Raw genomic sequence first — 56,456 nt, forward strand, 5'->3', positions numbered from 1 at the left:
GCACGTCGCACGCGCGGCGTCACTCGTCAGCATAAGTAGTTGCGCACTCGCCGTACAGCACCACACACTCATCACTCGTAAGGACAAGTGACGTCCGCATATGACGGGCGTCTGGATGGCCAGGGAGGCCAACGAAATGCAGTCCATTCCCGTGGACACGGCACGGCTCGGCGTACTGCGGTGCGCCATCGCGCCCGAAGTGAAGATCAGCAACACCGAGACACAGGAGGTGAAGAAGGACCGGGACGGCAACCCCGTCTACACCGTGGCCGTCACCGTGCGGCAGGACCGGCGGCGGATCTCCGTCATCGAGATCGCCGTCAGCGGCGAACCGACCGGCATCGAAGAAGGACAGATCGTCAAGGTCACCGGCCTCATGGCGTTCATGTGGGCCATGGGCGACCGCCACGGCGTCAGCTTCCGCGCCGACGCCATCACCCCCGTCCGCACGACTCCTGCCGCGCACGGCAAGGGCGGTGACGCGTGATGGGACCCATCGTGCTCGCCTTCGCCCTGGCGGTGCTGGCCTGGATGCTCGTTGTCGGCGACCTGGTACGTCGGCACCGTCCGGTCTGGCACTGGTACCTCGTCGGCTACCCGGTGACGTGCTGGCGGGTGGTGTTCACCTGGCGACGCGTCGCCGTGCTCAACGACCTGGCGGTGTCGCGGCTCCCGGCCCGGACCCTCGTCGGACACCTGCTCGTCAAGGGCGACCCGGTGCGTCCGGTGCCTCCGCGCTGCTCCTTCCCGCGCGTCACTCCGATGGGCCTGACGCTCATCATCCGGCTGCACGCGGGTCAGACCCCGGCGACCTACCTGAAGGCGGCGGACGCCTTCGTGCACGCCTGGAGAGTGCACGCGGTGCGGGTCACCTCGCCCGAACGCGGGCTCGTGCTCCTGACCGCCATGGCCCATGACCCGCTGGAGCGGCCGGGCTTAGTCACGGCCCCGGCCGAACTCCTCTCCGCGTTGATCGGGGCGTTGGAGACGGGCGGGGCGTGGGTGATGAACCTGCGCCTGGTCCCGCACTGGCTGATCACAGGGGCAACCCGGTCCGGCAAGTCCACCCTGATGGCACGGCTCATCACTCAACTCGCCACACAGCGCGTCGCCCTGGTCGGCGTCGACTGCAAGGGCGGCATGGAACTCGGCCTGTTCGCCGGACGGCTGAGCGCGCTGGCCACCTCACGGCGTGAAGCGGTCGCGGTCCTCTCCGCTCTCGTCGTCGACATGCAGGACCGGATGAGCGCGTGCCGGTCGGCCGGGGTCCGCTCCGTCTGGGAGCTCCCGGACAAGCTCCGCCCGGTGCCGGTAGTGGTCCTGGTCGACGAGATCGCGGAGCTGTACCTGTCCGACGGCACCCGTGAGAGCAAGGCGGAAGCCGAACAGTGCTCGACCCTCCTGCTGCGGCTCGCCCAGCTCGGAGCCGCCCTCGGCATCCACCTGGTCGTGGCCGGCCAACGCGTCGGATCCGACCTCGGCCCCGGCGTCACCGCCCTGCGGGCACAACTCGGGGGCCGCATCTGCCACCGGGTCAACGACCCCGGCACGGCGGAAATGACTCTCGGCGACCTCAACAAGGACGCGGTTGCCGTCGCCCAATCCATCACGCCGGAAGAGCGCGGGGTGGCCGTGTGCACCGGGCCGGACGGCGGATGGAGCCGCGCCCGCTCCCACCTCACCCCCACCGACGAAGCCGTGGCCACGGCCCGCAAGTACGCCGCGATGACCCCGAACCTGCCCCTCGTCGCCCGCGCCCTCACGGCGCTGGAAGGAGAGTCCAAGTGATCAGCGAAGGAACGGCGTTCACGTTCGCGGTGATCTTCGGGATCATCACCGTCCTCCTCGTCCGCTCCCGCGACGTCCGCCCCTGGGAAGCGGTCTGCGTCGGCCTCTTCGGCGTCTACCTCGGCCAGACCCCCGTGGTCTTCACCATCCACGGCCTCGTGACCTGGTTCATCAGCGGCTTCTCCCACACCTGAGCAGAGAGAAGGGACGTCCCCCCATGCCGATGCCTCGCGTGAGGTGCCCGTACTGCAAGGGCGACGGTGCCCGTAGGACCTGGACGGGGCGGATCCGGCGCTGCCGCGTCTGCCGCGGTACCGGCACCATCCGCTGAACCCGCCCCGCCCCGACTACCCAAGGGAGTGATCCCCATGACCCACCTCGCACCACTTACCCACATTCGTGCCGCTACGGCGGCCCGCCCTGGAAGGTCACCACCATCACCCCGCAGTACACCCCCACTGACAGGCGCGCCGCCCTCGACCGCGCGGCGCGCCTGCGTCAGCTCTCCGAAACCGACCGCGACGCAATACGCCTCGCCCAACTCCCTCAATTCCCCCGCTGGCTGGAGCAGATCACCGCTACCGGCGGATGCTCCCACCCCGTCCACCTCTCCGGCTCCACCACCGTCCTGGACGGCACAACGGGCGAGATCCTCCACCACTACGACACCCGCGACGAACCCGGCGAACGCCTCCTCATCCGCTGCCGCAACCGCCGCGCCACCATCTGCCCCGCCTGCTCCCGCCTCCACGCAGGCGACACCTACCACCTCATCCGCGCGGGCCTACTCGGCGGCAAGAACGTTCCGGCCGTCGTCCGCAACCGCCCCAGATTGTTCGTCACCCTCACCGCCCCCTCGTTCGGCCCGGTGCATCGTGCCGGCGAACACTGCCGCCCTCGACGGGACGGCGGCCTCTGCCCGCACGGCCGCCCCGTCGGCTGCGGTGCAGTCCACACCCCGGATGCACCCGCCGTCGGCCAACCCCTGTGCCCCGACTGCTACGACTACAACGGCCACGTCCTCTGGCACGCATACGCCTCCAAGCTGTGGGACCGCTTCGTCATCGACGTCCGACGTCGCCTCGCCTCCTCGGCCGGCCTCGTGCAGTCCCGCTTCGCCGCTCACGCCCGGCTGTCCTTCGCTCGCGTCGCCGAGTACCAGAAACGGGCGGCTGTCCACATTCACGCCGTGGTCCGCCTCGACGGACCGAACGGACCGGCCGACGAACCCCCAGCTTGGGGCACGGTCGAGCGCTTGGCTGATGCTGTACGGGCCTCAGCCGGGCGGGTCCTGGTCCGCACCCCCTACAGCCCCGCTGTCGGTGAACTCTCCCTCATCTGGGGCGCACAGATCGACGTCCGCTCACTGCGCTCCGACGGCGACGGCCCCGACGATGACGCCGTAGCCGCATACGTCGCCAAATACGTCACCAAGGGCGCGGACGAGACCGGCGTCGGCACCGACCACAAGGTCACCACCTGGGAAGACATAGCCACGGCACCCGTGAGCGAACACATCCGCACCTTCATGCGGGCCTGCTGGCGGCTCGGCGGCCTCCCCGAGTACGAGCCGCTGCACCTGCGCGCCTGGACACACACCCTCGGCTACCGCGGCCACATCCTCACCAAATCCCGCGCCTACTCGACGACGTACGCGGCCCTACGCGCCGAACGCGCCCACCACGTCGGGCACGTCGACCTCCCCGACACGATCACGGATGCCAGCTGGCGCTACGCGGGCTCGGGACATACCCCCGGAGCTGCTCTCATCGCGGCCGGGATCGCCGAGGACATTGTCGCGAACCGGGAGATCGCCCGCGAAGAGCGTGAGGGTTTCTGGTGACGGGACGCCATAGTGAGCAGTGGGCGCGGGCGGTCGAGCGGCAGGCGGCCAAGTTTCCGACTCGGATTGGGTCGAAGAGCGCTGCGCGACTCGCGCGGCTCCTGGGTGGCCGAGCCCTTCGTATGGGTGGGTCGGACAGCAGCCGGTGAGATGGTTGCGATGCTTCCGGTGCCGTGCGGCAGGTGCCGGACACAGGTGCGGGGATCTCGGTGTTGACCTTGCTGGCCGGTACTCAGGCAGAGGGCGACAGTGCCCTCGATGACGCCCTCGCCGGACGGTTGCCACCCACCCGGCCCCGAGTGCCGAACGTGAGAGTGGGGACCCGTCCGCCTGGACGAGCCCCCACAATCTCCAGCCAGTGACGTGTTACCGGGACTGGAGCCACCAGATCACGAAACCCCCGACGCCTGTGCCTGCGCCGTACGCGATGCCGAGGGCAAAGCGCCCGGCCAGCGGCTTGCTGCGATGTACGAGCCGGTCACGCAGCCGGAGTCCCTCGGTGGGCGCGTCCCCAGGTACGGCAGGCTGAGGCTGTGACGCGTTGCTAGACACTGGACTACCATGCACTTTGGTGCTCCGATCGTTGTGAAGGCGTGGATGGGTGCCAGCACAAGGAGCCCCTCCCGGCGTGAAGGCCTAGGAACCTGCCGGGTGAGGGCTCCTTCTGCTTGGCATGAGTCTACGTAAGGCGCGCAGTGTCGGAGAGGCTGAGCCGGGCGATCCGACATCGTGCAGACGAAGTTGATGCTCCGTCATGCCGTTAACTTTGAACACTTCCCAGCGACTTACGGCAGTCCTGAAAGCCCAACAGATTCCATTGTGAGCTGCGTCACAAATGACATTCCGTAACCGTTGCGAGACCGTCAGTACGGTGAGCCCCGGATGTTGGGCGTGGGCCGCCCTTCGGTGTGCCGAGTGAGTCAGTCGGGCCAGCATGCGGTGCACCGTTTGAGCACCCCGCCGTCCATGAGCTTCGCCTTGGACTCGCGCATCCTCATGAAGCCGCTCTGCCTTCCGCCGTTGTACTGGGTGCGTCCGCAGGGATGGTCGGCTGAGTGGTAGACCTTCCTGCGGGCCCCAAGGCTTCCTCGGACGAGGACCTCTGGGTTGCGGCAGTTCTCCGTCTCGGCAATGGCGGCTTCGGCAATCCTCTTGTCCAGCGCCTCCAGCTTGGTGTCGAACTCCTGGCGTTGGCGCTTCTGCTCGGCAAGGAAGCTCTCCAAGAGCCCGACGCGCTGTTGCTTCAAGGTGTATGTGTCCACGGACCTGCCGTATCAATCGCTATCAGTCGATAGCGATTGATATCACGGAGGTTGAGGCGCTCGCAGGGTTTCGTCGCCGCTCGCGAGGTATCAGTCCAGCGGGTTCGGCTCGATGTCCACCCGGTCCGTGTCGAATCCCCTGCCCTTCCGCGTGGGTGGGTGAACGATCACAGCGGCGAACAGGAACCGATAGATCGCGTTCATACGCGCATAGTCCTCCGCCTTCTCCAGCCTCTCCCAGCTGGCTTCGGCCTCCGGGCCGGCGATCCCCTCCAAGACGACGACCGGCCGCTTGACGGTCTTGCGCTGGCGCTCCTTCATCCGCTTGACGATCGGCGCGCGCATGGCCTGGAAGTCGGCGGTCATGAAGTCGTCGTCGTTGAGCCACATCTCCTTCAGCTCGTTCAGCTTGGCTCGGTCCTTGTCGTCCGCGATGACGTCGGCCTTGGGGCGCGTGGTCGCAGCGGGCTCGTAGCCGGAGGTGTCCAGCTTGGTCAGCACCTTGATCGCGACGTCCCGCACGAAGTCCTCCAGCGGCCCGGCCGAGACTGAGCGGTCGCACTTCCGCTGGTCGGTGTTCCCGGCGCGGGTGCACCGGTAGTAGGCGTACCGGACGCTGTTCGTCCCGCTCATGCGGGCTCCGCATGCGCAGGTCGCGATACCGCGCAGGACGTAGTTTCGGGTCGGCCGCTTCTTCGTGTCCTCGTGCTGTTCGGCGCGGTACTCCCGGCACCGCTGTACCTCGTCCCACTGCCCTCGGTCGATGATCGCGGGCCATGTCCCGACGGCCACCTCTTCGCCCAGGTGGAATCGCAACCCGGCCACGAAGTGGGATGAGAGCAGGTGGCGAACGTTCTCGGGGTTCCACACCTTGCCCTTGGACGTGGGGATGTCCCGCGCGGCGAGATCCTGCGCTATGCGGTTCGGCGACTCGCCGTCCAGGTAGCGGCGATAGACCTCGCGGACGATCTCCGCTTCCTCCTCGACGATTTCGTGGCCGCCGCGGGTGTAGCCGTACGGTCGGTTGCCCACGTGCGGCCGGCCTTCGCGGGCATGGTCCTTCAAGGCGTCCTTGAGGCGTCGGGATGTGTCGTCGGAGGAGCGGCAGGCGTGGGCCACCTCGATGCGGAGGATGAACCGGTCGTCGGGGTCCGACAGATCGCGCCGGTTCGCCTCGCCGTGCAGCAGGACGCGCTTGTCGTCGGCAATGGAGAGGAGTTCTTCGAGATCCTTGGGCTGCCGCATGAGGCGGTCGGGGTGGTAGACGATGACGTGCCGGATCTCTCCGTCTGCCATCGCCTTCAGCATCTCCTCCCACCCTGGCCGCTTCCGGTTGCGCTGCCAGGCCGAACGGTTGTTGTCCACGTAGACGTGCGTCGGCTCGACGCGGAGCTGCAGCCGTTCGGCGATGTCCCGACAGAGGCGCTCCTGGCGGTCCACCCCGGTCTGGTCCTCATCGCGGGTGTGGGAGATGCGGCAGTAGATCGCTGCGGGCTCGCCCGGCGTGACGGCGGCCTTGGGTAACTTCGATCGGCTCATGACAATTACTGTATGAGCCCGGTATGACATCGATTCTGGTCGGAGCAGCCATCGGCGCCCTGTTCTTCAAGGAGCGGTTCGGTGCGCCCCGGCTCGTCGCCGCAGGCCTTCTCGTCGTCGGGATTGGACTGATGCTGCACACGGGATGACCCGCCCCCGGTGGGACTGCGACCAGCGCACGAGACGGCTCCGGGCCCGTGGCCGACGTCGCCGGGGCGAGTGTGCGCCTACCGTGAACTCATGGTTGAGACCACACCGTTCGGCCCCGACGACCTCGACGCCTACCTCCGGCGGATCGGCTGGGGAGGGGAGCGTCGCGCCGATGTGCAGACCCTGCGCGGGGTGCATCTGGCGCACGCGCGTGCCCTTCCCTTCGAGAACCTGGATCCGCTGGGAGGTTCGGCGCCCTCGCTCGCGCCCGCCGATCTGATCGCCAAACTCGTCCGCAGCCGACGGGGCGGGTACTGCTACGAGCACAACTCGCTGCTGTCGTTCGCCCTGGAGGCGCTGGGGTTTCGGGTGACCCTGCTGACGGCTCGGGTCGTCGTCGGCGCGGAGCGGTTCGAGGAGCGGCCGCGCACGCACATGGCGCTCCTCGTCGAAGCCCCCGGCGATCCGCAGCCGTACCTCGCCGACGTCGGGTTCGGTGCGCCGGGAGCGCTGCTCGAGCCCGTCCCGCTGATCGCCGGCGTCGAGTTCCACGGCGCGGGCCGCCGTCATCGCCTGGTGCACGCCCCGCATCGCGGGCCGCTGGAGCTGTGGGTGCTGGAGGCCCACGGGGGCTCCGAGAGGGCCACGGGGGCCGAGGGGGCCGAGGGGGCCGAGGGGGCCGAAGGGGAGTTCTGGCAGGCGCAGTACGCGTTCACCGTCGAACCCTTCGAGCGGCCCGACTTCGAGGTGATCAACTGGCACATCGCCACCAACCCCCGCTCGCCGTTCAGCCGCCGCGCCTACGTCCAGCGCGTCACCTCCGACGGCCATGTCCTGCTCAACGGCCCGCTCCTCACCGAGACCCACGCCGACGGCACCGTCAAGCAGCGTGCGCTGACCGACGAGGCGGAGGCGCGCCGGGTGCTGGACGCAGAGTTCGGCATCGCCGTGCCGGACGGGATCCGCCTGCTGTCCTGAACTGCGGGCGACCGCGCGGAGGAGCACCCTGGAGACACAGGATTTCCGGAGGCGATCGTCATGATGCACACCACTGTCGGATGGCATGTCGAGCTGGAGTTCGAGGAGGACGAACGGCACACGCGCGCGGTCGCGCTGGTACGCCTGCCCGACGGGACCGAGGTCCGGTCCCACGGGCACGCCAGCCGGCACAACGTGGACGGCAACCAGCCCCGGGTCGGCGAGGAGATCGCCGGCGCCCGCGCCCTCAACGAGATCGCCATGCAGCTGCTCACCAAGGCGCACATGGAGATCGACGGCGCGTCGGGACGGACGTCCCACTCGATCAACGTGTGAGAGTCAGCGGGCCGCTGCCGTCCGTACCGCCCTCAGCAGCGCCTGCGCCCTCGGGTCCGCCGTCACGCTCGTCCGGAAGCCGTTCGTCACATAGCCGAACGCGATCCCGGACTCCGGGTCGGCCAGGCCGAGGGCGCCGCCGCGGCCCGGGTGGCCGAAGGCGCCGGGGGACAGCAGCGGGGACGCGGCGCCGTGCAGCATGTAGCCGAGGCCGAACCGGGTGCTCACCACGAGCACCCGGTCGGGGCCGGAGGACTGTTCCCCGCGCGCGAGGCGCACCGTCTCCGGGTGCAGCAGCCGACGTCCGCCCTCCACCTCGCCGATCAGCGACGCGTAGAAGCGGGCCAGACCGTCGGCGGTGGCGATGCCGTTGGACGCGGGCAGGGCGGCGGCGCGGTAGGCCGGGTCGTTCTCGTCGGGGAGCGGGGTGATCGCGGCGAAGGCGCGACGGGTGAGGGAGGCGGGATCGGCGTAGGCGTCGGTGACGGCCTGCTTGGGCCGGGTCTTCAGCGCCCCGGCCCGGACGGGCGCGTCCACGTGTCCCACCCGTCCCACGCGCGCGGCGGCGTCCGCGGGCAGCCCGAGCCACAGGTCCGCGCCGACGGGGCCGGCGATCTCCTCGGCGATCCACTCCCCGATGGGCCGCCCGGTGATCCGGCGCACCAGCTCGCCGGTCAGCCAGCTGTAGGTCTGCGCGTGGTACCCGTGGTCCGTCCCGGGCTCCCAGGCGGGCGTCTGGGCCGCGACCGCCGCCGCGCCGAGATCGGGGTCGGCGGCCTCGGCGGGCGTCAGCGGGCGGTCCAGCACGGGCACGCCCGCGCGATGCGCGAGCACCTGCCGCACGAGCGTCCGCTCCTTGCCCGCGACCTTGTACTCCGGCCAGTACGCCCCGACGGGCGCGTCCAGATCCAGCTCACCGCGCTGGTGCAGCAGCAGGAGGACGGCGGAGGCGACGCCCTTGGTCGCCGACCGCACGATCTGCGCGGTGTCGGGTTCCCAGGGGGCCGTGCCGTCGACGTCCTTCGTGCCGGCCCACAGGTCGACGACCTTGTGTCCGTCCCGGTAGACGGCCACCGCCGCGCCCCGGTCGCCGAGCGTCTCGAAGTTCGCCGCGAACGCCTCCCGGACCGGTTCGAACCCGTCGGCCACCGCACCGTTCACGTTCACGTCCGCTCTCCTCGTCTCGCCGCCGGGCTCTCCCTTCAGCCAAGCAGGATCGTTACGTCAATGTTCCCGCGGGTGGCGTTCGAGTACGGGCAGACCTGGTGGGCCGCGTCCACCAGCTTCGCGGCGACCTCGGCGTCCAGGACGGGGAGCGAGACGCTGAGGGCGACGGCCAGCCCGTATCCCTTGGTCTTGTTCGGGCCGATCCCGACCTTCGCCGCCACCGTCGACCCGGTCAGGTCGAAGCCGGCCCGGTTGCCGACGAGGATCAGTGCGTTGTGGAAGCAGGAGCTGTAGCCGGCCGCGAAGAGCTGCTCCGGGTTGGTGCCGTTGCCGTCGCCGCCCAGTTCCGGCGGCATCGCCACCTTCAGCTCGATCTGGCCGTCCTGACTGGTCACATATCCGTCGCGACCTCCGTGCGCGGTCGCCTCGGCCACGTACATGATCTTCGTCGGACGGCTGTCGACGGCCTCGACGGCAGTGTCGGCAGCGTCGACGGCGGAGCCTTCGGTCACGGCGGTACCTCCCCCAAATCTTCCCCGATTACATCGTGCACAAGGTACCGGCCGGTACGGAGGCACTTGTTTACCAGGGGGTAGTAACCGCGGGTAACTTCAGGTGGGGGCCGCGGACACCAGGAGGGTGGCTCAGCGGGCGCGTTCCGCCGCGCCCTGCGCCCGCTCCGCGAGCCCCCACAGCTCCGCGCGCAACCGCGCGACCTCCGCCGTCTCCAGCCCCGTCGACGCGAGCAGACCGGCGGGCACCCGCTCCGCGCGCCCCTTCAGTTCCTCGCCGCGCCCGGTGCACGCCACCAGGACCGAGCGCTCGTCCCGCGCCGAGCGCTCCCGGCGCACCAGACCCGCCGCCTCCAGCCGCTTCAGCAGCGGCGACATCGTGCCGTAGTCCAGCCGCAGGGCCGACGCCAGCTCCTTGACGGTCGTCTCGCCGCGCTCCCACAGGACCAGCAGCACGAGGTACTGGGGGTAGGTGAGGCCCAGCTCGTCCAGGAGCGGCCGGTACGCGGCGGTCACCGCGCGCTGGGCCGCGTACAGCGCGAAGCACAGCTGCTCGTCGAGGCGCAGTGAGCCGTCGGTGGTGGGTGCCTCGGCGGGGGGTGCCTGGTTCGTCACGCGCCCATTGTCGCGGAGCGCGGGTCGAACCCGAAGGGCAACTCCAGGCGATGCGCGCGCATGAGGGTGTCGTCGGCGAGCAGTTCGCCGGTCCGGCCGTCCGCCGCGATCACGCCCTCGCTCAGGATCAGGGCGCGCGGGCACAGCTCCAGGGCGTACGGCAGGTCGTGCGTGACCATGAGCACCGTGACGTCCAACGACCGCAGGATGTCGGCCAGTTCGCGGCGCGAGGCGGGGTCGAGGTTGGAGGACGGCTCGTCCAGGACGAGGATCTCCGGCTCCATCGCGAGCACCGTGGCGACGGCCACGCGCCGCCGCTGGCCGAAGGAGAGGTGGTGCGGCGGACGGTCCTTGAACTCGCCCATGCCGACCTGCGCGAGCGCGTGGTCGACCCGCTCCTCCAGCTCCGCGCCCTTCAACCCGGCCGCCGCCGGTCCGAAGGCGACGTCCTCGCGGACGGTCGGCATGAACAGCTGGTCGTCCGGGTCCTGGAAGACGATGCCGACCTTCCGCCGGATCTCCGCCATGTGCTGCCTGCCGACGGGCAGCCCGGCCACCGTCACCGTGCCCGCGCCGCCGGTCAGGATGCCGTTGAGGTGCAGCACGAGGGTGGTCTTGCCGGCGCCGTTCGGCCCGAGCAGCGCGACGCGTTCCCCGCGCGCGACGGAGAAGTCCACGCCGAACAGGGCCTGGTGGCCGTCGGGGTAGGCGAAGGCGAGGCCCGAGACCTCGAGGGAAGCCGGGGCGGCAGCAGTACTCACAGGGCCCATCCCAACACGCAGACGACGAGGGCGGCGAACGGGAGGGTCAGCGCGTACGACCACTGCGCCCGGGACGCGGTCGCCTCGTCGATCACCGGCATCGAACCGGTGTATCCGCGGCTGACCATGGCCAGGTGCACGCGCTCGCCGCGTTCGTAGGAGCGGATGAACAGCGCGCCCGCCGACTTCGCGAGCACCCCCCAGTGCCGTACGCCCCGCGCCTCGAAGCCGCGCGACTCCCGCGCGATCCGCATGCGCCGCATCTCGTCCGCGATGACGTCGCCGTAGCGGATCATGAAGGACGCGATCTGCACGAGCAGCGGGGGCAGCTTCAGGCGCTGGAGGCCGAGGAGGAGTTCCCGCAGCTCCGTGGTGGACGCCAGGAGGACGGAGGAGGCGACGCCCAGCGTGCCCTTCGCGAGGACGTTCCACGCGCCCCAGAGCCCGTTGACGCTGAGGGACAGCCCGAGGACGTCCACCCGCTCGCCCTCCGCCACGAACGGCATCAGCACGGCGAACGCGACGAAGGGCACCTCGATCAGCAGCCGCTTGAGAAGGAAACCGGCGGGCACGCGCGCGCGATGCGCGACGAAGGCCAGCAGGACGGCGTACAGGCCGAACGCCCACATCGCCTCGCGGGGCGTCGACACCACGACGACCACGAAGCCGAAGGCGGCGGCGAGCTTGGTGTGCGGCGGCAGGGCGTGCACGGGCGAGTGCCCGTGCCGGTAGAGCCGGTGTGCGTGTCCCGCGCCCACCTCAGACGCCCGTGCTCGCCGGGGACACGTCGTCCGCCCGGCGCCTGCGGACCGCCCAGAACACGGCGGTGCCCGCGACGACGGTCACGCCGACGCCGATGACGCCCGCGAGGCCGCCGGACAGGCGGGCGTTCTCGACGTCCTTGACGCCGTAGTCGGCGAGCGGCGAGTCGGCGGCCGCGTGCTCCTCGACCTTCTCGTCGATGCCCTTGTCGGCGGCGACCTTCTCCAGGCCGTCGGGGTTCGCGGAGGCGTAGAAGCTGACGAAGCCGGCCAGCACGAGGGAGGTGACCAGGCCGGTCACCCACAGCGTGCGCCGGGAGGTGCGCGCCGCCACGGGCGCCGTGCGCGCCTCTTCGGCGGGCGCGTCCACGAGGTCGCCGTTCACCCGCAGCCGCAGCTTCTGCGTGAGGCCGCGCGCGCCGTGGACGAGATCCGGCCGTACGGCGATGACGGCGCCCACGGTGAGCGCGGTGATCGTGGCCTCGCCGATGCCGATCAGCACATGCACGCCGACCATCGCGGTGGCGACCTTGCCGATCGGGATGTCGGTGGTCCCGCCGATCCAGTAGATGAGGGTGAAGGCGAGCGCCGCGGCCGGGACGGACAGGAGCGCGGCCGCGAAGGAGGCCCCGGTCACCGAGCGGCGGGTGCGCGGCAGCACCTTCACCAGGCCGCGGAAGACGGTGTACGCGACGACCGTCGTCACACAGGCCATGACGGTGATGTTCACGCCGAGCGCGGTCAGGCCGCCGTCGGCGAAGAGGATGCCCTGCATCAGCAGCACCACGGAGACGCACAGGACCGCCGTACAGGGGCCGACGAGTATCGCGGCGAGCGCGCCGCCCAGCAGATGGCCGCTGGTGCCCGCGGCGACGGGGAAGTTCAGCATCTGCACGGCGAAGATGAACGCCGCGACGAGGCCGGCCAGCGGCGCCGTGCGCTCGTCGAGCTCGCGGCGCGCGCCGCGCAGGGCCACGGCGATGGCGCCTGCGGCGACGACTCCGGCGGCGGCGGAGGTCGGGGCGTTGATGAATCCGTCGGGTACGTGCACCCGACGATGATAGTGGCTTAATGCGAACGGTTCGCAAGAGCGAGGAGCTTGTCAATCGCATCCGGATGCCGCGCTGCTCCCGCGCTGTTCCCGCGCCGCTCCCGCGCCGCCCCCGTATCGCACATGTGAGATACGCCTGCGACAGGAAGCGTATTCCGCAAAATATGGGACATTGGGAGGGGAGCGGACGCACAGCTTCCGCACAGGTAACGCTGCGTGAGAGGGTCGGCCGATGTCTGTAGTCGAACAGTACGCGCGAGCCCATATCGTCACGGACGCCGATCAGGCCGAGGACGAACGAGAGTCAGTTCCCGTCATCCTGCGCTACGACCCGGAGGACGACCCCCGCGCGGTGCGCGTCGGACTGCCCGACCGCCACGAGTGGACGTTCTCCCGCGCCCTCCTCGAACAGGGCCTGCGCGCCCCGACCGGCACCGGAGAGGTGCGGGTGTGGCCGCTGGGGCGCGTCCAGGCCGTCGTCGAGTTCCACTCCTCGCAGGGCGTCGCGGTCGTGCAGTTCGAGTCCAAGACGCTGCTGCGGTTCCTGCGCCGCACCTATCTGGCCACGGCGCAGCCGGTCACCCACTGACCGCCTGACCGCTGTGGCTCAGCCGCCCAGCTTCAGCAGCGCGGCCACGATCGGGCCTGCCGTGTCGCCGCCGTGGCCGCCCGCCTGGACGACGCCCGCGGCCGCCAGATCGCCGCGGTAGGCGGTGAACCAGCCGTTGGGCTTGTCCTGGTTGTCGACCTCCGCCGAGCCCGTCTTCGCGCCGTAGTCGGGGCCCAGACCGGACATCGCCTCGGCGGCGGTGCCGGCCGCGGCCGTGTAGTTCATCAGCTCCCGCAGCTGCGACAGCGTGGACGCCGACATCGTGCGCGAGGCCGTCGCCAGCGTGCGGTCGTCCACCGAAGGGGCGACCAGATACGGCTGGTGGAAGGTGCCCGCCTTCACGGTGGAGGCGACCGACGCCATGTTCAGCGGGTTCATCCGGACCCCGCCCTGACCGATCAGCGAGGCCGCCATCTGGGCCGCCGACTGCACCGGCACCGAACCGTCGAAGGACGGCACCCCGATGGCCCAGTTGTTCATCGACAGGCCGAACACCTGCTGCGCCTGCTTGGTCAGGCTGTCGTTGCTCAGCTCGGGGGCCTGGCTGATGAAGGCGGTGTTGCAGGAGCGCGCGAAGCTCGCCTTGAACGTGCCGCCGTCGATCTGGAAGTCGTCGTCGTTGTGGAACTTCCAGCCGCCGTAGGTGAACGTCTTCGGGCAGGGGTGCACCTTGTCCGCCGAGGCCAGGTCCTTCTCGATGAGCAGCGACGACGTGATGACCTTCATCGTGGAACCGGGCGCGAGCGAGCCGTTGAACGCGGTGTTGAAGCCCTTGCCGGCGTTGGCCACCGCGAGGATCTCGCCCGTGGAGGGCCGCATCACGACGACCGACGACTTCGCGGTCTTCGCCACCTGCTGCTCGGCGGCCGCCTGGAGGGTCGGGCTCAGCGTGGTCTTCACCGTGCCCGGCGTGCCCTCGCTCAGCTCCAGCAGCGTCTTGTCGGAGGCCTTCTTCGCCTTGGCCGCCTTGCCGCGGACGACCTGGAGCTCCACGCCCGCCTTGCCGCCGGCCTTCTTGCCGTACTTCTCCCGCAGCCCGTCCAGGACCGTGCCCAGGGAGGGGTACTTGGCGGCCGTCAGCTCGCCGCCGTCCCGGTCGACGGCCTTCACCGGCGGGGTGCCGGCCTCGCCGGTGACGAGCTTGTCGCCGTCCTGCAGGTCCGGGTGGACGACGGACGCGTGCCAGTCGACCTGCGCCTTGCCGTTCTTGGCGTTGCGCACGACGGTGAGAGCGCTGGAGTACGTCAGCGGCTTGCTGACGTCCTTGTACTTCACCGTGCCCTTCACCGAGAACGGGATCTTGGCGCCGGTGGCCTTGCCCGCGGTGAGGGTGACGCCGGTGATGTGGGCGTCCTTGGTGTAGCCCGTCAGCAGGGCGGTGGCGGCCGTCGAGTCGTCCGTGACCGCGGCCGCCCGGGCGACCTTGCCCTGCTGCCACGCCGTCAGGAACTGCGTGGCGGCGGTCTTCACCTCGGCCGCCGAGGGCGCGTCGGCCCTGACTCTCGGCACCTGGCCGCGGTTGGCCGCCGCGGCCGAGCCCTCGTCGGCGGCCGCCCCGCCCGCGTACAGCGCGTAGACGCCGAAGCCCGCCCCGCCGACCACGACGGCGATCATGCCGCCGGCCACGGCGGGACGCCGCTTCCTGCGCTGCTCTTCGACACGCCTTCTCTTGCCCACTGCCAGATCCTCCGGATCCCCAGGGGCTCTCCCCCCAGCCCCGCTGCCCTCGTTGCCCTCACTGACCCCAACGACGGCAACCACACTAGAGTCCCGTCCTGTGCGGGTGACGTCACGTGTGACGTCAGCCACCCTTGTGCCGGTTCAGGCCACGCCCGTTCCGGGTCACCCCGCCCGCAGCACCTGCACCACGATCGGGCCGGACGCGTCGACGCCGTGACCGCCGCCCTGGGTCAGCGCGGCCGCGGCGATGTCGTTGCGGTACCCGGTGAACCAACTGTCGGACGTGGCCTTCCCGTCGACCTCGGCGGAACCGGTCTTCGCGCCGATGCTGCTGCCGCCCAGCCCGGCCATCACCTCGGCGGCGGTGCCGCTGGTCGCGGTCCGGTTCATCATCGAGCGCAACTGTTGCACGGTGCTCGACGACAGTCCTCGCGCTTTGGCCGGCGTGCGGTCGTCGAGGCTCAGCGGCACGATCACCGGCTGCCGGAAGGCGCCCGTCATCGCGGTCGCTGTGACGGAGGCCATGTTCAGCGGGTTCATCTGGACCTTGCCCTGACCGATCAGGCCGGCCGCGGTGTCCGGGCCGCCGGCGGCCGGGACGGAGCCGTCGAAGGACGGGATGCCGGTCTGCCAGTCGAGGCCGATCCCGAAGCGGTCGCGGGCCTCGTTCGTCAGCGAGTCGACCTTCACCTCGTCCGCGAACTTCACGAACGCCGTGTTGCAGGAGCGGGCGAAGCTCTCGGAGAGCGTCGCGTTCTCGTTCGGCTTCATGCCCGTGATGTTCTGGAAGGTCTGACTCTCCGACACGGCCGACGGCGGACACGGCGCCGGCCCGTTCGCGGTGGTGAGCCCGTTGTCGATGAGGGTGGCCGAGCTGATGATCTTCATGGTGGAGCCGGGCGCCACCTCGCCCAGGAACGCGGCGTTGAAGCCGTCCGTCCGGTTGTTGGCGACCGCGAGCACCTCGCCGGTGCTCGGCTTGACGGCCACCACCGAGGACTGGGCGTACTTCTTCACGGCCTTCTCCGCGGCCGCCTGCACGTCTGCGCTGAGCGTGGTGGGCAGCTCGCCCGCCTTGCCCTCGGCGAGGGTCAGCAGGGGCGTGTCCGCGGTGTCCGGGGTGGCGTGCCGGATCGCCAGCTCGACGCCGGCCGTGCCGCCCGCCTTGTCGCCGTACTTGGCGCGCAGCTCGTCCAGGATCGGCCCCAGGGAGGGGTACTTCTCCTTCGTCAGCACCTTGCCGTTGCGGTCCACGGCCTCGATCGGCGGCGCCGACGACGCGCCCGTGACCAGCGTGTCGTCCATGCTCTTCAGCTCGGGATGGACGACCGACGGCGCCCAGTCCACCAGCGCCTTCCCGGTGGTGACGCCCCGCACGACCGTCAACTCGCTCTTGTAGACGAGCGGCTTGGACTTCCCCTCGTACGACACCGTCGCCCGCACACTGAACGGCACGCTGTCGCCGACCGCCGCGCCCGGTGTGATCTTCACCCCGGTGATGTGCGCGGCCTCACCGTACGAGGTCAGCAGCGGCTCGGCCTTCGCCGCGTTGTTGGTCAGCTGGGCGGCCGCCGCGGCCTGTCCCTGCTCCCAGGCCGTGAAGAACTTGGTGCTGGTGTCCTTGACCTCGGAACCGCTCGGCGGCCCGGTCTTCACGACCACCGGCTCGCTCGATCCCGCCGTACCGCCGTCGCCGCCGCCCCCGTTCAGCGCGCTGACGATGTTGAAGGCGCCGTACCCGGCTCCGCCCACCATCACGGCGAAGACCGAGCCGACTATGACTGCCTTGGCCCCCTTGCGCATGCTGTGCACCCTCCCCGTTGGCGCCCTCCCCGCCCCGGGCGGGGACGGGCGTTTCTGAACACGTTCAGAAAGTACTGTTCGGGCTCACAGTAAACGGAAAGAGTGGCGACAGGGGCAGCAGTTTCCTCAATCGTTAGACCCACGTGTCCAGCCACATACGTGACCGCCAGTCGTCGATCGGGATGGCCTGGCCGGTGTAGAGCTGCCAGAAGTAGATGAAGTTCCAGGCGATGAGCAGGACGAGGACGCCTGCGCCCGTCGCTCCTGCGACCCGGCGGGTGTCCGTGGAACCCGGTGGGCCGACCAGCGCGCCGATCATCATCGCCACCGCCAGGCAGAGGAAGGGCAGGAAGACGACGGCGTAGAAGAGGAAGATCGTGCGTTCCTGGTACATGAACCAGGGCAGGTAGCCGGCCGCGATGCCGCAGGCGATCGCGCCCGCGCGCCAGTCGCGGCGGAAGAGCCAGCGCCACAGCACGAACAGGATCGCGAAGCAGGCCGCCCACCACAGCAGCGGGGTGCCGATGGCCAGGACCTCGCGGGCGCACTTCTCGCCCGCGTCGGTCGGGCAGCCGTCGACGCCCGGGGCGGGGGACTCGTAGAAGTACGAGACCGGGCGGCCCAGGACGAGCCAGCTCCACGGGTTCGACTGGTAGGTGTGCGGCGAGGTCAGGTGGGTGTGGAACTCGTACACCTCGTGCTCGTAGTGCCACAGGCTGCGCAGCCACTCCGGGAGCCAGGTCCAGTTGCCGCCCTTGCCGTCGGTGGCCGCCCAGTTGCGGTAGTAGCCGCCGGAGCCGTCGGCCGAGGAGCGGATCCAGCCCGTCCACGACACCAGGTAGACGGCCAGCGCGACCGGGACCGTGGACAGGAACGCGAGCGGCGTGTCCCGCTTCAGCACCGCCAGGTACGGGTGCTGGGCGCCCGCCACCTTGCGCGAGCCGACGTCCCACAACACCGCCAGCAGGCAGAACGCGACCAGGATGTAGAGGCCGTTCCACTTCGTGCCGATGGCCAGGCCCAGCATCACGCCCGCGCCCCAGCGCCAGGGCCGCCAGCCGATGCGGGTGGTCTCGGCGAGGTGCGCGTCGGGGCGGTAGCGGCCGTCCACGTCCGGCGGGAGCGCGGCGGCGAGTTTGCGGCGCGCCCAGTCCCGGTCCGCCACCAGACAGCCGAACGCGCCCAGCACGAAGAACATCAGCACCCCGTCGAGCAGCGCGGTGCGGCTCATCACGAAGTGCAGCCCGTCGACCGCCATCAGCGCGCCCGCCAGGCAGCCGAGGAAGGTGGAGCGGAAGATCCGGCGGCCGATCCGGCACAACAGCAGCACGGAGAGCGTGCCGAGGACGGCCGTCATGAAGCGCCAGCCGAACGGATCGAACCCGAAGATCAGCTCGCCGAGCCCGATGACGTACTTGCCGACCGGCGGATGCACCACGTAGGCCGCGTCCGTCGGGATCGAGACCTCGCCGCCCTTGGCGAGGAGGGCGTCGGTGGTCTTGGGCCAGTTGACCTCGAAACCGCGGTGGACGACCGCCCACGCGTCCTTGGCGTAGTACGTCTCGTCGAATATCACCTTCTTCGGGCTGCCCAGGTGCCAGAACCGGATCACGCCCGCCAGCAGCGTGACCAGCAGCGGGCCGCCCCAGGAGGACCAGCGCGCGATCCGCTCCGCCCACGTGTGCGGGATGCCGAGCGCCTGCCACAACCGCGGGCTGGGCTGCGCGAACGGTGGCACCAGCCGCTCCCGGACGTCGGCGGAGGGCTCCGCCGTGTATCCGAAACGCCGCAGCCGCTGCTGCCATGTCGGCCGCTGATCGTGCGGCGGCCGGCCCGGCCGGTAGTCCGTGGAGTCCGTGGAGGACGCGGTACTGGTCACCGCGCCATCGTAGGGAACACGGCTGTGTGAGTCCCGTGTCCGTCCCCCTGGGAGGATGGAATCGTGACAGCCACGCCCCGAACCACGCCCGGAACCACGCCCCGAACCACTCCCGGAGCCACGCCCGGAGTCCTCGTCCTCGCCGGGACGCCCATCGGCGACGTCTCCGACGCCCCGCCCCGCCTCGCCGAGGAGCTGACGGGCGCCGATGTGATCGCCGCCGAGGACACGCGCCGGCTGCGGCGGCTCACCCAGGCGCTGGGCGTGACGCCCAAGGGGCGGGTGGTGTCGTACTTCGAGGGCAACGAGTCCGCCCGCACGCCCGAGCTGGTCGAGGAACTCGTCGGCGGCAAGCGGGTGTTGCTGGTCACCGACGCCGGGATGCCCTCGGTCTCCGACCCCGGGTACCGGCTGGTCGCGGCGGCCGTGGAGCAGGACATCAAGGTCACGGCCGTCCCCGGCCCGTCCGCGGTGCTCACCGCGCTGGCGCTGTCCGGGCTGCCCGTCGACCGGTTCTGCTTCGAGGGGTTCCTGCCGCGGAAGGCGGGCGAGCGGCTGTCGCGGCTGCGCGAGGTCGCCGAGGAGCGCCGCACGCTCGTCTACTTCGAGGCCCCCCACCGGCTGGACGACACCCTCGCCGCGATGGCCGAGGTGTTCGGCGCGGACCGGCGGGCCGCCGTGTGCCGTGAGCTGACCAAGACCTACGAGGAGATCAAGCGCGGGCCGCTCGGCGAGCTCGCGGAGTGGGCCGCGCAGGGCGTGCGCGGCGAGATCACCGTCGTCGTCACCGGGGCGCCCGAGCGCGGGCCCGAGGAGCTCGACGCGGCGGAGCTGGTGCGGCGGGTGCGGGTGCGCGAGGAGGCGGGCGAGCGCCGTAAGGAGGCCATCGTGGCGGTGGCGGCGGAGGCCGGTCTGCCCAAGCGGGAGGTGTTCGACGCGGTGGTCGCGGCGAAGAACGCCGGGACTCTGTGACGGCTGTCACCGCCGGGTCATGAAGGGGCTCACACCCGGCGCACACCCCCTCTGAGCAGGGCGCATGCCGTCTGAGCGTGCGCCCCATGTGCGGGCAAAGGGCTGTCGCCGAAGGCAAAGCCCACCCCCCTGCGCGAGGCCCCTTCGGCAAGGAAAGCCCAAATCGCCTCCAACAGTGCACAGGCCTGCTGCGTTCGCCCCGGGCGAGGAGTCCACTGGGTGACAGGGACGGCACCCGTCCCTCGCTTCCACAGGAGCTGGCATGAGTGAGATCACAGGGCAGACCGGCCTCCGCAGCGGCGCGAGCGCCGTCGTCAACGAGTCGTACTCCTTCGCGTGCATGCGCTGCGGACACGGCTGGGAGCAGTCGTACGAGATAGAGCACCACACCGACGCCGACGGCCACGCGTTCGTTCTCTACGTGGCGAACGGCCGCGTCGTGCCGTCGCCGCTGAGCCGGCCCGCGTGCCAGAACTGCGAGGGGCACGTCGTGCGGATCATGCGGGCGGGGCAGGTGTCGTCGGTGCAGAGCGCGTCCCGCCGGCCCAGCGTGCCCACGGCGGCCAGGCCGGTCCAGCCGGCGGCCGAGGAGCGGTCCGAGGACCGGCCCGGGGAGCACCACCACTGGCATCTGTCGGACCTGCTGCATCCGTTCCGCAAGGCCGGCTGAGGGCTCCGCCGGAGGGGCCGTGCTTGCCCCTTCGTAGGATCGGGGTATGTCTTCGTACTCCGACAAGAACGACGCGCCGCCGCTTCCGGCTCCCCTCGGGGTGGCGGTCGCCGACTCCCACACACATCTCGACATGCAGTCGGGGACGGTGGAGGAGGCGCTGGCGAAGGCCGCCTCGGTCGGGGTGACGACGGTCGTCCAGGTCGGCTGTGACGTACGGGGCTCCCGGTGGGCGGCCGAGACGGCGGCGGCGCACGACAGCGTGCACGCCGCCGTGGCCCTGCATCCGAACGAAGCTCCGCGCATCGTGCACGGCGACCCCGACGGCTGGTCCCGGCAGAGCGCGCGTGAGCCGGGCGGCTCCGGGGCGCTCGAACAGGCGCTCGCCGAGATCGACCGCCTGGCCGCGCTTCCGCACGTCAAGGGCGTCGGCGAGACGGGACTCGACTACTTCCGCACCGGCCCCGAGGGCAAGGAGGCGCAGGAGGACTCCTTCCGCGCCCACATCGAGATCGCCAAGCGGCACGGCAAGGCCCTGGTCATCCACGACCGGGACGCCCACGCCGACGTCCTGCGCGTCCTGAAGGAGGAGGGCGCCCCCGAGCGCACCGTCTTCCACTGCTACTCCGGCGACGCCGAGATGGCCGAGATCTGCGCCCGCGCCGGGTACTTCATGTCCTTCGCCGGCAACGTCACCTTCAAGAACGCCCAGAGCCTCCGGGACGCCGTCGCCGTGGCCCCGCTGGAGCTGCTCCTGGTGGAGACCGACGCCCCGTTCCTGACCCCGGCGCCCTACCGCGGACGGCCGAACGCCCCGTATCTCATTCCGGTCACGGTGCGCGCCATGGCCGCCGTCCGGGGCCTCGACGAGGACGCCCTGGCCACCGCACTCGCCGCCAACACGGCACGCGCGTTCGCCTACTGACCCCCACGTGACCAGCTCGAACACAACTCTCGGTAGCCGCGCCACTTTGGAGAGTGACCGCCACTCCGCTAGGTTCTGGGGGCCCGATCCGGACCCCACTCCTGGAGCGTGTCGGCGTGAGCAATTCACAGCACCTCGAGTACGAGCCGTACGGCGGTGGCGGGCCGTACGTGGACCTGCACAACGCCGAGACGGTCGCCTACGGCGTGTACGCGGCCCCCGGGACGTACGACGACACCTACCGGCCCGCGTACGAGGAGCAGTTCGGGGCGTACGCGGCGGGTGAAGCGCCGCCCCGGCCGCCGGAGGCGTGCCGGCCGCCCGAGACGCTCCAGCTGCCCGAGACGCTCCAGCTGTCCGAGCCGCTGTTTCCGCGGCAGAGCACGGGTGCGGGCGGGGGCGGCCGGGCCGCGCGCCGGCGCCGGACGCGTTCCGCCGAGCGCCCGGAGTCCACGATGCGCCGACTGCTCCCGCAGGCGCTCGTGGTCGCCTTCCTGGCCGGCGGCACCACCGCGTTCGTCGCCGAGGACAAGGCGGTCGAGCTGACCGTCGACGGCAAGCCGCGCGCCCTGCACACCTTCGCCGACGACGTGACCGAACTCCTCGCCGAGGAGGGCGTGCAGGTGGGCGAGCACGACGTGGTGGCCCCCGCCCCCGGCACGGCCCTCGCCAGCGGCGACGAGATCGCGGTGCGCTACGGGCGGCCCGTCCGGCTCACCCTGGACGGTCAGCGGCACGAGCTGTGGACGACCGCGGGCACGGTGGAGGAGGCGCTCCAGCAGCTGGGGGTGCGTGCGCAGGGCGCGTACATGTCCGTCCCGCGCTCGCAGGCCATCGGGCGGGCGGGGCTCGCGCTGGACGTGCGCACCGAGCGTTCCGTCACGGTGATGGCCGACGGCCGGGCCCGCACCGTCCGCACCAACGCGGCGACCGTGCAGGAGGCCGTGCAGGCGGCCGGGATCACCCTGCGCGGGCAGGACACCACGTCCGTGGCGCCCGGCAGCTTCCCGCGCGACGGGCAGACGGTCACCGTGCTGCGGATCACCGGCGCCGAGGAGGCGCGGGAGGAGCAGATCCCGTTCGAGGTGCGCCGCTCCGACGACGCCTCGCTGTTCAAGGGCACGGAGGTGGTCGAGCGGGCCGGGCAGCCCGGGCTGCGGCGGATCACGTACTCCCTGCGCACGGTCAACGGCGTGCGGCAGAAGCCGAGGCGGATCCGGGACGAGGTCGTGCGCGAGCCGCGCGCGCAGGTGGTGAAGGTCGGCACGAAGCCGCTCCCGAAGTCCGTGCAGGGGGCCGAGGGCCTGGACTGGCAGGGGCTCGCGGTCTGCGAGTCGGGCGGCCGGCCGAACGCCGTCGACCCCTCGGGCACGTACGGCGGGCTGTACCAGTTCGACACCCGCACCTGGCAGAGCCTGGGCGGCAGCGGCCGCCCCCAGGACGCACCGGCGGCGGAGCAGACGTCGCGGGCCAAGAAGCTGTACGTGCGACGCGGGGCGAGCCCCTGGCCGCACTGCGGGAAGCGGCTGCACGGGTGAGGGACGGGAGGCGACCGTGCGGCCCCGTACCCTTGTCCCGTGAGTACCAGCCCCGCCCCCGACGCCCTTCTGGGCCCCGCCGACATCCGTGAGCTGGCGGCCGTCCTCGGCGTGCGGCCCACCAAGCAGCGCGGCCAGAACTTCGTGATCGACGCGAACACGGTCCGCCGGATCGTCCGCACCGCGGGGGTCCGGCCCGACGACGTGGTCGTCGAGGTCGGCCCGGGGCTCGGCTCCCTCACCCTCGCGCTGCTGGAGGCCGCCGACCGGGTCACGGCCGTCGAGATCGACGACGTCCTGGCGAGCGCGCTGCCCGCCACGATCACGGCGCGCATGCCGCAGCGCGCGGAGCGCTTCGCGCTGGTGCACTCCGACGCGATGCAGGTGACCGAGCTGCCGGGGCCCGCGCCGACCGCGCTGGTCGCGAACCTGCCGTACAACGTGGCCGTGCCCGTGCTGCTGCACATGCTGGAGACGTTCCCGAGCATCGAGCGGACCCTCGTCATGGTTCAGTCGGAGGTCGCCGACCGGCTCGCCGCCGGGCCCGGCTCGAAGGTGTACGGCGTGCCGTCGGTCAAGGCGAACTGGTACGCGGAGGTCAAGCGGGCCGGCGCGATCGGCCGCAATGTCTTCTGGCCCGCGCCGAACGTCGACAGCGGGCTGGTGTCGCTGGTGCGGCGGGCCGAGCCGATCAAGACCTCGGCGTCGAGGCGCGAGGTCTTCGCCGTCGTCGACGCGGCGTTCGCCCAGCGCCGCAAGACCCTGCGGGCCGCGCTCGCCGGGTGGGCGGGCTCCGCCGCGCTGGCGGAGGCGGCCCTGGTGGCGGCCGGCGTCTCCCCGCAGGCCCGTGGCGAGGCCCTCTCGGTCGAGGAGTTCGCCGCCATCGCCGAGAACAAGCAGATCGACGAGGACAAGCAGATCGACGAGGACAAGGACAAGGACTCCGAGTGAGCGTCACCGTACGGGTGCCCGCCAAGGTCAATGTGCAGCTCGCGGTGGGCGCCGCCCGCGCGGACGGCTTCCACGACCTGGCGAACGTCTTCCTCGCGGTCGGTCTGTACGACGAGGTCACCGTGACCCCGGCCGACGGACTGCGCGTCACCTGCGAGGGCCCGGACGCGGACCAGGTCCCCCTGGACGTCACGAACCTGGCGGCGCGGGCCGCGATCGCGCTGGCCGGGCGCTACGGCCGCGCGGCCGACGTGCACCTCCACATCGCCAAGGACATCCCCGTCGCCGGGGGCATGGCGGGCGGCAGCGCGGACTGCGCGGGCGCGCTGGTCGCCTGCGACGCGCTGTGGGGCACGGGCGCGTCCCAGGAGGAACTCCTGGAGATCTGCGCCGAGTTGGGCAGCGATGTGCCGTTCAGTCTGGTCGGCGGCGCCGCCCTCGGCACCGGGCGCGGCGAGAAGCTGACGGCGCTGGAGGTCGGCGGCGCCTTCCACTGGGTGTTCGCGGTGGCCGAGCGGGGGCTGTCGACGCCTGCGGTGTTCCGGGAGTTCGACCGGCTGGCGCAGGGCCGGGACATCCCCGAGCCGATCGCCTCGCGCGACCTCCTCGACGCCCTCGCCAAGGGCGACCCCGACGCCCTCGCGGCCACCCTCTCCAACGAGTTGCAGCCCGCCGCCCTGTCCCTGTTCCCCGAACTCGCCGACACCCTCGCCGCGGGCCGTGCGGCCGGCGCCCTCGCCACTCTCGTCTCCGGCTCGGGCCCGACCACCGCCCACCTCGCCCGTGATGCCGCCTCCGCGGCGAAGATCGCGCAAGCGCTGACCGTCTCGGGCACCTGCAGGAGCGTGCGCGTGGCGTCGGGCCCGGCGCCGGGTGCGGCGGTGGTCGAGGGCGGCGGCCGGTAATTCGGCTGCCTCCGAGGGCCTGCGCGCTCTAGGATCCCCCGGCTGTCGGTCCGTCGAGAGGACCGGCGTGGGGGAGGTGGGCGTACATGGGGTCGGTCGAACTCGTCGCGGCGGTCCGGCGGGGGGACGCGGACGCGGTGCGGGGGTTGCTGGACGACGGGGGCGACCCCGAGCACCGCGATCCCGCGGACGGTGTTCCGCTGCTCTGTCTGGCCGTGGCCGCGTACGACGAGCCGGTCGCCGAGGCGCTGCTGGACGCCGGGGCCGATCCGCTGCGCCCGCTGGACGGGGTGCCGGGCGGGGATCCGGGACTGCCCGGCGGCGACACCGCGCTGACCCGGGCGGTGGACGGCGGCTCGTCCACGATGACCGGTCGGCTGCTGCCGGAGCCCGTGCTCCTCGACGCCGACGCCCGCGCCGCACTGCTCGCCCGCGCCCGGTACTGGGCCGAGGCCGACATCGAGGCCGAGCTGCGCCGCAGCACGGGCGCGGACGGGCCGGTCGAACGGCGGCGGGTGTGGGAGGAGCCCCTGCGCGCCTCCTGCTACGAGAGCTTCTCGCTCGGCGGCCGGACCGTGTGGGACGGCCATCTCGGCGTCCTGACCGTGCTGGAGGAGCGCTTCCGGATGCCGGTGCCGTTCGACGAGCTGCTCGCGCGGGCGCTCACCCGTCCGGACCGGGACCACGGGGTCTGGACCGATGTGGTGATCCGCCTCGCCGGCTGTCTGGGGGCCGAGGACTGGGCGGCCGCCGAGGCGCTGCGCGATCATCCCGACCGGCTGCGCCGGCTCTTCGCCGCGGATGTGCTGCGGTGCCTCGTCATCGGGTTCGGCGGGATGTTCCCGCGGTCCTCGACGGTGGTCGAGAAGGAGGCGTCCGAGGTGTTCCTGCCCTGGGCCCGGGAGGAGCGGGACCCCGAGGTGCTCGCCCAGGTGCTGAGCGGGCTGAGCGAGGAGTCGGGGGGCTCGGACCGCTCCGACGAGATCGACGCCGTCGGGCTGTCGTACGTCGGGCATCCGGATCCGCGGGTGCGGCGCGAGGCGGTCGAGACCCTGCGCTACGAGCTCACGGCCATGCCCCGGGACAAGCTGGACGCCGTGTTCGCGTTGGCGCGGGACCCCGATCCCGCCGTGCGCGAACGCGCGGTCTACTGGCTGGCGCACTGTCGCGGGGAGGCGCCCGGTCTCACCGACGTGCTCGCCGGACTCGGCGACGACGAACTGCGCAAGACCCGGGTGCACGCCGCCCGCGGGCTCGCGCTGCGCGGTGATCCGCGCTGTGCGGAGGCCGCGCGCCGACTGCGACCGCTCGATGCCGAAAGATGGCCGGATGCAGACCTTGTGGATGCGATGTGGAGGTACGAGCGGGGCGAGGTGAAGGGCTCGGGGAGGGTGTGAAGAATGCGTTTGACCTGCATGGTTATACGTTCGGAGGTGTAACCCACGTCACGGAAACTCGATGTTCGACATGGTCTCCATGGTCCCTTTCGCGCCGTCTGTGTCTCAGGGGCGGATGGCATGATCAGCCAACCCCCGTCTGCTGTTACCGGCGGTACCGCGTGCGCGCGCCCTGTTCGCGCCACGGCCGAGAGGAAGTCCCCATGGGGCACATGGATCACTTCAGCGCCGGATGGGTCACCCCCGTCCTCTCCTATGCAATGGCCTGCGTCGGCTCGGCGCTCGGACTGCGCTGCACCGTCCGGGCACTCGAGGCGGACGGCGCCTCCAAACGCAACTGGCTCCTGCTGGCCTCCCTCGCCATCGGCTCCGGCATCTGGACGATGCACTTCATCGCCATGCTGGGCTTCAGCGTCGACGGCACCCCGATCCGCTTCGACGTCCCGCTCACCGTTCTCAGCCTGCTGATGGCCGTCGGCGTGGTCGCGGCCGGCGTCTTCACCGCCGGCTACGGCCGCTCGCGCGTGACGTCGGTCGTCCTCGGCGGCCTCGGCGCCGGGCTCGGCGTCGCCGCCATGCACTACACCGGCATGGCCGCCCTCAACCTGCACGGCCGGGTCGGCTACGACCCGACCCTGGTCATCGCCTCGGTCGCGATCGCCGTCGTCGCCGCGACCGCCGCGCTCACCCTCACCCTGATCGTGCGCGGCCCCGTGCTGGCCGCCGTCGCCGCCCTCGTCATGGGGCTCGCGGTCAGCAGCATGCACTACACCGCGATGTGGGCCGTCAGCATCAACCTCGCCCCCAGCAGCGCCGCCCTGCCCGGCGCCACCGCCACGGAGTTCATCTTCCCGCTGGCCGTCGTGCTCGGCTCCTTCCTCTTCCTCACCTCCGCGTACGTCGCCCTCTCCCCGACCGGCAAGCGCCACGAGGCGGCCGTCGCCGCGGAACTCCTGCGCCAGGTCGAACTGACCACGGCCTGAGCGGTGTTCGAGGCCCGCGCGCTCACGCCGACCGGCGTGCGCGCGGGCACAGGCGCGGGCGTGCGCGCGGAGCCGTCCGCCCGGTGCGCGCAACCGACCGCCGCCTGACCTCCGGTCACCGGCCGTACCCCGAGCGGGGGGAGGCGTGAACGGCATGCGCACGCGCCGGTCCCGAGCGGTGCCCACGCCTGTCACACGCCTCCACGGGACACCGCGCCCGCCCCCCCCCGCATCGCCACCCCACCTCACCTCACCCAACGAGGCACCATGCGCATCCTCCGCACATCCGCCCGTCTGCGCCCGAGATCGGTGCGGGCGAAGATCGTCGCCCTGCTCATGCTTCCCGTCGTGTCCCTCATGGCCCTGTGGGGCTTCGCGGCGGTGACGACCGCCTCCAGCATCGGGGACACCGAGCGGGCCAAGGACGTCAACGCCGAACTGCTCCAGCCGGTCGGCGAGTTCATCAACGCGTTGCAGGCCGAGCGGACCGCCGCCATGCGGTACGCGGACGCACCCGACGCCTTCCGCAAGGCCGGCACGGTCACCAACGAGGCCGCCGCCGACCTGGTGGACGGCATCAACTCCTCCAGCTCCGACGCCGCACTCCTCGACACCACGCTCCCCAAGCGGCTGGACGCCCTGGAGGCCGACGCCGGCGGACTCACCGCACTGCGCGACGAGGCGACCGCCAAGAGCGCCTCCGCCTCCGTCGCCTACACGCGGTACTCGGCGATCGTCCAGCACGGCTTCGCCGCGATCGGCGCGCTCACCGGCGACGACACCACCGACTCGGCGTCCGAGGCGCGCGTCCTGCTCGAACTGGGCCGGGCCCGCGAGGCGGTGGCCCGGGAACAGGCGCTGCTGGGGGCCGCGCAGGTCCGCGGAAAGCTCACGAAGGACGAGTACGCGCTGTTCGTCGGCGCCGTCGCCACCCAGCGCGAACTGCTCGCCCCCGGCGTCTCCGACCTCCAGGCCGCACACCGGCCGGCGTACGCGGAGGTACTGGACGCCGACGCGTACGCGCGCGTGCGGAGCGTCGAGGACGCGGTGCGGACCGCGGGCCCCGGCGAGAAGGCCGTGTCGGCGTCCGCGCTGACCGGCTGGGACGCGGCCGTGTCCGGCGTCCTCAAGGGACTCACCGCAGCCGAGGACGGCGCCGGCACGGGCGAGACGGCGAAGGCCGACCCGTTCGGCTGGGACACCCTCGGCGCGTCCGGGATCGCCGTGGTGCTCGGTCTGGTCGGTGTGCTGCTGTCGCTGCTGGTCTCCGTGATCGTCGGCCGCGGCCTGATCGTCGAACTGCTGGACCTGCGCAACTCCGCGCTGGAGGTGGCCGGCCACCGGCTGCCGCAGGCCATGCGCAAGCTGCACGCCGGACAGGGCGTCGACATCGACGCCGAGGCCCCCATGCGCCGCCTCGCCGGCGATGAACTCGCCCAGGTCGGCACCGCCCTCACCGCCGTCCAGCGGGCCGCGCTCAAGGCCGCGTCCGAGCGCGCCGAGCTGCTCAGCGGGATCTCCGGGGTGTACGTCAGCCTGGCCCGCCGCAGCCAGGTGCTGCTGCACCGCCAGCTCGACCTGCTCGACGCCATGGAGCGCCGCCAGCACGACCAGGCCGAGCTGCACGACCTCTACCGCGTCGACTACCTCGCCACCCGGATGCGCCGCCACTCCGAGAGCCTGCTGATCCTCTCCGGCATCGCCCCCGGCCGCGGCTGGCGCGACCCGATCCCGCTGGCGGACGTGCTGCGGGCCGCCGTAGCGGAGATCGAGGGCGCCGAGCGCGTGCAGACCTGGGCGACCCCGCGCGTGTCGCTGGTGGGCGGCTCGGTCGCCGACGTGATCCATCTGCTCGCCGAGCTCGTCGAGAACGCGACCTCGTTCTCGCCGCCCAGCACCAAGGTCCAGCTGCGGGCCGCCCGGATGCGGGAGGGCGTGCTCGTCGAGATCGAGGACAGCGGCTTCGGCATGAACGAGGAGGCTCTCGCCGACGCCAACGGCAAGATCCAGTCCGAGAAGGTCGACCTTCTGGACGCCAAGCAGATCGGGCTGTTCGTGGTGAACCGGCTGCGCGAGCGGCAGGGGCTGCGGGTGGAGGTGCGCTCCTCGCCGAACGGGGGTGTCACCGCGGCGGTGCTGATCCCTGAGGCGTTGTTGCGGGACGACATGCCGCATGCGGCCGGGGGGCGGGGGCTGGCTCCCGCGGCGGGGTTGCTGCCCGGTCGCTAGCCGGTGGGTGTGGCGGTGCCGGGGGCTGCCGCCCCCAGGCCCCCGCTTCGGCCCTGAACGGGCCTCGTCCTCAAGCGCCGGACGGGCTGAAACGGCCGCCTGAACGGCACTGTCTCGCGCCGGACTACCCTGGAGGGTCGATCGATCCCCCCGGGCAGGAGAGAAATGGCCGTCAATCTGGTCAATGTCGAGAACGTCAGCAAGGTGTACGGGACCCGTGCACTGCTCGACGGCATCTCGCTCGGCGTGTCCGAAGGGGACCGGATCGGTGTCGTCGGCCGTAACGGCGACGGGAAGACGACGCTGATCCGGATGCTCGCCAAGCTGGAGGACGCCGACACCGGACGGGTCACGCACTCCGGCGGGCTGCGCATGGGCGTGCTCACCCAGCACGACTCCCTCGACCCCGCCGCGACCGTCCGGCACGAGGTCATCCGGGACATGGCCGACCACGAGTGGGCGGGCAACGCCAAGGTCCGGGACGTGCTGACGGGGCTGTTCGGCGGGCTCGACCTGCCCGGGTTCCCGCAGGGGCTCGACACCGTGATCGGGCCGCTGTCCGGAGGCGAGCGCCGCCGGATCGCGCTCGCCAAGCTGCTCATCGAGGAGCAGGACCTGATCGTGCTCGACGAGCCGACCAACCATCTCGACGTCGAGGGCATCTCCTGGCTCGCCCGGCATCTGCGCGAGCGCCGTTCCGCGCTCGTGTGCGTCACCCACGACCGCTGGTTCCTCGACCAGGTCTGCACGCGCATGTGGGACGTCCAGCGCGGTGACGTCCACGAGTACGAGGGCGGCTACTCCGACTACGTCTTCGCCCGCGCGGAGCGTGAGCGCATCGCCGCCACGGAGGAGACCAAGCGGCAGAACCTGGTCCGCAAGGAGCTGGCCTGGCTGCGCCGCGGCGCCCCCGCGCGGACGTCCAAGCCGCGCTTCCGCGTCGAGGCCGCCAACGAGCTGATCGCGGACGTGCCGCCGCCCCGGGACAGCAGCGAGCTGATGAAGTTCGCCTCCTCGCGTCTGGGCAGGACGGTCTTCGACCTGGAGGACGTCACCGTCCAGGCCGGTCCGAAGGTGCTGCTCCAGCACGTCACCTGGCACCTCGGCCCCGGCGACCGCATCGGCCTGGTCGGCGTCAACGGCGCGGGCAAGACCTCGCTGCTGCGCGCGCTGGCCGACGCCGCCCGCACCGAGGGCGAGACGCAGCCCGCCGCGGGCAAGGTCGTCGTCGGCAAGACCGTCAAGCTCGCCTACCTCTCCCAGGAGGTCGGCGAACTCGACCCGAACCTGCGGGTCCTGGAGGCCGTCCAGCAGGTGCGCGAGCGCGTCGACCTCGGCAAGGGGCGCGAGCTGACCGCCGGGCAGCTGTGCGAGACGTTCGGCTTCAACAAGGACAAGCAGTGGACGCCGGTCGGTGACCTGTCCGGCGGTGAGCGCCGCCGTCTGCAGATCCTGCGGCTGCTCATGGCCGAGCCCAACGTCCTCTTCCTCGACGAGCCCACCAACGACCTCGACATCGAGACCCTCACCCAGCTGGAGGACCTCCTCGACGGCTGGCCCGGCTCGATGATCGTCATCTCCCACGACCGGTTCTTCGTCGAGCGGACGACGGACCGGGTCTTCGCGCTGCTCGGCGACTCCAGCCTGCGGATGCTCCCGCGCGGCATCGACGAGTACATCGAGCGCCGGCAGCGCATGGAGGAGGCCGCGGCCGCCACCGTCCTGCCGGCGGGTGCGCCGAAGCCCGCGGCCGAGAAGAGCGCCGCCGACCAGCGCGCCGCCAAGAAGGAGCTCCAGAAGGTCGAGCGGCAGCTGGACAAGGTCTCGGAGAAGGAGGCCAAGCTGCACGCCCAGATCGCCGACAACGCCACCGACTTCGAGAAGGTCGCCAAACTCGACGCCGAGCTGCGGGCGTTGGTCGGTGAGCGCGACGAACTGGAGCTGCGGTGGCTGGAACTCGCCGAGGACGCGTGAAGGGTGCGTGAAGGCGCATAACGACGGCATCACAGGCCGGTCCTCCCTTGGGAACAGGGGCGGATCGGCCCCGGGAGCCGTCAGTTGCGGGTGATAGAAAGAGCCGTCTGAGAACTTTCTGAAGACGGCTCCGGGTGGGTCACTGACCTGGGGGCGTGGCTAAAAAACAGTGACATAGGGGGAACACGCTGATGGCTCAGCCGCCCAATCAGCCGCCGCAGCAGGGTGGTTTCGGAGCAGCACCACAGGATCAGCCGCAAGGCGGCTTCGGCGCACCGCAGATGCCGCCGCCACCGCCGCAGGGCCCGCCCGCGCAGCCGCCGCAGCCGCCCCAGGGCCCGCCCGCGCAGCCGCCTCAGCCGGGGTACGGCTATCCGCAGCAGCCCGGACCCTACGGGCAGCCCCCGCAACAGGGTCCCTACGCTCCGCAGCCCGGCCCCTACGGCTCGCAGCCGGGCCCGTACGGCTCGCCCGCCGGCCCCTACGGCCAGCAGCCCGGCTACGGCTACCCGCAGCCGCCCCAGTTCCCGGGCGCACCCGGTGCTCCCGGTGGTCCCGGTGCGACTCCGCCCGGCGGGCGCAACCCCTTCAAGGGGCGGCCCGCGCTGGTCGTCGGGGCGGCGGCAGCGGCGCTGCTGGTGATCGGCGGGCTGGTGTTCGCGGTCACGAGCGGCGACGACGGCGGCAAGAAGCCGGTCGCCGGGCCCAGCGACGACGGCAAGGCCACGGCCACGTCGAGCGGCGGCCCGGTCAACCCCGGCGACGGCAGCGGCGACGGCGGCGAGGACACCGAGGACTTCAACGCGGGCCGCCAGGCCGGCGAGGCGAAGGTGCTCTGGTACAAGGAGGCGCCCGACGCGCCCGCGTCCGGCGCCGACGCCCCCGGCATGTGGATCACGTCCAAGGCGGCCGTGAAGGCGGCCTACAAGGACGTCGTCGCGTACAACGTCGGTGACGGCAGGCCGACCTGGGACGCCGTCAGTTTCCCGCAGGAGATCTGCGCGGTCACCCCGCAGAAGACGGCGGACGACAAGGTCGTCGTGGCGTACATGAGCGGCACCAGCGACCGCGCCAAGTGCAACCAGCTCCAGCAGATCGACCTGAAGACCGGCGCCAAGGGCTGGAAGGGCGTCGTCGCGGACGGCGCGCTGTTCGACAGCGCGATCACGATCGAGCTGTCGCTGACCGGCAACACGCTGATGGTGGGCCGCTCGCAGTCCGGGACGGCGTACGACGTCCGCACCGGCAAGAAGCTGTACGACAAGCAGAAGTACGGCGACGCGTGCTTCCCGACCGCGTTCGCGGGCGGCGCCCGGCTGATCGCGGTGGCGTCCTGCGACGCGACCGAGGCCACCGAGCACGACGAGATCCAGGAGCTGGACCCGGCGACCGGCAAGGTCAGGTGGACCCAGAAGTTCGACACCGGATGGACGGTCGCCAAGACGTACTCGGTGGACCCGCTGGTCGTCTACAGCACCAACGAGGACAAGAACACCTGGAACATCTCGACGTTCAAGCCGGACGGCTCGTACCGCTCGCAGGTCGGCTTCGACGAGGACTTCGCCCCCGACTGCGACTCCAGCTTCCTGCAGCGCGACCTCACCGGCTGTGTGGGCACGGCCTCCGATGCCAACACGCTGTACCTGCCGACCGAGGCGAGCAGCGGGCCCAACGAGATCGTGGCGATCGACCTGTCCACCGGCAAGGAGAAGTGGCGGGTGACCTCCCCGACCGACGAGGCGATGCTGCCGGTGAAGGTCGACGGCGGCAACCTCGTCGCGTACGTCGAGCCGTCGTACGACGCGGCCGGTCAGGTGGTGTCGATCCCGACGGCCGGGTCCGCGCACAAGACGACGAAGCTGCTGCAACTGCCCGAGAGCACGGCCGACATCGAGGACGGCTTCTACTCGCGTGACCTCGACTGGGTCGACGGGCGCTTCTACCTCTCCTCCACCCGGCTGACGGGCAACGACGACACGAAGGAGAAGCTGATGCTCGCCTACGGCAAGTGAGGCGAACCGCCGTCGTCCAGCCCCCGTCTCCCGAGCTTTCGAGCGTTCTCCCGAGGTACCCACACCATGACCCAGCCGCCGCCCCCGCCCCCGAACCAGCCCCCGCAGCAGCCTGCCCAGCCTCCGCAGCCTCCGCAGCAGGGCGGGTTCGGCCCGCCGCCGCCCCCACAGGACGCCGTCCCCGCGGACGTCGTCCCGGCGGATGCGGCGCCCCAGCCCCCCGCCCCTGACCTGGCGAAGCCCCCGGCCCCGGCCCCGGGCTACGGCTACCCCCAGGCTCCGGGCCAGGCCCCGCAGGCCCCGGGCCAGCCGCCCCAGGCACCCCAGGCACCCCAGGCCCCGGGGCAGGCCCCGCAAGCGCCCGGGCAGCCTCCGCAGGCTTCTCCGCCTGCTTTCGGGGCTCCGGCGGTGGCCCCGGCCGGGCCGCCGCAGCCGCAGCCGGGTTACGGCTACCCGCAGGCCGCGGCCCCCGCGCCCGGGTACGGGTACCCGGCTCCGCAGCCTCAGCAGCCGGGCGCCCCGGCCTACGGGCAGCCTCAGCAGCCCGGTCCGTACGGGCAGCAGCCCGGTTACGGGTATCCGGGGCAGCCGGGGTACCCGGGGCAGCCGGGTCCCGGCTATCCGGGGCAGCCCACCGTGCCCATGTACGGCCAGGTCGGCGGGCCGGGCCAGGGGCCGGGCCCCGGAGGCAAGAAACTCAACGCGCAGGTGCTGATCATCGTCTCCGCGGTCGTCGCGATCGCGCTGATCGTCGGCGGCGGCATCTGGTACGCGTCCGGCGACAACGGCAAGAAGGAAGAGACCAGTTCCGCCGGTCCGACCGGAGGCGGAGACGACAAGGGCGACTCGGGCGGCACCGGCGGCACGTCCTCCGGCGGCAGCGAGAAGGTGCCGGCCGACCCCGCCTCCACGCTGCTCTTCAAGATTCCGATGCCCGTGGTCAAGAAGGACGACAGCGTCGGCGTCAAGGGCTCCTGGGTGACCGACAAGGCCTATGTGAAGACCGGCGTCAGCGAGATCGTCGGCTACGACCTGGACAAGGGCACCAAGCTCTGGTCGATCAAGCTGCCGGGCCCGGTGTGCGAGACCAGCAAGTTCGCCACCGACGACCACCGCACCGCGATCGTCTTCCAGGCGAGCGCGGCGGAGACGGCCCGGTGCGATCAGATCGGGGCGATCGACATGGCTGCGGGCAAGCAGCTGTGGACGAAGACGGTCACTTCCGGTGACTATGCGATCGACTTCGAGAACGTCACGGTCAGCGCGAACACGGTGGCCCTGGGCAGCACGGACGGCGGCGCCGCCTTCGACATCGACTCCGGCAAGGTGCTGTGGTCGCCGAAGCCGGCCGACACCTGCTACGACGCCGGCTACGGCGGCGGCCCGAAGCTGGTGGCGGTGCGCAAGTGCGGCGACTACGACAACCCCGAGCTGCAGATCCAGACCATCGACCCGGTCTCCGGGAAGGTGATCTCCGAGTACAAGCTGGCCACGGGCATCGACTACGCGTCCGTGGTGTCCACCGAGCCGCTGGTGGTGGCCGCCGACGTCGGCGACAGCGCCGGTGACGGCAGCGGCATCTCGGACTTCTTCTCCATCGACAACAAGACCGGCAAGCTGCGCACCCGTATCTCGGTGCCGGGCGACGACTACGCGGCCGACTGCGACGGCATCACCAAGGTCGAGGACTGCAAGGGACTCGCCGTCGGCAACGACCGGATCTATGTGCCCACCGAGGAGCACGACGGCACCGGCGAGTACAGCCGCACCAACGAGGTCATCGCCTTCGACCTGGCCACCGGCAAGCAGACCGGCCAGCGCGCGGACGCCGGCGACGGCTACACGATCTTCCCGCTGCGCATGGACGGCAACAATCTGATCGCCTACAAGCGGCCGCCGTACGACAAGGGCGGCCAGGTCGTCAGCGTCGACGGCGGCACCTTCAAGGAGACCGTGCTGCTGCAGAACCCGTCCACGGACTCCGTGCGGGACCTGGAGACCACCCTGTCCCCGGAGTACTCGGAGGTCCTCTTCGTCCAGGGCCGACTGTTCATGTCGGAGGTGTACGCCGACGACGGCGCGACCTCGGGCGGCGACCCGCAGTACCTGGCGATCGGGTTCGGCGCGGGCAGCTGATCGTGAGCCGTCGATCGTCCGCTGATCGTCTTAATCGTGGCCGCGGCCCCGTCCCTGCTCAGGGGCGGGGCCGTGCACTTACCGCCCATGACCCTCGAATGTGAGGAATTTCGACGATCCGGGGCACTTCTCACGAGTAGGGGGAGCGCAACGTCGAACAAGCGTGTAGCTTCCGGGGGCATGAAGAACGGGGTGCCGGGGGGCACCCTTTGTTTGTCGTGGGGGGACTGGGGGGTTGCTCGATGGGAGTGCGGCTGATGGTGGTCGACGACCACCGCCTGCTCGCGGAGGCACTGGCCTCGGCACTCAAACTGCGGGGGCACCGGGTGCTCGCCGCGGCGGCGCCGACCGCGGGAGCGGCGGAGCTGGTGATCACCCGTGCCCCGGAGGTGTGCCTGCTGGGCACGGCGACCCCGGCCGAGCCGGGCATCTTCGACCCGGTGGTCCGCATCAAGCGGGAGCGTCCGCAGGTGGCGGTCCTGGTGCTCGGTCCGGTGCCGAGCCCGCGCGGCATCGCATCGGCCTTCGCGGCCGGCGCCTCCGGCTACGTACGCCATGACGAGCGGATCGAGGGCGTGGAGCGCGCCATCATGAAGGCGCGGGCGGGCGAGGCGGCGGTGGCCCCGCAACTGCTCCAGGGAGCGTTCAGCGAGCTCCTCAACCCCGCGGCCCAACCGGACGACGAGGGCCAGCGCCTGCTGCAGATGCTCACCCCGCGCGAGGTGGAGGTCCTGGTCCGCGTCGCCGACGGCGAGGACACCCGGCTGATCGCCGCGGGCATGGGCATCGCCCCCTCCACGGCCCGCACCCACGTCCAGCGGGTCCTGATGAAGCTCGGCGTGGGCTCCCGCCTGGAAGCGGCGGCCCTGGCGGCCCGAACCGGCCTCCTGGACCGAGCGGGCGCACTGCCCCGCACCCCCCGCGACCTGGAGGACCACGCATGAGAGACGTCGTACGCCGGGGCGCACGCCTGGGCGCGCTGATCGGCGCATGGCCGGCGGGCGTCGCCGGCACGCTGTGTCTGGTGACGGCGATCGTCTTCCTGGTCGGCGACATGCGGGGAACGTTCTGGGCGATCCTGGGCATCGGCGCGGGCGCGGCACTGGCCTGCATGACGGTGTGCCCCGCCCTGGGCGCCGCCACGGGTCTCGTCCTGGCCGTGGCACCCCGCCGACTGCTATCCCACCCCCTGTCGAGGGGCCTCTTGGCGGCGCTCACCACAGGTCTCCCGCTGGCGACGCTCTCCTTCGTCTTCCTCCGCGGGGACGGCTACTCCCTCGCCGACTACCCTGCGTCGACCCACCTCCTGTTCTGGTCCCTCCCGCTGGCGGCAGCCCTGGTGACGGCGGCCCGCAGCGGCGAGATCGCGAGTGGCAATCCGACGGCTACCGGGTAACGCCGGCGCGTATGCCCGCCAGGAGGTGGGCGAGGGCGGCGGGGGTGATGGTGAGGGCGGTGGCCGGGGCGTCGCTCTCACGGAGGTGGAGCCTGGCGGGGGTGGCGGCGAGTTCGACGCAGGAGTTGCCCTCGGCACCACCCGAGAACGTGGACTTCTGCCAGTGGAGGGGCTGAGCCATGGGGTGCGCCTCACAGTTCCTTCGACAGGTGGTGGACGAAATCTCGGGACGCTCCGGGGTCCAGCGTCACGTTCTCCACTTTACGGAAAAGCGTTCGAAGCGTATTCAGCTGAGGCTCTGCGTCGATGAACGCGGTACCGGTCGCGCCTTCCCGTAGCCCAGTGTCGAGTTGGGGCACCGGACCACCCAGGTACACCATCGAGGCTCCAGCACCACCGAAGCCGTCCTGGTCGGTGGGGATGACGCGCATGGTGATGTGTTCGTGCTCGATGCGCTCCAGGATTCCAAGGAGTTGAGCACGGGAAACGTGCCGGTCGGCCACGCGGATGCGCAGGGCGAACTCGTGGACGATCGCCTCGTACGAGGTGGGGTTGTCATCCTCGATGACAGCCTGCCTCCGCATACGGTGCTCCACCCTGGGGGCCAACTCGCTCTCGGGCAGCTCTGGACGCATGTACGCGAAGACGGCTCGGGCGTAGTCAGGGGTTTGGAAGAGTCCGGGAACGTAGGTGATCGCGACTTCACGCAGGAACGTCGCATGGTGCTCCATCTCGGCCAAGTCCAGGTTCACCGGCGGCAGGACACCCCGGTACTCCTCCCACCAGCCGCGCGTTCGATCGGATGCCATCGCCATCAGGGCCTCGATCAACGCCTCGTCCGCGCAGGCGTAATGGGCCGCCAGGCGGCGGACGCGCTCCGCGCTGACGCCCGCGACGCCGGACTCGATCTGGCTCATCTGGACCGCGTCCGCACCGAGCAAGGCCGCTGCCTCCCGGGCCTTCATGCCCGTTGCCTCGCGGAGTTTGCGCAGTTCAGCGCCCAGTCGCACCCTGCGGGCCGTGAGATGCCTCTTGGGCGGCAAACCGCGCACCTCCTCGTCTCAACTGCCCTGGGGACGTACCTCGTTCGAGGGTCAGGATAGGCCAGCCGCTTGCGGCTTCCTAATGTTAGGAAATACCGTCAGTGATGCGCCGCGCACACTGCGGAAGCGCACCGCCCCGTCCTGCCATGGCGGCTGCGGCACTGCCACCGCGCCCTGTATCCCGCCTACTTGGAGCCGACCCATGTCCGAAGCCGCCCCCTGGGAGTACTCCCTCTACATCCCCGCCGACCCCCGCGCAGTCACGGTCTGCCGTCGCACTCTGCGTCTGGTCCTCACCCTGCACGGCCTCGCCCACCTCGTCGACACCGCCGAGCTGCTCGCCTCCGAGCTGATGTCCAACGCCGTCCTGCACACCAAAGGCCCCGCCTGTCTGCGCCTCCGCTTCCGGGACGGCGTCCTGCAGATCGGTGCGTGGGACGCGGACCCTGAGCCGCCCGACCCGCCCCGCAGGCTGGAGGAGCTCGCGGACGCGGAACGCGAACGCGGACGGGGCATGGGGCTGGTGCGGGCCTGCTCGGATCTCTGGCACTGGCAGCCGCTGTCCCGGATGGGGCACCGCGGCAAGCTCGTGTGGTGCGAACTCAACGCGGCGTAGGCAAACGCGTGGCGGAGGTGCGGGACAGATAATCGGCACATACGGTGTGTAATCGTACGGTTTCGTTCAGTAACGGAACATGCCGCTCAGACGAAAAGGGAATGTAATGCGCAAGCTTCGCAACACCGCTGTCGTCGCCGTCATGGTCGCCAGCCTCGGCATGGCCGGTGCCGGATTCGCCTCCGCCGGTGCCTCCGGCGCGGACGGCGACTCCCGGGAGTGTGCCAACCACGTGCAGAACATCTCGTTCGGTCTCATCAACATCCCGAACCTGAACCTCCCGCTGCTCGGCCTCTCGTCGAACCAGGACGCGACCCAGCAGATCTGCAACAACGGGGACGACGCCGTCAACGCGAACGTCGCCAGCCGGGAAGACTAGCGAACTGAGCCGGCTCCGGGATCCGATGCCTCGGATCCCGGAGCCGGCTCACGCCGCGGCCCGCGCCGCTACTCGCCCCGCGCCGCTACTCGCCCTGCGGGGGCTTCCCGCCCACCGCCTCCGGCGGCAGGGTCGGGGTGACCGGCGCGGTGGGCCGCAGCTTCAGCCAGGCCAGGAAGAAGAGGCCCAGGGCCAGCATGCCCAGGCCGGTCCACAGATTGATGTTGATCCCCTGGGCCTTGTCGATCTCCGCGTCGCTGTCCGTGATCCCGGCGATCGTGACGATCACGCCGTAGACGACGAACAGGCCGCCGATGATCCGGCGCAGGTCGAAGATGCGGGCCGCGGTCGCGGACTTCTCCTCGAGTGCCGTGACCTCCCGCTGGAGGTCGGCCTCGGAGTACCCGGCCCGCCGCAGCCGCTCGGCAGCCTCGGCGCGCTCGGACGGTTCGAATTGCTCGGACATGGTCTCTCCAGTCTCCCGCGGTATTCGCGACCGGGCTCAGAACGAGAACGGGATGTAGCAGACGGCCGCCAGGATCACCGCGCCCCAGCCCAGCAGTGCCGGACGCCGGTACCAGGCGTCGTCGCCCGCCGCGGGCGGCTCGGCCATGCCGGGGGAGACGGTGCCGTAGACCAGACCCTGGAGCTCCTCGTCCGACTTGGGCGCGGTGAACAGGGACACCGCCACCATCACGACCGCGCCCGCCACGAAGCCCGCGATCGCGGAGACGAAGTTCGCGCCCTGGTCGGTGGGGATGCCGATGATGTCCTGCTTGTAGAGGACGAAGTAGTTGACCATCGCGGCCGTCGTGCCCGCGAGCAGGCCCCAGAACCCCGATTTCTTCGACGCCCGCTTCCAGAACATGCCGACGATGAAGACGACGAACATCGGCACGTTGAAGAAGCTGAACAGGGTCTGGAGGTAGCTCATGATGTTCGAGAAGGAGGAGGCCAGGAACGCCGTCCCCACCGAGGCCGCCACCCCGATGGCCGTGATCAGGCGGCCGAAGCGGACGTAGTAGGCGTCCTCCCGCCCCAGCACCACGTACTTCGCCCAGATGTCCGTCGTGAACACCGTGTTGAACGACGAGATGTTCGCCGCCATGCCCGCCATGAACGCCGCCAGCAGGCCCGTCACCGCGATGCCCAGCACCCCGTTCGGCAGCAGCTGCTCCATCAGGTAGGGGATCGCGTCGTTGTACTGGAGGTCGGACTCCGCCGTGCCGATGTTCGGCACCAGGACCGCCGCCACCAGGCCCGGGATCATCACCAGGAACACCATGAAGACCTTCGGGTAGGCGGCGATGAGCGGCGTGCGCTGGGCCGCCGACAGGTTCTTCGCCGAGAGCGCCCGCTGCACCTCCGCGAAGTTCGTCGTCCAGTAGCCGAAGGACAGCACGAAGCCCAGGCCCAGCACGATCGTCAGCCAGTTCGCCCCCAGCGGGTTGTCGCTGCCGATGCCCGTGCCGCCCCAGGCGCTGACGAAGTCGTCCCCGTGGGTCGCGGTCAGGGAGTCGGTCAGACCGTCCCAGCCGCCGACGCTCTTCAGGCCCAGCACCGACAGCGGGATGAGGGCGGCGAGGATCACGAAGAACTGGAGCACCTCGTTGTAGATCGCCGAGGAGAGACCGCCGAGCGTGATGTAGGCGAGCACGAAGGCGCCGGCCACGACGATCGCCACCCACTGCGGCCAGCCGAGCAGCGCCTCGACCACGATCGCCAGCGCGTACAGGTTCACGCCCGCGATCAGGATCGCCGCGAAGGCGAACAGGGCCGAGCTCAGCAGGTGCGCCGCCTTGTCGAAGCGCAGCAGCAGCATCTCCGGCACCGAGCGGACCTTGCTGCCGTAGTAGAACGGCATCATCACCAGGCCCAGGAACACCATCGCGGGAATCGCGCCGATCCAGTACCAGTGGACGGTGTACGCGCCGTACTGTGCGCTGTTCGCGGCCATGCCGAGGATCTCGGTGGCGGCCAGGTTGGCCGAGATGAACGCGAGGCCTGTGATCCAGGCGGGCAGCGAGCGGCCGGAGAGGAAGAAGTCGAGGCTGGTCTTCACCGAGCGTCGGGCGGCGAAGCCGATGCCCAGGACCACGACGAAGTAGATGCCGAGGATCAGGTAGTCGAGCCAGTTCGTCGGCAGCCGTAGCTCAGCCGCCAGGTATGTGGGGGTTCGCATGCACTGCTCACTTCGTTTGGTGTTCTTTGTTCGGTTGTGATGGTGACTCGCGTGCGGGTTTATGGTTTTATGTGTTTGGTTCTGTTTGACGCTTCGCTTGGTGTACGGATGGAGTGCCGCGGTGAAGAAGACCTCGACCCGACTGGCCGACGGTCGTGAGCTGATCTACTACGACCTGCGGGACGACACCGTGCGCGACGCGGTGGACAAGCGTCCGCTGGAGCGCACCGTCACCACTTCGGAGGTACGGCGCGACCCGCTGCTCGGCGATTCCGTCGCCATCGCCTCACACCGGCAGGGGCGGACCTATCACCCGCCGGCCGACGAGTGCCCGCTCTGCCCCTCGCAGGGCGACCGGCTCAGCGAGATCCCGGACTCCTCGTACGACGCCGTCGTGTTCGAGAATCGTTTCCCCTCCCTGGCCGGCGACTCCGGGCGCTGCGAGGTGGTCTGCTTCACCTCCGACCACAACGCGTCCTTCGCCGACCTCACCGAGGAGCAGGCGCGGCTCGTCCTGGAGGCCTGGACGGACCGGACGTCCGAGCTGTCGCATCTGCCCTCCGTGGAACAGGTGTTCTGCTTCGAGAACCGCGGCGCCGAGATCGGTGTGACGCTGGGTCACCCGCACGGGCAGATCTACGCCTACCCGTTCACCACGCCCCGCACCGCGCTGATGCTGCGTTCGGCCGCGGCGCACAAAGAGGCGACCGGCGGGGAGAACCTCTTCGACGCCGTCCTGGAGCGCGAACTCGCAGGCGAACGCGTCGTCCTGGAGGGCGAGCACTGGGTCGCGTTCGTGCCGTACGCGGCGCACTGGCCCTACGAGGTGCACCTGTACCCGAAGAAGCGGGTCCCCGACCTGCTCGGGCTCGACGAGGACGCGCGCACAGAGTTCCCCAAGGTGTATCTGGAACTCTTGAGGCGCTTCGACCGGATCTTCGGGGAGAACGAGCCCTCGACGCCGTACATCGCCGCCTGGCACCAGGCGCCGTTCGGCGCGCTGGAGGAGTTCGAGGGCGTCAACCGGGACGACTTCGCGCTCCACCTCGAGCTTTTCACCATCCGCCGTACTTCCGGCAAGCTGAAGTTCCTCGCGGGCTCCGAATCAGGCATGAACGTCTTCATCAACGACGTGCCGCCGGAGTTCGCGGCCGAGCGACTGCGAGAGGTAGCGAGTTCATGAGCAGCGGCAGCAGCAGCGGGAAGTACCTGGTCACCGGCGGTGCCGGATATGTCGGCAGCGTCGTCGCCCAGCATCTGCTGGAGGCGGGGCACGAGGTCGTCGTCCTGGACAACCTCTCCACCGGCTTCCGCGAGGGCGTGCCCGCGGACGCGACCTTCGTCGAGGGCGACATCCGCGACGCCGCCAAGCACCTCGACGCCTCCTTCGACGCCGTGCTCCACTTCGCCGCGTTCTCGCAGGTCGGAGAGTCCGTCGTCAAGCCGGAGAAGTACTGGGACAACAACGTCGGCGGCACCATGGCGCTGCTCGGCGCCATGCGCGAGGCGGGCGTGCGCAAGCTGGTCTTCTCGTCCACGGCGGCGACCTACGGCGAGCCCGAGGAAGTCCCGATCGTCGAGACCGCGCCGACGCGGCCCACCAACCCCTACGGCGCCTCCAAGCTCGCCGTCGACCACATGATCACCGGCGAGGCCGCCGCCCACGGGCTCGGCGCCGTCTCGCTGCGCTACTTCAACGTGGCCGGCGCGTACGGCGCGCAGGGCGAACGGCACGACCCCGAGTCGCACCTCATCCCGCTCGTCCTCCAGGTCGCGCAGGGCCGCCGCGAGGCCGTCTCCGTCTTCGGCGACGACTACCCGACCCCGGACGGCACCTGCATCCGCGACTACATCCACGTCGCCGACCTCGCCGAGGCGCACCTCCTCGCCGTCGTCGCCGCGCAGCCCGGCGAGCACCTCATCTGCAACCTCGGCAACGGCAACGGCTTCTCCGTCCGCGAGGTCATCGAGACCGTCCGCCAGGTCACCGGGCACCCGATCCCCGAGGTGGCCGCCCCGCGCCGCGGCGGCGACCCCGCGACCCTGGTGGCCTCCGCCGAGACCGCCCGCGAGCGGCTCGGCTGGAACCCGTCCCGCGCGGATCTCGCGGGTATCGTCGCGGACGCGTGGGAGTTCGCGCAGCACATCGCAAGGGAGCGGTAAATGGGGGCACAGGAAGTGCGGGACGGTTTCGCCGCGCTCTACGGCACGCAGCCCGAGGGCGTCTGGGCGGCCCCCGGCCGCGTCAACCTCATCGGTGAGCACACCGACTACAACGACGGCTTCGTGATGCCCTTCGCGCTGCCGCACACCGCCGTCGCCGCCGTGTCGCGGCGCACGGACGGCGTGCTGCGGCTGCACTCGGCCGACCTCGACGCCGGCGTCGCCGAACTGCGGCTGGACGACCTCGCCCCCGAGTCCGACAAGAGCTGGACGGCGTACCCGGCCGGCGTCGTGTGGGCGTTGCGCGAGGCCGGCCACCAGGTCACCGGCGCCGACGTCCACCTCGCCTCGACGGTCCCGTCGGGCGCGGGCCTGTCGTCCTCGGCGGCCCTGGAGGTCGTCGTGGCACTCGCGCTCAACGACCTGTTCGAGCTCGGGCTCCAGCGCTGGCAGCTCGCCCGGCTGTGTCAGCGCGCCGAGAACGTGTACGTCGGCGCCCCCACCGGGATCATGGACCAGACGGCGTCCGCGTGCTGCGAGGCCGGCCACGCGCTGTTCCTCGACACCCGCGACCTGTCCCAGAAGCAGATCCCCCTGGACCTGGCCGCCGAGGGCCTGCGCCTGCTGGTCGTCGACACCCAGGTCACGCACGCGCACAGCGGCGGCGAGTACGGCAAGCGCCGCGCGGGCTGCGAGAAGGGCGCCGCGCTGCTCGGCGTGGACGCCCTGCGCGACATCCCCTACGGCGACCTGGACGCGGCCCTGGCCCGGCTCGGCGACGAGGAGGAGGTCCGCCGTCTGGTGCGGCACGTGGTGACGGAGGACCAGCGCGTCGAGCGCGTCGTCTCCCTCCTGGTGGCGGGCGGCGACACCCGCGCCGTCGGCCCGATCCTGACCGAGGGCCATGCCTCCCTGCGGGACGACTTCCGGGTCTCCTGCGCCGAGCTGGACCTCGTCGTGGACACCGCGCTCGGCGGCGGCGCCCTCGGCGCCCGTATGACCGGCGGCGGCTTCGGCGGCTCGGCGATCGTGCTGGTCGAGGAGTCCGACGTGGAGACCGTCACCAAGGGCGTCGAGGACGCCTTCGCCGCGGCCGGCTTCAAGGCCCCGCGGGTGTTCGAGGCGGTGCCCGCGGCGGGCGCGCGCCGGGTGAGCTGAGCGTCTCCGAGTACGTGCAGCTGACGAGGCGGCTCAGTCCAGCCGCTTCGTCAGCGTGTACTCCGTGAGGCCCGGCGGATAGTCCTCGATCACGCACACCACGTCGTAGCCCTGCCTCTTGTAGAACTCCGGGGCCTGGAAGTCCCACGTCTCCAGGCGGACGCGGTCGCAGCCCCGTTCGTCGCGGGCGATGCGCTCGGCCTGCGCGAGCAGGCGGGAGCCCAGACCGGCGCCCCGGTGGCGGGCGTCGACCCACAGGTAGGTGACGTGCAGCCAGGTCGTCCAGGTGTGCCCCACCAGACCGCCGGCCAGCTCGCCCGCGGAATCCGAGGCCCAGACGTGCAGCGGGTGCTCGCGTTCGGCGGGGGTGCCGCGCAGGGCGCGCAGCACCGGCGACGCCTCGGTGTTGGTGGCCAGGAGCCGCGAACGGAGAAGATCGCGTCGAGTCCTGTCGACTTCTGTCTCAAGACGAAACATGCGGCACACCATAAACGCGCTGGCCAACCAGTTCTGCAATTTTCCTTCCGCTGTCAGCCGGCGGCCCTACGCTGATGAGCAGCATCGGTGGGGGCCGGTGCTGATCAGGGGGCGAGACAGTCGGGTACGACGCCCGCGGTGGGGGTAGCAGTCTCTGCACGGCGGCGGCCGTGCGGACATGGCACCCCCTCCGGGCGTCGTACCCGCGCCGGTCTCCGTTCTCCGTCTCCGGACCTTGGGGTATCCCCTGCTCTGTCAAGGAGCTTGGGGGAGGGGGTTTCGTGGTTCGCATCCGAGTTCTGGTCGTCGACGACCACCGTATCTTCGCCGAGTCGCTCGCCGCGGCGCTGGCAGCCGAGCCCGATGTCGACGTGTCCGCGGCCGGCAGCGGCCCGGCGGCGCTGCGCAGCCTGGAGCGCGCGGTCGCCGAGGGGCGCCGGTACGACGTGCTGCTGGTCGACGCCGACCTGGGCGGCAGCCTGCCGGACATACGGCCGGCCGTGCCCGTGCAGGAGGTGAGAGAGGACGGCCTCGTCGACGGGATCTCGCTGGTCGCGGGCGTTCGCGGCATCCAGCCCCATGTCCGCACGGTCGTCCTCGCCGAGAAGGACGACCCGCGCCGCGCGGCCCTCGCCCTGCAGGCCGGGGCGTCCGGCTGGGTGGCGAAGGACTGCTCGCTGTCCCGGCTGCTGACCGTCATCCGCGGGGTGCTGCGCGAGGAGACCCATCTGCCTCCGGCCCTGCTCACCGGCGTCCTGCGGGAGCTGACGGCCGCGCGCAAGCACCGCACCGAGAGCGAGCGGCTGGTGGAGTCCCTCACGCCGCGGGAGCGCGAGGTGCTGCGCTGCATGGTCGCGGGGCTCGGCCGCAAGGCCGTCGCCGACCGGCTGTTCCTCTCGCCGCACACCGTCCGCACCCATATGCAGAACGTCCTCGGCAAACTGGGCGTCCACTCCACCCTCGCCGCCGTCGCCCTCGCCCGCAGGGCGGGCGTGGGGCCCGTCGATCTAGCCGGGGATGTTGTCGAACGGGGCGGTCAGCTGGCGTAGCAGGCCCGCCAGTTCGCCGCGCTGGGAAGTGGAGAGCTCGGCCAGGATCGCCCGCTCCTGGTCGAGCAGTCCGGCGAGCGCCTGGTCGGCGCGGTCCTTGCCGTCGTCCGTGAGGCGGACCAGCACACCGCGCCGGTCGTTCGGGTCCGGCAGCCGCTCCACCAGGCCCTTCTGCGTGAGCCGGTCGATGCGGTTCGTCATCGTGCCCGACGTCACCAGCGTCTGCGTCAGCAACTGCCCCGGCGAGAGCTGGTAGGGCCCGCCCGCGCGCCGAAGCGCCGTCAGCACGTCGAACTCCCAGGGCTCCAGTTGGTGCTCGGAGAACGCCAGCCGACGTGCGCGGTCCAGGTGCCGGGCCAGTCTGCTCACCCGGCTCAGTACTTCCAGCGGCTCCACGTCGAGGTCCGGGCGCTCCCGGCGCCACGCTGCGACCAGCCGATCGACCTCGTCCTCCATGACGATCAGTGTAGTGGTTGTGTCGACATGAAGTCTCTTGATGTCGAGTCTCTTGACGTCGAGAGAGATTGAGGGGGAGAGTGGGCAGCCATGACGACCAACCCCTCCTGGGACCCCGCCCAGTACCTGAGGCACGCCGACCACCGCGCCCGCCCCTTCGCCGACCTCCTCGCCCGCGTCCCCGCCCTGCCCGGCGACCCGCCCCGCATCGCCGACCTCGGCTGCGGCCCCGGCAACGTCACCGCCGGCCTCGCCGACCGCTGGCCCACCGCCCGCATCACCGGCTACGACAACTCACCCCGGATGCTCGCCGACGCCGCAGCGCACGCCGGCGCACACCTCGACTTCGCGTACGCCGACCTGACCACCTGGACGCCGGGGGAGACGACCTACGACCTGATCGTCTCCAACGCCGCCCTCCAGTGGGTCCCCGGCCACCTCGACGCCTTCCCCGCCTGGCTGGACGGCCTCGCCCCCGGCGGCGCCTTCGCCTTCCAGGTCCCCCACAACATCGACGCGCCCCTGCACGCCCTGATGCGCGAACTCGGCCACACACCCCGCTGGAAGAACCGGCTCGGCGAGGTGCTGCGCCGCCAGGACTCCGTCCACGCGCCCGCCGTCTACCTCGACCGCCTGGCCCGCCTCGGCTGCACGCCCGACGTCTGGACGACCACGTACTTCCACGTCCTCCCCGGCCAGGACCCCGTCCTCGACTGGGTCAAGGGCACCGGACTGCGCCCCGTCCTCGACGCCCTGGCCGACGACCCCGAAGCCCGCGACGCCTTCGTCACCGCCTACCGCGACCTGCTCCGCGAGGCCTACCCGAGCACGGAACACGGCACGGTCCTGCCGTTCCGCCGCCTCTTCGCGGTGGCCAGGAAAGGCACCTGATCAGGAAAGGCGCCTGATCAGGAAGGCACCTGATCGGGAAAGAGGGCGGGACTCAGCTCTTCCTGCGCCCGATCAGGTGGGGCTTGGCCTCCAGGCCGTCCAGACCGTGCCAGGAGAGATTGACCAGATGCGCGGCGACCTCCGCCTTCTTCGGACGGCGGACGTCCAGCCACCACTGGCCCGTCAGCGCGACCATGCCCACCAGGGCCTGGGCGTACAGCGGGGCCAGTTTCGGGTCGAAGCCGCGGTTCTTGAACTCACGGCCCAGGATGTCCTCCACCTGGGTGGCGATGTCCGAGATCAGCGAGGCGAAGGAACCCGTCGACTGGGGGATCGGGGAGTCGCGGACCAGGATGCGGAACCCGTCCGTGTACTCCTCGATGTAGTCCAGGAGTGCGAAGGCCGCCTGTTCGAGCAGCTCGCGGGGATGGCCCGCCGTCAACGACGACGTGACCATGTCCAGCAGACGGCGCATCTCCCGGTCCACCACCACCGCGTACAGCCCCTCCTTGCCGCCGAAGTGCTCGTACACCACCGGCTTGGACACCCCGGCCTTCGCCGCGATCTCCTCCACCGACGTGCCCTCGAAACCCTTCGCCGCGAACAGGGTGCGCCCGATCTCCAGCAGCTGCTGCCGGCGCTCCGCCCCCGTCATCCGGGTACGTCGCGCGCGCCGCGGCTTCGCTTCACCGCTGGGACTGGAGGTACTGCTGGGATCGGTCGCCACGCCGTCAATCATGCCGCCTCGGCGGTCGCCTTCCCCTGTCGAGAGCCGCCCTCACCCGTGTTACGACGTGAATCGATACGCGAGCGTGACGGCCAGCGCACGTCGTACGCCCACCCGAGCATCTCGAACCACCGGATGAACCGCGCCGACGAGTCCAGCTGACCCCGCTCCACGCCGTGCCGCGCCGACGTCGGGTCCGCGTGGTGCAGGTTGTGCCAGGACTCGCCGCACGACAGCACCGCCAGCCACCAGACGTTGCCGGACCGGTCCCGCGACTTGAACGGACGCTTCCCGACCGCGTGACAGATCGAGTTGATCGACCACGTCACGTGATGCAGCAACGCCACCCGTACCAGCGAACCCCAGAAGAACGCCGTGAACGCACCCCACCAGGACATCGTCACCAGCCCGCCCACCAGCGGCGGAATGGCCAGCGAGACCACCGTGAACACGATGAACTGACGCGAGATGACCCGGATCGCCCCGTCCTTGATCAGATCCGGCGCGTACTTCTCCTGCGGAGTCCGCTCCTCGTCGAACATCCAGCCGATGTGCGCCCACCACAGGCCCTTCATCAGCGCCGGAACCGTCTCCCCGTACCGCCACGGCGAGTGCGGGTCGCCCTCCGCGTCCGAGAACTTGTGGTGCTTGCGATGGTCCGCCACCCAGCGCACCAGCGGACCCTCCACCGCCAGCGACCCCATGACCGCCAGCGCGATCCGCAACGGACGCTTCGCCTTGAACGAGCCATGCGTGAAATACCGGTGGTAACCGATCGTGACACCGTGACAGCCGACGTAGTACATGAGCACCAGCAGCCCGATGTCCAGCCAGCTCACACCCCATCCCCAGGCCAGCGGCACCGCCGCGAGCAGTGCCAGGAACGGGACGACGATGAACAACAGAAGGGCGAGCTGCTCCAGCGAACCTTTGCGTTCGCCGCCGAGCGTCGCGGAGGGAAGTGGAGAGCCGTCCGCTCGCTGCGGGGCATCGTCGATCACGTCGGAGCTCGAGGTCATGGGGCGTCCCCTGTGGGGTTCGAGGGTTTTGTGTCAGGTTGCCGGGTCGCGGCGAACACGAGGAGAAGTCGGCTCGTACAACCTCGTACGGCTTCCCGCAGGTTCCTACGGTTCCGTAACCTACGGCATCGTAAGTATGGCAGTGCACTGCCCGGCGGCAAGAGCCCGCCAACCTGCGCGTCTCCACGGACACCTATCCTTGGAGACGGTCGGACAGCGCGGTCCGCTCTGTTTAGTTCCCTCCCGGACGAGCTTCAACACTGCAAGGAGCCGCACCTGTGAGCAGTGCCGACGACCATGGCCAGGCCACCACGACGACCAGCCCGGAGCTGCGCGCCGACATCCGCCGACTGGGTGACCTTCTGGGCGAGACCCTGGTCCGGCAGGAAGGCCCCGAACTCCTCGACCTCGTCGAGAAGGTCCGCCGCCTCACCCGAGAGGACGGCGAAGCCGCCGCCGAACTGCTGCGCGGCATCGAACTGGAGACCGCGGCCAAGCTGGTCCGCGCCTTCTCCACCTACTTCCACCTGGCCAACGTCACCGAACAGGTCCACCGCGGCCGCGAACTGCGCGAGCGCCGCGCCGCCGAAGGCGGCCTCCTCGCCCGCACCGCCGACCGCCTCAAGGACGCCGACCCCGAACACGTCCAGCAGACGGTCCGCCACCTCAACGTCCGCCCCGTGTTCACCGCGCACCCCACCGAAGCCGCACGCCGGTCGGTACTCAACAAGCTCCGGCGCATCGCCGCGCTCCTGGAGACCCCGGTCATCGCGTCCGACCGCCGCCGCTACGACACCCGCCTGGCGGAGAACATCGACCTCGTATGGCAGACGGACGAACTCCGCGTAGTGCGTCCCGAACCCGCCGACGAGGCCCGCAACGCCATCTACTACCTCGACGAACTCCACGCGGGCGCCGTCGGAGACGTCCTGGAGGACCTCACCGCCGAACTCGAGCGCGTCGGCGTGAAGCTCCCCGAGGACACCCGCCCCCTCACCTTCGGCACCTGGATCGGCGGCGACCGCGACGGCAACCCCAACGTCACCCCCCAGGTGACCTGGGACGTCCTCATCCTCCAGCACGAACACGGCATCAACGACGCCCTGGAGACCATCGACGAACTGCGCGGGTTCCTGTCGAACTCCATCCGCTACACCGGCGCCACCGAGGAACTCCTCGAGTCGTTGAAGAGCGACCTCGAACGACTGCCCGAGATCAGCCCCCGCTACAAGCGCCTCAACGCCGAAGAGCCCTACCGGCTCAAGGCCACCTGCATCCGGCAGAAGCTCGAGAACACCAAGCAGCGCCTCGCCAAGGGCACCCCCCACGAGCCCGGCCGCGACTACCTCGGCACGAGCCAGCTGCTGGCCGACCTCACGCTCATCCAGACCTCCCTGCGCGAACACCGCGGCGGCCTCTTCGCCGACGGCCGGATGAACCGCACCCTGCGCACCCTCGCCGCCTTCGGCCTCCAGCTCGCCACCATGGACGTCCGCGAACACGCCGACGCCCACCACCACGCCCTCGGTCAACTGTTCGACCGCCTCGGCGAGGAGTCCTGGCGATACGCGGACATGCCCCGCGACTACCGGACCAAGCTGCTCGCCAAGGAACTCCGCTCACGCAGGCCCCTCGCCCCCACCCCGGCACCCGTCGACGCAGCCGGCGAAAAGACCCTCGGCGTGTTCGGCACGATCAAGCGCGCCCTCGCCGTCTTCGGACCCGAGGTCATCGAGTCGTACATCATCTCGATGTGCCAGGGCGCCGACGACGTCTTCGCCGCAGCCGTCCTCGCCCGCGAAGCCGGACTCGTCGACCTCCACGCCGGCTGGGCCAAGATCGGCATCGTCCCCCTCCTGGAGACCACCGACGAGCTCAAGGCCGCCGACACCATCCTCGAGGACATGCTCTCCGACCCGTCCTACCGGCGCCTCGTAGCGCTGCGCGGCGACGTCCAGGAAGTCATGCTCGGCTACTCCGACTCCTCCAAGTTCGGCGGCATCACCACCAGCCAGTGGGAGATCCACCGCGCCCAGCGCCGCCTGCGCGACGTCGCCCACCGCTACGGCGTCCGCCTGCGCCTCTTCCACGGCCGCGGCGGCACCGTCGGCCGCGGCGGCGGCCCCTCCCACGACGCCATCCTCGCCCAGCCCTGGGGCACCCTGGAAGGCGAGATCAAGGTCACCGAACAGGGCGAGGTCATCTCCGACAAGTACCTCATCCCCTCCCTGGCCAGGGAAAACCTGGAACTCACCGTCGCCGCCACCCTCCAGGCCTCCGCCCTGCACACCGCACCCCGCCAGTCCGACGAAGCCCTCGCCCGCTGGGACGCCGCCATGGACGTCGTCTCGGACGCGGCCCACGCGGCCTACCGCGAACTCGTCGAGGACCCCGACCTGCCGACGTACTTCCTCGCCTCCACGCCGGTCGACCAGCTCGCCGACCTGCACCTGGGCTCGCGGCCCTCCCGCCGCCCCGGCTCGGGCGTCTCCCTCGACGGCCTGCGCGCCATCCCCTGGGTCTTCGGCTGGACCCAGTCCCGCCAGATCGTCCCCGGCTGGTACGGCGTCGGCTCCGGCCTCAGGGCACTGCGCGAAGCCGGCCTCGACACCGTCCTCGACGAGATGCACGGCCAGTGGCACTTCTTCCGCAACTTCATCTCCAACGTCGAGATGACCCTCGCCAAGACGGACCTGCGGATCGCCCAGCACTACGTCGACTCCCTGGTCCCCGACGACCTGAAGCACGTCTTCGACCGCATCAAGGCCGAACACGCCCTCACCGTCACCGAAGTCCTCAAGGTCACCGGCGAGAGCGAACTGCTCGACGCCACCCCCGTCCTCAAGCAGACCTTCACCATCCGCGACGCCTACCTCGACCCCATCTCCTACCTCCAGGTCACCCTCCTCAAGCGCCAGCGCGACGCAGCCGCCGCCGGCGCCGAACCCGACCCCCTCCTCGCCCGCGCCCTCCTCCTCACCGTCAACGGCGTGGCAGCAGGCCTGCGCAACACCGGCTGACCTGCACATACGGCCCTGCACATACGACAAAGGGCGCCCCCGAGCTCGAATGAACTCGGAGGCGCCCTTCGCCGTCGTCGGCCTCAGATCGTCACGAACGCCGCCGTCAACAACGCAACCCCGGACCCCGCCAGCACCCACCCCACCCGCACCCGACCCAGACCGCCCGCCACCACCACCGACGCCAACAACAACGCCCCACCGAACGGCACCCACGCATACAGCACCCCCGCCGGACCCGACCGCACCGCCTCGGCCCCGCCCGGCTTCAACACCACCGTGTACGTCCGCCCCTTCCGCACCGCCACCGACTTCTCGATCTCCACACGCGCGCGAGGCGTCGAACCCGCCGACAACGGCGCATACGGCCCCGTACACATCTGCGCACCGCACCGCGTCACCTCGACCGTGCCCTGCTCCCGCCCCTTCGTCAGCATCACGTGCTGCGCCGCGCCCCAGGAACCCCACACCCCCGCGACCAGAATCAGCACCGCGAGCACACCCATCGCCGCAAGCCGCCCATAACGCAACGCGACGACGGAACCCTTCCGGGAGGTCCTCCCCCGGCGGCGGTGGGAACGGACAGCTGTGGCAGGCATGGCCGGGATCATTGGCCATGCCCGAACGACCCGTCAACCTCAGCGAGGCTCCCCGCCGGATAAGTCAGGAGTTGTAGGTGCTTTGCGCCCGCTCCAGCCCCTCCAGCACCAACGCCTCCGCCCCGTCGGCCGCCCGGTCCACGAAGTAGTCCAGCTCCTTGCGCTCCGCTGCGGCGAAGTCCTTCAGCACGAAATCCGCCACCTGCATCCGCCCCGGCGGCCGCCCGATCCCGAACCGCACCCGGTGGTACTCCGCACCCATCGCCTTCGTCATCGACTTCAGACCGTTGTGCCCGTTGTCCCCGCCGCCCAGCTTCAGCCGCAGCACCCCGTAGTCGATGTCCAGCTCATCGTGCACCGCCACGATGTTCGCCAACGGCACCTTGTAGAACTCCCGCAACGCGTTCACCGGACCGCCCGACAGGTTCATGAACGACATCGGCTTCGCCAGCACCACCCGCCGGCTCCCCACCCCCGGCGGACCGATCCGACCCTCGACGACCTGCGCCTGAGCCTTCCCCGCCCGCTTGAACCTCCCACCCATCCGCTCCGCCAGCAGATCCGCCACCATGAAACCGACGTTGTGCCGGTTCATGGCGTACTCGGGGCCGGGATTGCCCAGGCCCACGATCAGCCAGGGCTCGTTGGCATCGGTCGTCACGTCCACATCTCCTTGACTGCACGCAGGCCGCCGCCTCCCGGAGGAAGCGGCGGCCGTTGGGTGAGGTGCCGGGGAATCAGGCCTCGGTGGTCTCGGCCTCGGACTCGGCCGGAGCCTCCTCCGCCTGAGCGGCCAGAACCTGCAGCACGACCGCGTCCTCGTCGATCGCCAGCGTGGTGCCCTCGGGCAGCGGGATGTCCTTGGCGAGGATGGCGGCGCCGGCCTCCAGGCCCGCGATCGAGACGGTGACCGACTCGGGGATGTGGGTGGCCTCGGCCTCGACCGTCAGCGTGCTCAGCACGTGCTCGAGCAGGAAGGCACCCGGGGCCAGCTCGCCCTCGGTGTGGACGTAGACCTCGACGTTGACCTTCTCGCCACGCTTCACGAGGAGGAGGTCGACGTGGTCCAGGAAGCCCTTGATCGCGTCACGCTGCACGGCCTTCGGGATCGCCAGCTGGGACTTGCCCTCGATCTCCAGGCTCAGCAGGACGTTCGGGGTACGCAGGGCGAGCTGCAGCTCGTGACCCGGCAGCGTGATGTGCAGCGGGTCGACACCGTGGCCGTACACCACGGCGGGAACCTTGCTGTCACGGCGGATACGGCGGGCAGCGCCCTTGCCGAACTCGGTACGGGTCTCGGCGGCGAGCTTGACCTCGGCCATGTTCACTCCTCGTAGAACGGGGGAAAGGTGGTCACCCGGCCAAACCATCGGCCTGCTACGAAGAGCGCGTCGATAACGGACAACCGCTTCCAGAAACGGAAACGGCCTCCCTCGCCGAGCAACTCCAGGAGTCTACTAGGCAAGAGAGGCCGCAGAAAAATCGATCAAGCAGAAACGCTAACGCCGAGTCGACACCCGTTGGCTCGACGCCGGCCGACTCACCGCTCGTCGACTCACCGCTCGTCGGCTCACTGCTCGTCGAACAGGCTCGTCACCGAACCGTCCTCGAACACCTCACGCACCGCGTTCGCGATCGTCGGCGCGATCGACAACACCGTGATCTTGTCCACCTCCAGCTCACCCGGCGTCGGCAACGTGTTCGTGAACACGAACTCACTCACCCGGGACGCCTTCAGCCGGTCCGCCGCCGGACCCGACAGCACACCGTGCGTCGCCGTCACGATGACATCCTCCGCACCGTGCGCGAACAACGCGTCGGCAGCGGCACAGATCGTGCCACCCGTGTCGATCATGTCGTCCACCAGGACACAGACCCGACCCTTGACCTCGCCCACGACCTCGTGGACCGTCACCTGGTTCGCCACGTCCTTGTCACGCCGCTTGTGCACGATCGCCAGCGGCGCACCCAGCCGGTCGCACCAACGGTCCGCGACCCGCACCCGGCCGGCGTCCGGCGAGACCACCGTCAGCTTCGACCGGTCCACCTTCGCACCCACGTAGTCCGCCAGCAGCGGCAGCGCGAACAGATGATCCACCGGACCGTCGAAGAAACCCTGGATCTGGTCCGTGTGCAGATCCACGGTCAGGATCCGGTGCGCACCCGCCGTCTTCATCAGATCCGCGATCAGCCGCGCCGAGATCGGCTCACGACCACGGTGCTTCTTGTCCTGCCGCGCATAACCGTAGAACGGCACGATCACCGTGATCGAACGAGCCGACGCCCGCTTCAGCGCATCGATCATGATCAACTGCTCCATGATCCACTGATTGATCGGAGCCGTGTGGCTCTGGATCACGAAGCAGTCGGCACCACGCGCCGACTCCTGGTAACGGACGTAGATCTCACCATTGGCGAAGTCGAAGGCCTTCGTCGGGACGACCCCGACACCCAGCTGGTGGGCGACCTCCTCGGCAAGCTCGGGGTGGGCGCGGCCGGAGAAGAACATCATCTTCTTCTCGCCGGTCGTCTTGATCCCGGTCACAGCACTGTCTCCTCAGAGGGTGTCTCAGCTGGGTGTCGAGCGACCGCTCGCCGCTGGGCGCGACAGAGCCGTCTCAGCTGGTGGGGTGCGGGTGTGCACTTATCACGGTACGCCGTCTTTGCCGCACCTGTTTTCGGTCAGCCTTCGCTTTCCGCCTGGCCGGAGGCCGTCTCGGCAGCCTTCGCCGCCGCACTGCCCGGACGCTTACGAGCCACCCAGCCCTCGATATTCCGCTGCTGACCACGGGCCACGGCCAGCGAACCGGGCGGCACATCCTTCGTGATCACGGACCCGGCGGCGGTGTACGCGCCGTCCCCGACCGTGACAGGAGCCACAAACATGTTGTCCGAACCGGTCCGGCAGTGCGACCCCACAGTCGTGTGGTGCTTGTCCTGACCGTCGTAGTTCACGAACACGCTCGCCGCACCGATGTTGGTGTACTCACCGATCGTCGCGTCACCGACATACGAGAGATGCGGCACCTTCGTGCCCTCGCCGATGGCGGCGTTCTTCGTCTCCACGTACGTGCCGATCTTGCCCTTCGCACCCAGCCGCGTACCGGGACGCAGATACGCATACGGGCCGACCGTCGCGTTCGCACCGATCAGCGCACTGTCCGAAACCGTGTTGTCGACCCGGGCCCCCGCACCGACCTTCGTGTCCTTCAGCCGACTGTTCGGACCCACCTCCGCACCCTCCCCGAGGTGCGTGGAGCCGTGCAACTGCGTGCCCGGGTGCACGACGGCGTCCTGCTCGAACGTGACCGTCACGTCCACCCAGGTCGTCGCCGGGTCGATCACCGTCACACCCGACAGCATGGCGGCCGTCAGCAGCCGGTCATTGAGAATCCGACGAGCCTCACTGAGCTGCACACGGTTGTTGATACCGGCGATCTCACGGTGATCCGCAGCCACCGAGGCGCCCACCCGGTGACCGGCCTCACGCAGGATGCCGAGCACGTCCGTGAGGTACTCCTCACCCTGGCTGTTGTCCGTCCGCACCTTCTTCAACGCGTCCGCCAGCAGCAGCCCGTCGAACGCGAACACCCCGGAGTTGATCTCCCGGATCGCCCGCTCCGCCTCGGTCGCGTCCTTGTGCTCGACGATGCCCGTCACGGCGCCGCTCGCCCCGTCCCGCACGATCCGGCCGTACCCGGTCGCGTCCGGCACCTCGGCGGTCAGCACGGTGACCGCGTTCCCGTCGCCCTGGTGAGTGGCGGCGAGCTGCGCGAGGGTCGCACCGGTGAGGAGGGGGGTGTCGCCGCACACGACGACCACGGTCCCGTCCACGCTCCCGCCGAGCGCCTCCA

At 70.6% G+C, this 56,456-nt stretch carries 53 protein-coding genes and 1 pseudogene (1 of these 54 running past the window's edge); 30 read left to right on the forward strand and 24 right to left on the reverse strand.

Translation table 11 applies throughout. The annotated features are described in order from the left end of the window. The first annotated feature begins 136 nt into the window (after positions 1-136). From ACWD4O_RS31880 to ACWD4O_RS31895, 4 genes are all read left to right on the forward strand, one after another. Positions 137-487 carry an SCO3933 family regulatory protein gene (locus ACWD4O_RS31880; RefSeq protein ID WP_451285190.1) on the forward strand — a complete coding sequence of 117 codons (351 nt, stop codon included), beginning with the start codon at positions 137-139 and terminating at the stop codon, positions 485-487. Beyond that, positions 487-1,788 carry an FtsK/SpoIIIE domain-containing protein gene (locus tag ACWD4O_RS31885; protein ID WP_451285192.1) on the forward strand — a complete coding sequence of 434 codons (1,302 nt, stop codon included), beginning with the start codon at positions 487-489 and terminating at the stop codon, positions 1,786-1,788. The genes ACWD4O_RS31880 and ACWD4O_RS31885 overlap by 1 nt, the downstream gene beginning before the upstream one ends. Further along, positions 1,785-1,982, forward strand: a complete 198-nt coding sequence (locus ACWD4O_RS31890; RefSeq protein WP_451285194.1) for a hypothetical protein — start codon at positions 1,785-1,787, stop codon at positions 1,980-1,982. The genes ACWD4O_RS31885 and ACWD4O_RS31890 overlap by 4 nt, the downstream gene beginning before the upstream one ends. A gap of 299 nt (positions 1,983-2,281) precedes the next feature. Then, positions 2,282-3,631 (forward strand): replication initiator, encoded by a 1,350-nt coding sequence (locus ACWD4O_RS31895; RefSeq protein WP_451285438.1) that lies wholly within the window; start codon positions 2,282-2,284, stop codon positions 3,629-3,631. Positions 3,632-4,551: 920 nt separating this feature from the next. Here ACWD4O_RS31895 and ACWD4O_RS31900 read toward each other — a convergent pair. Next, complete coding sequence (locus ACWD4O_RS31900; protein WP_451285196.1) at positions 4,552-4,893, reverse strand: hypothetical protein; 342 nt, start codon at positions 4,891-4,893, stop codon at positions 4,552-4,554. A gap of 90 nt (positions 4,894-4,983) precedes the next feature. Further along, the gene (locus ACWD4O_RS31905) at positions 4,984-6,432 is read right to left on the reverse strand and encodes a recombinase family protein (RefSeq protein WP_451285198.1); all 1,449 of its coding nucleotides are present in this window, start codon (positions 6,430-6,432) and stop codon (positions 4,984-4,986) included. Between the two features lie 26 nt (positions 6,433-6,458). On the opposite strand from ACWD4O_RS31905, the pseudogene ACWD4O_RS31910 reads away from it, so the two are divergent. From ACWD4O_RS31910 to ACWD4O_RS31920, 3 genes and pseudogenes are all read left to right on the forward strand, one after another. Further along, positions 6,459-6,581: pseudogene (locus ACWD4O_RS31910) on the forward strand (EamA family transporter); the annotation flags it as partial. A 91-nt stretch (positions 6,582-6,672) separates the two neighbouring features. Continuing rightward, a complete protein-coding gene (locus ACWD4O_RS31915) occupies positions 6,673-7,560 on the forward strand; it encodes an arylamine N-acetyltransferase family protein (protein WP_451285200.1) in 888 nt (295 codons plus the stop codon). Positions 7,561-7,620: 60 nt separating this feature from the next. Beyond that, positions 7,621-7,896 (forward strand): DUF1876 domain-containing protein, encoded by a 276-nt coding sequence (locus ACWD4O_RS31920; RefSeq protein ID WP_451285201.1) that lies wholly within the window; start codon positions 7,621-7,623, stop codon positions 7,894-7,896. A gap of 3 nt (positions 7,897-7,899) precedes the next feature. Here the strand turns inward: ACWD4O_RS31920 and ACWD4O_RS31925 are convergent, their stop codons facing one another. The 6 genes from ACWD4O_RS31925 to ACWD4O_RS31950 form a co-directional block, all read right to left on the reverse strand. Continuing rightward, the gene (locus ACWD4O_RS31925; RefSeq protein WP_451285203.1) at positions 7,900-9,063 is read right to left on the reverse strand and encodes a serine hydrolase domain-containing protein; all 1,164 of its coding nucleotides are present in this window, start codon (positions 9,061-9,063) and stop codon (positions 7,900-7,902) included. 35 nt (positions 9,064-9,098) lie between these two features. Next, positions 9,099-9,503 (reverse strand): organic hydroperoxide resistance protein, encoded by a 405-nt coding sequence (locus tag ACWD4O_RS31930; RefSeq protein ID WP_351914445.1) that lies wholly within the window; start codon positions 9,501-9,503, stop codon positions 9,099-9,101. 204 nt (positions 9,504-9,707) lie between these two features. After that, positions 9,708-10,190, reverse strand: a complete 483-nt coding sequence (locus tag ACWD4O_RS31935) for a MarR family winged helix-turn-helix transcriptional regulator (RefSeq protein ID WP_451285205.1) — start codon at positions 10,188-10,190, stop codon at positions 9,708-9,710. Then, a complete protein-coding gene (locus ACWD4O_RS31940) occupies positions 10,187-10,960 on the reverse strand; it encodes an energy-coupling factor ABC transporter ATP-binding protein (protein WP_451285206.1) in 774 nt (257 codons plus the stop codon). The genes ACWD4O_RS31935 and ACWD4O_RS31940 overlap by 4 nt, the downstream gene beginning before the upstream one ends. After that, positions 10,948-11,709, reverse strand: a complete 762-nt coding sequence (cbiQ, locus tag ACWD4O_RS31945) for a cobalt ECF transporter T component CbiQ (RefSeq protein ID WP_451285208.1) — start codon at positions 11,707-11,709, stop codon at positions 10,948-10,950. The genes ACWD4O_RS31940 and cbiQ overlap by 13 nt, the downstream gene beginning before the upstream one ends. A gap of 1 nt (position 11,710) precedes the next feature. Then, a complete protein-coding gene (locus ACWD4O_RS31950) occupies positions 11,711-12,763 on the reverse strand; it encodes an energy-coupling factor ABC transporter permease (protein ID WP_451285210.1) in 1,053 nt (350 codons plus the stop codon). Between the two features lie 232 nt (positions 12,764-12,995). On the opposite strand from ACWD4O_RS31950, the gene ACWD4O_RS31955 reads away from it, so the two are divergent. Beyond that, the gene (locus ACWD4O_RS31955; protein ID WP_451285212.1) at positions 12,996-13,352 is read left to right on the forward strand and encodes an SsgA family sporulation/cell division regulator; all 357 of its coding nucleotides are present in this window, start codon (positions 12,996-12,998) and stop codon (positions 13,350-13,352) included. 18 nt (positions 13,353-13,370) lie between these two features. Here ACWD4O_RS31955 and ACWD4O_RS31960 read toward each other — a convergent pair whose 3' ends face one another. From ACWD4O_RS31960 to ACWD4O_RS31970, 3 genes are all read right to left on the reverse strand, one after another. Further along, on the reverse strand, positions 13,371-15,050 hold the full coding sequence (locus tag ACWD4O_RS31960) for a penicillin-binding transpeptidase domain-containing protein (RefSeq protein WP_451285214.1): 1,680 nt from the start codon (positions 15,048-15,050) through the stop codon (positions 13,371-13,373). Positions 15,051-15,215: 165 nt separating this feature from the next. Then, positions 15,216-16,856, reverse strand: coding sequence for a penicillin-binding transpeptidase domain-containing protein (locus ACWD4O_RS31965; RefSeq protein ID WP_451285215.1), 1,641 nt, complete (start codon positions 16,854-16,856; stop codon positions 15,216-15,218). Positions 16,857-16,989: 133 nt separating this feature from the next. Then, complete coding sequence (locus ACWD4O_RS31970; protein WP_451285217.1) at positions 16,990-18,735, reverse strand: dolichyl-phosphate-mannose--protein mannosyltransferase; 1,746 nt, start codon at positions 18,733-18,735, stop codon at positions 16,990-16,992. Positions 18,736-18,798: 63 nt separating this feature from the next. Between ACWD4O_RS31970 and rsmI the strand changes: the two genes are divergently transcribed. From rsmI to ACWD4O_RS32040, 14 genes are all read left to right on the forward strand, one after another. Next, positions 18,799-19,707: a 16S rRNA (cytidine(1402)-2'-O)-methyltransferase gene (rsmI, locus tag ACWD4O_RS31975; protein WP_451285219.1), complete on the forward strand. Its 909-nt coding sequence runs from the start codon at positions 18,799-18,801 to the stop codon at positions 19,705-19,707. Between the two features lie 262 nt (positions 19,708-19,969). Next, positions 19,970-20,377 carry a hypothetical protein gene (locus ACWD4O_RS31980; protein ID WP_451285221.1) on the forward strand — a complete coding sequence of 136 codons (408 nt, stop codon included), beginning with the start codon at positions 19,970-19,972 and terminating at the stop codon, positions 20,375-20,377. A 46-nt stretch (positions 20,378-20,423) separates the two neighbouring features. Next, the gene (locus ACWD4O_RS31985; protein ID WP_451285223.1) at positions 20,424-21,302 is read left to right on the forward strand and encodes a TatD family hydrolase; all 879 of its coding nucleotides are present in this window, start codon (positions 20,424-20,426) and stop codon (positions 21,300-21,302) included. A gap of 116 nt (positions 21,303-21,418) precedes the next feature. Then, positions 21,419-22,840 (forward strand): ubiquitin-like domain-containing protein, encoded by a 1,422-nt coding sequence (locus ACWD4O_RS31990; protein WP_451285225.1) that lies wholly within the window; start codon positions 21,419-21,421, stop codon positions 22,838-22,840. A 39-nt stretch (positions 22,841-22,879) separates the two neighbouring features. Beyond that, the gene (gene rsmA, locus ACWD4O_RS31995) at positions 22,880-23,791 is read left to right on the forward strand and encodes a 16S rRNA (adenine(1518)-N(6)/adenine(1519)-N(6))-dimethyltransferase RsmA (protein ID WP_451285227.1); all 912 of its coding nucleotides are present in this window, start codon (positions 22,880-22,882) and stop codon (positions 23,789-23,791) included. Further along, entirely contained in the window at positions 23,788-24,696 is a 909-nt protein-coding gene (locus ACWD4O_RS32000) for a 4-(cytidine 5'-diphospho)-2-C-methyl-D-erythritol kinase (RefSeq protein WP_451285229.1), read from the forward strand. The genes rsmA and ACWD4O_RS32000 overlap by 4 nt, the downstream gene beginning before the upstream one ends. Positions 24,697-24,782: 86 nt before the next feature. Further along, the gene (locus ACWD4O_RS32005; RefSeq protein WP_451285231.1) at positions 24,783-26,093 is read left to right on the forward strand and encodes a HEAT repeat domain-containing protein; all 1,311 of its coding nucleotides are present in this window, start codon (positions 24,783-24,785) and stop codon (positions 26,091-26,093) included. A 203-nt stretch (positions 26,094-26,296) separates the two neighbouring features. After that, positions 26,297-27,076 carry an MHYT domain-containing protein gene (locus tag ACWD4O_RS32010; protein WP_451285233.1) on the forward strand — a complete coding sequence of 260 codons (780 nt, stop codon included), beginning with the start codon at positions 26,297-26,299 and terminating at the stop codon, positions 27,074-27,076. Between the two features lie 267 nt (positions 27,077-27,343). Continuing rightward, positions 27,344-29,305, forward strand: coding sequence for a sensor histidine kinase (locus ACWD4O_RS32015; RefSeq protein WP_451285235.1), 1,962 nt, complete (start codon positions 27,344-27,346; stop codon positions 29,303-29,305). 165 nt (positions 29,306-29,470) lie between these two features. Beyond that, positions 29,471-31,279 carry an ABC-F family ATP-binding cassette domain-containing protein gene (locus tag ACWD4O_RS32020; RefSeq protein WP_451285237.1) on the forward strand — a complete coding sequence of 603 codons (1,809 nt, stop codon included), beginning with the start codon at positions 29,471-29,473 and terminating at the stop codon, positions 31,277-31,279. Between the two features lie 191 nt (positions 31,280-31,470). Continuing rightward, entirely contained in the window at positions 31,471-33,291 is a 1,821-nt protein-coding gene (locus tag ACWD4O_RS32025; RefSeq protein ID WP_451285238.1) for an outer membrane protein assembly factor BamB family protein, read from the forward strand. 66 nt (positions 33,292-33,357) lie between these two features. After that, positions 33,358-35,427, forward strand: a complete 2,070-nt coding sequence (locus tag ACWD4O_RS32030) for an outer membrane protein assembly factor BamB family protein (RefSeq protein ID WP_451285240.1) — start codon at positions 33,358-33,360, stop codon at positions 35,425-35,427. A 242-nt stretch (positions 35,428-35,669) separates the two neighbouring features. Next, positions 35,670-36,371 carry a helix-turn-helix transcriptional regulator gene (locus ACWD4O_RS32035; protein WP_351914428.1) on the forward strand — a complete coding sequence of 234 codons (702 nt, stop codon included), beginning with the start codon at positions 35,670-35,672 and terminating at the stop codon, positions 36,369-36,371. Beyond that, complete coding sequence (locus tag ACWD4O_RS32040; protein ID WP_451285243.1) at positions 36,368-36,823, forward strand: hypothetical protein; 456 nt, start codon at positions 36,368-36,370, stop codon at positions 36,821-36,823. Before ACWD4O_RS32035 ends, ACWD4O_RS32040 begins: the two co-directional genes overlap by 4 nt. On the opposite strand, the gene ACWD4O_RS32045 is transcribed toward ACWD4O_RS32040, so the two are convergent. Further along, a complete protein-coding gene (locus ACWD4O_RS32045) occupies positions 36,813-37,004 on the reverse strand; it encodes a DUF397 domain-containing protein (protein WP_451285244.1) in 192 nt (63 codons plus the stop codon). The two genes, ACWD4O_RS32040 and ACWD4O_RS32045, sit on opposite strands and share 11 nt — an antisense overlap. A 10-nt stretch (positions 37,005-37,014) precedes the next feature. After that, on the reverse strand, positions 37,015-37,833 hold the full coding sequence (locus ACWD4O_RS32050) for a helix-turn-helix domain-containing protein (RefSeq protein ID WP_451285246.1): 819 nt from the start codon (positions 37,831-37,833) through the stop codon (positions 37,015-37,017). 235 nt (positions 37,834-38,068) lie between these two features. Between ACWD4O_RS32050 and ACWD4O_RS32055 the strand changes: the two genes are divergently transcribed. Both ACWD4O_RS32055 and ACWD4O_RS32060 read left to right on the forward strand, forming a co-directional pair. After that, entirely contained in the window at positions 38,069-38,482 is a 414-nt protein-coding gene (locus tag ACWD4O_RS32055) for an ATP-binding protein (protein ID WP_451285247.1), read from the forward strand. Between the two features lie 106 nt (positions 38,483-38,588). Further along, positions 38,589-38,861, forward strand: coding sequence for a hypothetical protein (locus tag ACWD4O_RS32060; protein WP_451285249.1), 273 nt, complete (start codon positions 38,589-38,591; stop codon positions 38,859-38,861). An 85-nt stretch (positions 38,862-38,946) separates the two neighbouring features. Here ACWD4O_RS32060 and ACWD4O_RS32065 read toward each other — a convergent pair whose 3' ends face one another. Then, positions 38,947-39,327, reverse strand: a complete 381-nt coding sequence (locus tag ACWD4O_RS32065; RefSeq protein ID WP_451285251.1) for a hypothetical protein — start codon at positions 39,325-39,327, stop codon at positions 38,947-38,949. A 36-nt stretch (positions 39,328-39,363) separates the two neighbouring features. After that, the gene (locus ACWD4O_RS32070) at positions 39,364-41,043 is read right to left on the reverse strand and encodes a sodium:solute symporter family protein (protein ID WP_451285252.1); all 1,680 of its coding nucleotides are present in this window, start codon (positions 41,041-41,043) and stop codon (positions 39,364-39,366) included. A gap of 121 nt (positions 41,044-41,164) precedes the next feature. On the opposite strand from ACWD4O_RS32070, the gene galT reads away from it, so the two are divergent. From galT to galK, 3 genes are read left to right on the forward strand one after another with little or no spacing between them, the layout of a single operon-like run. Beyond that, positions 41,165-42,226: a galactose-1-phosphate uridylyltransferase gene (galT, locus tag ACWD4O_RS32075; RefSeq protein ID WP_451285254.1), complete on the forward strand. Its 1,062-nt coding sequence runs from the start codon at positions 41,165-41,167 to the stop codon at positions 42,224-42,226. Beyond that, entirely contained in the window at positions 42,223-43,206 is a 984-nt protein-coding gene (gene galE / locus ACWD4O_RS32080; RefSeq protein WP_451285256.1) for a UDP-glucose 4-epimerase GalE, read from the forward strand. The genes galT and galE overlap by 4 nt, the downstream gene beginning before the upstream one ends. Continuing rightward, entirely contained in the window at positions 43,207-44,364 is a 1,158-nt protein-coding gene (gene galK, locus ACWD4O_RS32085) for a galactokinase (protein ID WP_451285258.1), read from the forward strand. It abuts the gene before it with no gap. Positions 44,365-44,397: 33 nt separating this feature from the next. On the opposite strand, the gene ACWD4O_RS32090 is transcribed toward galK, so the two are convergent. Continuing rightward, positions 44,398-44,853, reverse strand: coding sequence for a GNAT family N-acetyltransferase (locus tag ACWD4O_RS32090; protein WP_451285440.1), 456 nt, complete (start codon positions 44,851-44,853; stop codon positions 44,398-44,400). 269 nt (positions 44,854-45,122) lie between these two features. Here ACWD4O_RS32090 and ACWD4O_RS32095 point away from each other — a divergent pair, with 269 nt between their 5' ends. After that, positions 45,123-45,890, forward strand: coding sequence for a response regulator transcription factor (locus tag ACWD4O_RS32095; RefSeq protein WP_351919423.1), 768 nt, complete (start codon positions 45,123-45,125; stop codon positions 45,888-45,890). On the opposite strand, the gene ACWD4O_RS32100 is transcribed toward ACWD4O_RS32095, so the two are convergent. Then, positions 45,849-46,346, reverse strand: a complete 498-nt coding sequence (locus tag ACWD4O_RS32100; RefSeq protein ID WP_351919425.1) for a MarR family winged helix-turn-helix transcriptional regulator — start codon at positions 46,344-46,346, stop codon at positions 45,849-45,851. The genes ACWD4O_RS32095 and ACWD4O_RS32100 overlap by 42 nt on opposite strands. Positions 46,347-46,436: 90 nt before the next feature. Here ACWD4O_RS32100 and ACWD4O_RS32105 point away from each other — a divergent pair, with 90 nt between their 5' ends. After that, on the forward strand, positions 46,437-47,237 hold the full coding sequence (locus ACWD4O_RS32105; protein ID WP_451285260.1) for a trans-aconitate 2-methyltransferase: 801 nt from the start codon (positions 46,437-46,439) through the stop codon (positions 47,235-47,237). 52 nt (positions 47,238-47,289) lie between these two features. Here ACWD4O_RS32105 and ACWD4O_RS32110 read toward each other — a convergent pair whose 3' ends face one another. After that, positions 47,290-47,976, reverse strand: a complete 687-nt coding sequence (locus ACWD4O_RS32110) for a TetR/AcrR family transcriptional regulator (protein ID WP_358803359.1) — start codon at positions 47,974-47,976, stop codon at positions 47,290-47,292. After that, positions 47,973-48,983, reverse strand: a complete 1,011-nt coding sequence (locus ACWD4O_RS32115) for an acyl-CoA desaturase (protein ID WP_451285262.1) — start codon at positions 48,981-48,983, stop codon at positions 47,973-47,975. The genes ACWD4O_RS32110 and ACWD4O_RS32115 overlap by 4 nt, the downstream gene beginning before the upstream one ends. A 278-nt stretch (positions 48,984-49,261) precedes the next feature. Between ACWD4O_RS32115 and ppc the strand changes: the two genes are divergently transcribed. After that, positions 49,262-52,003, forward strand: a complete 2,742-nt coding sequence (ppc, locus tag ACWD4O_RS32120) for a phosphoenolpyruvate carboxylase (RefSeq protein ID WP_451285264.1) — start codon at positions 49,262-49,264, stop codon at positions 52,001-52,003. A gap of 83 nt (positions 52,004-52,086) precedes the next feature. Here ppc and ACWD4O_RS32125 read toward each other — a convergent pair whose 3' ends face one another. The 5 genes from ACWD4O_RS32125 to glmU all read right to left on the reverse strand — a co-directional run. After that, the gene (locus ACWD4O_RS32125) at positions 52,087-52,614 is read right to left on the reverse strand and encodes a hypothetical protein (RefSeq protein WP_451285266.1); all 528 of its coding nucleotides are present in this window, start codon (positions 52,612-52,614) and stop codon (positions 52,087-52,089) included. Positions 52,615-52,666: 52 nt separating this feature from the next. Then, the gene (gene pth, locus ACWD4O_RS32130; RefSeq protein WP_451285268.1) at positions 52,667-53,269 is read right to left on the reverse strand and encodes an aminoacyl-tRNA hydrolase; all 603 of its coding nucleotides are present in this window, start codon (positions 53,267-53,269) and stop codon (positions 52,667-52,669) included. A gap of 70 nt (positions 53,270-53,339) precedes the next feature. Further along, entirely contained in the window at positions 53,340-53,924 is a 585-nt protein-coding gene (locus ACWD4O_RS32135; protein ID WP_450949700.1) for a 50S ribosomal protein L25/general stress protein Ctc, read from the reverse strand. A 248-nt stretch (positions 53,925-54,172) separates the two neighbouring features. Continuing rightward, a complete protein-coding gene (locus tag ACWD4O_RS32140) occupies positions 54,173-55,147 on the reverse strand; it encodes a ribose-phosphate diphosphokinase (protein ID WP_351919439.1) in 975 nt (324 codons plus the stop codon). A 137-nt stretch (positions 55,148-55,284) separates the two neighbouring features. Further along, positions 55,285-56,456 carry the 3' portion of a bifunctional UDP-N-acetylglucosamine diphosphorylase/glucosamine-1-phosphate N-acetyltransferase GlmU gene (gene glmU, locus ACWD4O_RS32145; protein WP_451285270.1) on the reverse strand. 277 nt of this gene lie beyond the right edge of the window, so only the last 1,172 of its 1,449 coding nucleotides appear in the window; the start codon falls outside the window, past its right edge; it ends in the stop codon at positions 55,285-55,287.

The sequence above is a fragment of the Streptomyces sp. NPDC002623 genome, assembly GCF_053592635.1.

Coding starts and splice junctions, on each gene's coding strand:
- ACWD4O_RS31915 (WP_451285200.1), top strand. CDS start 6,673: ATGGTTGAGACCACACCGTTCGGCCCCGACGACCTCGACGCCTACCTC.
- ACWD4O_RS32030 (WP_451285240.1), top strand. CDS start 33,358: ATGACCCAGCCGCCGCCCCCGCCCCCGAACCAGCCCCCGCAGCAGCCT.
- ACWD4O_RS32040 (WP_451285243.1), top strand. CDS start 36,368: ATGAGAGACGTCGTACGCCGGGGCGCACGCCTGGGCGCGCTGATCGGC.
- ACWD4O_RS31905 (WP_451285198.1), bottom strand. CDS start 6,432: ATGAGCCGATCGAAGTTACCCAAGGCCGCCGTCACGCCGGGCGAGCCC.
- ACWD4O_RS32055 (WP_451285247.1), top strand. CDS start 38,069: ATGTCCGAAGCCGCCCCCTGGGAGTACTCCCTCTACATCCCCGCCGAC.
- ACWD4O_RS31985 (WP_451285223.1), top strand. CDS start 20,424: ATGTCTTCGTACTCCGACAAGAACGACGCGCCGCCGCTTCCGGCTCCC.
- ACWD4O_RS31880 (WP_451285190.1), top strand. CDS start 137: ATGCAGTCCATTCCCGTGGACACGGCACGGCTCGGCGTACTGCGGTGC.
- ACWD4O_RS32065 (WP_451285251.1), bottom strand. CDS start 39,327: ATGTCCGAGCAATTCGAACCGTCCGAGCGCGCCGAGGCTGCCGAGCGG.
- ACWD4O_RS32035 (WP_351914428.1), top strand. CDS start 35,670: ATGGGAGTGCGGCTGATGGTGGTCGACGACCACCGCCTGCTCGCGGAG.
- ACWD4O_RS31940 (WP_451285206.1), bottom strand. CDS start 10,960: ATGGGCCCTGTGAGTACTGCTGCCGCCCCGGCTTCCCTCGAGGTCTCG.
- ACWD4O_RS32025 (WP_451285238.1), top strand. CDS start 31,471: ATGGCTCAGCCGCCCAATCAGCCGCCGCAGCAGGGTGGTTTCGGAGCA.
- ACWD4O_RS31955 (WP_451285212.1), top strand. CDS start 12,996: ATGTCTGTAGTCGAACAGTACGCGCGAGCCCATATCGTCACGGACGCC.
- ACWD4O_RS32070 (WP_451285252.1), bottom strand. CDS start 41,043: ATGCGAACCCCCACATACCTGGCGGCTGAGCTACGGCTGCCGACGAAC.
- ACWD4O_RS32105 (WP_451285260.1), top strand. CDS start 46,437: ATGACGACCAACCCCTCCTGGGACCCCGCCCAGTACCTGAGGCACGCC.
- ACWD4O_RS32010 (WP_451285233.1), top strand. CDS start 26,297: ATGGGGCACATGGATCACTTCAGCGCCGGATGGGTCACCCCCGTCCTC.
- ACWD4O_RS32135 (WP_450949700.1), bottom strand. CDS start 53,924: ATGGCCGAGGTCAAGCTCGCCGCCGAGACCCGTACCGAGTTCGGCAAG.
- ACWD4O_RS32100 (WP_351919425.1), bottom strand. CDS start 46,346: ATGGAGGACGAGGTCGATCGGCTGGTCGCAGCGTGGCGCCGGGAGCGC.
- ACWD4O_RS32020 (WP_451285237.1), top strand. CDS start 29,471: ATGGCCGTCAATCTGGTCAATGTCGAGAACGTCAGCAAGGTGTACGGG.
- ACWD4O_RS31920 (WP_451285201.1), top strand. CDS start 7,621: ATGATGCACACCACTGTCGGATGGCATGTCGAGCTGGAGTTCGAGGAG.
- ACWD4O_RS32115 (WP_451285262.1), bottom strand. CDS start 48,983: ATGACCTCGAGCTCCGACGTGATCGACGATGCCCCGCAGCGAGCGGAC.
- ACWD4O_RS31965 (WP_451285215.1), bottom strand. CDS start 16,856: ATGCGCAAGGGGGCCAAGGCAGTCATAGTCGGCTCGGTCTTCGCCGTG.
- ACWD4O_RS31885 (WP_451285192.1), top strand. CDS start 487: ATGGGACCCATCGTGCTCGCCTTCGCCCTGGCGGTGCTGGCCTGGATG.
- ACWD4O_RS32110 (WP_358803359.1), bottom strand. CDS start 47,976: ATGATTGACGGCGTGGCGACCGATCCCAGCAGTACCTCCAGTCCCAGC.
- ACWD4O_RS32090 (WP_451285440.1), bottom strand. CDS start 44,853: ATGGTGTGCCGCATGTTTCGTCTTGAGACAGAAGTCGACAGGACTCGA.
- ACWD4O_RS32045 (WP_451285244.1), bottom strand. CDS start 37,004: ATGGCTCAGCCCCTCCACTGGCAGAAGTCCACGTTCTCGGGTGGTGCC.
- ACWD4O_RS31980 (WP_451285221.1), top strand. CDS start 19,970: ATGAGTGAGATCACAGGGCAGACCGGCCTCCGCAGCGGCGCGAGCGCC.
- ACWD4O_RS32125 (WP_451285266.1), bottom strand. CDS start 52,614: ATGATCCCGGCCATGCCTGCCACAGCTGTCCGTTCCCACCGCCGCCGG.
- galK (WP_451285258.1), top strand. CDS start 43,207: ATGGGGGCACAGGAAGTGCGGGACGGTTTCGCCGCGCTCTACGGCACG.
- ACWD4O_RS32015 (WP_451285235.1), top strand. CDS start 27,344: ATGCGCATCCTCCGCACATCCGCCCGTCTGCGCCCGAGATCGGTGCGG.
- ACWD4O_RS31930 (WP_351914445.1), bottom strand. CDS start 9,503: ATGTACGTGGCCGAGGCGACCGCGCACGGAGGTCGCGACGGATATGTG.
- galE (WP_451285256.1), top strand. CDS start 42,223: ATGAGCAGCGGCAGCAGCAGCGGGAAGTACCTGGTCACCGGCGGTGCC.
- ACWD4O_RS32060 (WP_451285249.1), top strand. CDS start 38,589: ATGCGCAAGCTTCGCAACACCGCTGTCGTCGCCGTCATGGTCGCCAGC.
- ACWD4O_RS32005 (WP_451285231.1), top strand. CDS start 24,783: ATGGGGTCGGTCGAACTCGTCGCGGCGGTCCGGCGGGGGGACGCGGAC.